The sequence below is a fragment of the Romboutsia sp. 1001713B170131_170501_G6 genome, assembly GCF_015668195.1.
Classification (GTDB): domain Bacteria; phylum Bacillota; class Clostridia; order Peptostreptococcales; family Peptostreptococcaceae; genus Romboutsia_C.
Genome location: NZ_JADPFC010000002.1, coordinates 556,142 through 613,812, shown reverse-complemented (window position 1 = coordinate 613,812; position 57,671 = coordinate 556,142). Strand labels below are relative to the sequence as shown.

Here is a 57,671-nt window from a genome sequence, read left to right as displayed (position 1 = left end):
GAAATATGGAAAAAAATGTAAAACGAAAGTTGGTGAAAGTTACTAAAAAGTATATTATCATCTACTTGTGTGAGAAATATAAGTATGTGAGAAATACGAGAAGCGGAATTTACATAAAAAAGAGATGTAATTATTTTATATAATGTTGGGGAGGAAACAAATATGTTAAAGAAGAAAAACATAGCAATGATGATGGCAGTAGCTACAGTTGCAACTACTGTTGCACCAGCTTTTGCCGCTACTCAAGAAGTAGATGAGGCTACTTTAATAGCTAAAGTAGAAGAAATGTTAAATACTAAGTATTTTGATGAAAAAGAAGATGGTGAAGGTGGTACAGCAACAGAACCATATCAGAATTCTGTATACAAAATAACAGTAGATGGTAAAGATATAAAAGATATAAAAGATTTAAAAACAGCTATAGCAAATGCTAAAATAAATGATACAAAGTTAACTGTAGATGTAGTAGACAAGGGACACGTTAAGGTTGATGGTAGAATATTAGCTACGGAAAAAACTAAAAATACAAGATATGCAGATAATGCTGAATTAGTTGCAGCTGCAAAAGAAATAGTTGCATTAACTAATGTAGGAAAATCAGTTGTATACTATGATGCACAAGATGCAATAGTAGCTGAAGGAAATGCTGTTAAAGCGATAGTTGAATTAGCAAGTGGAAAAGAAGTAAAGCTAGCAGTAGGAGAATATAAAGTAGATAAAACTAAAGCAGTAGATGCTAACGGTAATGCTGTTAACTTAAATGGAATAAGTGTAGAAGCTGGAAAGAGTGTTGTAGGATTTAAACTTGCAGAAGATGAAAATGCTACAGAAAAAGAGATACCTTCTAAAAACTTAGATTCATTAGTATTTAACGCTAAAGAAACAGAAAAAGTACAATTAAACTTAACTGATTTATACAATGAAAAAGGATACACTAAATCAGGTGTTGAATTAGTTAATACATTAATAGATGCAAATATAGCAGGAAATAATGAAGCAACAATAATAGAAAATGGGAAAGAATACAAAATAGGATTTGATAAAACTACAGATTTATCAACTGTAAAAGTTAATGAAGCTGGTAATTATGAGCTTACTGTTAAGATAAGATACGTAGAAAATACTTCTAACAATACATTAGCTAAAGATGGTAAAGATGTTAAGTTGGTTATAACTGGAACTTCTCATAAAGATTTAACTCAAGTTGCAACTGACATGCAAGATGATAAGAAAGTTGTAGAAGGTTCAGATAAATACACTTCATTAGAAGGTGAAAATAGATTTGAAACTGCTGTTGAAATAAGTAAAGCAGGATTCTTAAAATTAAAAGAAAAAGCAAAAGGTGATAAAATAAATGCAGACTCTGTTGTATTAGTAGGAGAAAATGCCATAGTTGATGGTTTAGCAGCTGCACCTTTAGCTAAGCAAAAGAATGCTCCTATATTATTAGCTAAAAAGGATTCTGTTCCAACAGAAACTATGAGTGAAATAAAGAGAGTATTAAATAAAAAGCAAACTATATACATAGTTGGTGGAGAAAACACTATATCTAAAGAAGTTGAAGCTCAATTAATAAAAGAAATGGATGCTAAGATAGTTAGATTAGCAGGAAATGATAGATATGATACATCTTTAAAAATAGCTAAAGCTATGGACAAGACAACTATGACAAATGCTTTCGTAGTTGGTGGAGAAGGTGAAGCAGATGCTATGAGTATAGCAGCAGTAGCTACTAAACTTACAACAGATGCTAATACAGCAGCTCCAATAATAGTATCTCCAGAAGCTGGACTTACTCAAGATGCTAAAGATTTCTTATATAAAAATAAGACTGGTATAAATGATGTAAAAGTAGTTGGAGGAACTAGCAAAGTTTCTAAGCAAGTAATAAAAGATGTAAAAGCTAATGTTGAAACAGGTGATACTGTTGAAAGAATAGCAGGAGCAGATAGAAAAGAAACTAATGCTATGGTTATAAACACATACTATGGATCAGATGCATTAAAGCAAAATGTTAACGATATATTCGTTGCTCAAGATGGATATGTTGGAGGAAATGGTAAATTAGTAGATGCTTTAGCAGTAGCTCCTTTAGCAGGAAGAGTTGAAGCTCCTATAGTATTAGCTACAGATAATTTAAGTGAAGAACAAGAAACTGTTATAGATAATTTAACAGATAAGCATTCAGATTCAAATGCTAATAAATTAACTAAAGTAGGTGGAGGAGTTGCTACAGCAGCAGTACAAAGCTTACTTAAGATATTAGGATTAAACTAATAAATAATAATTTAAAAGCTTAACTAAAAAAGGAACTACCTCATTATGAGGGCAGTTCCTTTTTTTAATTATAAATAGACAGAATATGTTAAGATTTTATAGAGAAATTTTATTTCATATTTATATAACTAAAAAATATATAACAAATAAAAACACAATATAAATATCAATAAAATGCTAAGCTCAGAAGTACTAATAAGATATATATACCAAATAAAAGATATTAAAAGTCTTAATTAGTCACAAATTTTGGCACACACTTAATACCAGTAAATTTTCTATTAATTAAGTGTCATTTAAGCGCATGTTATATATAAAATGACTTTTATAAAGTAATATGATTAATGATCAAAAGTTTGCTATTTTATCACGTATATTACATATATTTTTAAGTGCTGAGTATAAACTTTAAATTTAGATATTACTAATGAGGTAAAACTATATCGTATGTAATAGTAAATTAAATTACAAATAAAACTTCAAACCAAACTATTCAACTTAAACAAGTATAAACATAAAGGGTTGTAAGTTCAAATAAAATAATAGTTATAATGATTCTACTTCTTATAGTTTATATACTAAGAGAAGCTATATTTAATATAAGTAAAAGCCAGGCATATGCCTGGCTTTTACTTATACTTTTCATACATTACACTAATTTTCATATAAAGGTCTTTCTTTTCTTCAAAACTAAAATTATCACTAGAAAAAACTACACTAGCAATTTCCATTATCTTATCAAAGTCCTTCGACGTAGGTTTTTCACCTTCAAATTTAAGAAAATCACATCCACTAAACATAAAAAATCCCCCTGAGTTTATTATTATAATTAAAATTGTTTAAAATGACATCAAATAACTAAAATAACAAAATTTAAGTAAATAGTATATACAGCATAAAAAGTTCGCAAATTATAGAATATATGTTTTGTAATAGGCTGAAAAATTAGCCACGCTTTGCGTAGCCTATTTTAATGAATCAAAATAAAGTGTAGACAGCTCTTTAAATAGTTTATCTTTTTCATCTCTACTAATATCTTTGTTTTTAAAGAATCCTTCAACAAAATCTAAGAACTGGTCTTTTATATCTATATAAATATCTTTATCTTCATTTATACATAGTAAGTAATCTAAAGATACATTAAAGTACAGGGCGAAATCTCTAAGTGCTTCTGTTTCTGGCTTTCTCTTGTCGTTTTCATATTGAGATATTGCCGACTTTGTGAATGTATAACCATATATCTTATTAAAATCATCTACTAACTCTTGTTGTTTTAGACCTTTTTGAATCCTAAGTTCTTTAAATCTTTGTCCAAAAGTCATTTTAAATCCACCTCACCATACTTAAAGTATAGTACAAAGTTTCGTTGGTGTAAACTAAAAAACAAATATTAGTAAAAAATATTAAATATTTGTTGAAAGTTAACACAAATAGAACTACAATTTAATTAAAGATAACAAAAATAAAACTAATTAACAAATACGAAACTTTAAGGGGGATTTTATGTATAGTAAGTTAAATATTAGAGTCCTTAGGTTTAATCCAATTAAGGATATAGATAAGATTATTTTTAATCATTATATTATGAGGAGGGTTAATGCTAATAATATTTACAAAAAACTTGAAAGTGGTCACTTTACATTTACTATAAGTGGGGCAGTTAGTGAGCTTGGCTTTTCTAAGGGAAAGGTACAAAGATTAATTAAGAATTTTGAGGAGTTAGGTATTATTAATAGGGTAGTTAAAGGAAATAAAACCAATAAGTGTTCTGTATATGAGTACATTACTGATTTTAAGTGTGATACTAAAATTAATACTAAAAAAACTACTAAAGATGATACTAATATAAATTTGGATGAAGAATTGTATATTAGTGATTTTAAGGATTTTAAGGATGTAAGTTTTAAAGATTATTTAGATAGTGATACTAATAATGATATTAAATGTGCAACTAAAGAAGGTAACTTAGAAAAAGATAATATAAATAAAAAAATAAATAATATATATGTTGATGTAGTAAATTATTTAAATGAAAAGTGTAAAAAGAATTTTAAACCAACCACCAATAAAACTAAAAATCTTATTAATGCAAGGATAAATGAAGGATTTGAATTAGAGGATTTTAAGAAAGTAATAGATATTAAGTCAAAGGAGTGGGTGTATAGTGATATGCAAAAGTATTTAAGACCTGAGACTTTATTTAGTAATAAATTTGAAGGATATTTGAATGAAGAGATTTTTGAAGATATAAAAGAAGAGTCTAATGAAGTATGGGATATTGAATTTGACTATTAGGGGGAGTTATGAAAAAGTTTGATGCTATTAATATTGAACAAAGTGTTATTGGAAGTTTGATAAGTGATAATACTTTAAGTTTCAAATTAGAAGAATTATATGAGGATTTATTCACTATAAATATTCACAAGTATATTTTAAATGTTATGAAGGTTTTGTATGAAAATAATATGGCTATTGATATTCAAAGTGTATATACAAAACTTAAAGACAGAGATATTAATATAGATGTAAGTTATTTAACTGATATGGTAGCTATTGGAGAAAGTTATTCTATTGATAGTCATATTAGAATTTTAAAAGACAAGTATTTAAGAAGAGAGATTATCAAAAATTGCACTAATCTTTTTCAAGATTTAGGTGATGATGAGGATATGGATTTGGTTGTATATAATTTTGAAAAAAGAATGAGAGAAATATTAAATAAAAATACTAAAAATTATAAGGATAGTGTTAAAGATATTTGTGAAAATTTACTTAATTATTTAGAAAGTAGTGAAAATACGGGGATAAAGTTTGGTGTTGAATACTTGGATAATATTATAGGAGGGTTATTTAAAGGTGAGCTTACAACTATTGCTGCTAGAAGTGGTGTTGGTAAGACTGCTTTAGCTCTTCAAATTATGCTAAACTGTGTTTTTCAAAAGAAAAAGGTATTGTTTATTAGTAGGGAAATGAGCAATGAGCAAGTTTTTATGAGAAATATTACTAAAAAAACTGGAATTAGCACTAAGAAAATGAAAAATAAACAATTAAAAGATGATGAGTGGAAATTGGTTATAGATACTTTTAAGGAATACTCTAGTCAAAATTTAATGTATATAAATGATAAGATAAGTACTATTAGTGCTTTAAAAAGAAGAATAAGGGAGTTAGAGCCAGATTTAGTTATTATAGATTATGTTCAGCTTATGAGTGTTGAATCTATTATGCAAAATAGAGAAAGGGAAGTAGCAAGTCTTTCTAGGGAGCTTAAAAATATTACTTTAGATTTTAACATACCTGTTATTCAACTTAGTCAATTAAATGATGAGATGAAGGATTTTAGACCTTGGGGAGAGAGACCTATGAGAGATAGTAAGGCTATATTTCACGATAGCAACAATGTAGTATATATTCATGAGCCTGTTAATTCTGATTTTGAAGATGCTATAAAGGCTATAGGTACAAGTAGGGATAAGGTTATAAATTCTAGGAAAAATGGCATAAAGCTAGTTGATTTAATTGTTGCAAAATGTAGAGATGGGGAAACAGGATATAGGCATTATTGCTATAATGGAAGAAGACTTCATTTTCAGCCTATTAATTATTAGAAGAAAAATAAAAAGGAGCTAGCCTCTATTTAGAGACAGCCCCTATATTTTTAGAGAGTTCACTAATACTATCTGTTAGTTTAGTTAGCTTTCCTTCTATTCTAACTAATAGATACATAGAAAGAGCAATAGGAAAGCCAACATTAGCAATCAGATTTTGCAAGTTATCTTCCAACTAATTATACAACTAAATCATATTCAGTAGTATCAGTTTGAACTACCTTAGCATCTACTAAAGTATCCAATTCCTCTCCATTTACAACAAATACGCCTTTTGATAAAACTAAAGTCATAGCTGATTTTATCTCAGCTTCAGTTAGATTTTCTCTAGGATCATCTACTGATAAAGAAATATTTTTTCCACTTAAAGTCTTAAAAGTCATTACAAGTTTCTTTTTTATCTCCATAATATAACCCCCAATATTAATAATTAAATTTTTTATATAGTGTTTAAAGTATTCTAAACAATATAGATAAGTACAAGCAATTTTATTCTGATAAAGTATTAGTGTCTATTTTAGATACACTTAAAAGTGTGTTAGATTGAAGTGATGAAATTATTGTTGCAACATCATATACATCTTGGTCTAGTGCATCTGGTGATATATTAGCATAAGTTTTACTTTTAACTATGCTTTTTCCAGTCTCATCATCCTTTCCACAATCATATCTTAATTTAAGTCCTGATAGGTTTTTAGTTACTACTACTGCCATAATAATCCTCCTTATATTCTTAGCAATTAGCTAAGTTATTTTAGCAAGTTGCCTTGCTTATACTTATATAATAGGTGAGAAAAATTATATGTAGTTATAATGGATGTTGACAACATATGTAAGGGATATATGTTTCTCAAATACTTTTGTGGAAAGAGGTATTTAGTGACACTACTATATAAATAGAAGGAAAAAGTAAGGAAAATAATAAAAAATAGGAGGAAAGTATGATAAGAGAAGACTTAGAGGCTTTGTATGAGCTAGTTGGTGAAGAAGTATATTTAGAGATATGCAAACTATACGGAGGGAATAGTTTATATGTTCCAACTTATAGCAGTGCTATAAGGGATAGAAGGAATGAAGAAATCATTAAAAGATTTAATGGAGTTAATGCATCTATATTAGCTAGGGAATATAAAATGAGCGTAAATCATATAAGGAGGATAGTTAAATGTGGATAATATTAAAAAAATACTTGTGAATAATGTTTGAAATAATATAGTTAGGAATTGAATCTTTTGTTCAAAAATGTATTGATTTCAACTAAAAAGGGGAAAGGTGTCGAAAAAAAGGGATGGCTTTAGCTATGTAATGCTAGTGTATAGAGAAATCTAAATGTAAAAAAATGGATTTGAATGTTAAAAAATGTCGAAAAAAGGGGATTTTGGAAATTTGAAATATTAAGTAAAACCGTTGAAATAAATATTTTCCTAGACTATGATTAGTCCTGTGAGAGATACAAAGGTCTGAGAGATGTTAAAATAACATACATCGGAGGGTAATATTATGAAAAAAAGAAATATGGCTATAACAATAGCTGCAGTTAGTGCGGCAACTTCAGTAGCTCCAGCATTAGCTTTTGCTGATACTTTAGATAATCAAGTAATAGCTTCTACTGATGCTAAGGCAGTAGCTCAATTAAAAGGGGAAATACAAGGATTTTTAAACACTAAGTACACTGACGATGAGGATTTAATGGCAACAGGAGCTCAGTATCAGTATAATGGTGCAAAAGAAGCAGCTAAAGCAGGACAATGTGTTTATACTATAAATCTTACTGAAGCAAATGGGACTAAAGAAGCTATAACAACTATGGAACAATTAGATGTTGCTTTAGCTAAATTAAATGATACAACAAATAAATTTTTAAATATAGAAGTAATAGATAATGGACATAAAACAGTTAATGGACAAATAGTTAACTGGAAAGAAGGAACATACACTCAAGATGATATAAATAATTTATATACTGAGTTAACTAAAGCTCAATCAACTCCAGCAGGAAATAAACAAGCTCAAGCAGGAGAAACAACTCAAGATAAAAAAGAGACAACTCCAGTAGTTAGCAAATTAGCTGCAGATGCTCCAAAAGCAATAGAAGATGTAACTAGAGTTGATGCAAATACATTATCATTAGAATTAAAGAATAATGATAAGCCATTAGTTATAAAAACAGGTGATACAAAACTTAATTTAAATGACCCTATTTATTCTCAAGATAAAATGGGAAGTTATTTAGACAAAGATGGAAAAGTTATATCAGGTGTAACTGATGCTACTGCAGCAACAAATGCAGATACAGTAGTAACTGGATTTGAAGTTGAAAGAGAAGCTTTAGAGCAAGCTCAAAATGGACAACCAAGTGACTTTGAAGCGACTAGAAACTACGGTGTTGACTATGAAGCAGCAAAAACTACAAACTTCAAAGCTACAGATTTATACGACTTTAACATAGGAAGATTTACAATTGAAGGAAATCAATTAGAAAAATTCATAGCAGAATATAATACTACAAAAGTTAATGGACAAATAGAAAAAGCTACTAATACATTAGATACTACTAACGGAACATTAACAATAACTTTACCAGTAGACAAAACTGATGAAATGGATGAAACTATGCCTAATATAGCATCTATAACAGCAGATCACACTTCAGCAAATGGTGCATACGCTAAGATAGTTATATCAGGAAGCAGCAAAAACTTAACTGATTTACAAAATATGATAAATCCAGAAGGACAAAAAACAAATCCTCAAATAACTACATTAGCTGGTATGGATAGATATGACACAGCTGTTCAAGTAAGTAAAGCTACATTTGCAACTGAAAAAACAGCAAACAATGTTGTATTAGTTTCAGGAAATTCTTTAGCAGATGGGTTAGCTGCTACTCCATTTGCAAGACAACAAAATGCTCCAATATTATTAACAGGAAAAGATAAAGTTTCTGATAAAACTATGGACGAAATAACAAGAGTAATGAAAGCTGGCGGAAATGTTTATGTAATAGGTGGAGAAAACACTATATCTAAATCTGTTGAAACTCAACTACAAGCTAAAGGAATAGCTAAAGCTAATGTAATAAGAATAAAAGGTAATGACAGATATGAAACTTCTTTAGCAATAGCTCAAAAAATGGGAGCTAAGCAAGATGAAATGTTCATAGCTGGTGGATATGCACAAGCAGATGCTATGAGTATAGCTGGTGTTGCTGCTAAAGGTGGAGCAACTCAAAATACTGCAAATCCAATATTATTAGTTGATGCTAAAAATGGATTAAGTGCTGACCAATTAGAATATATGGAAAATGCTGGCTTAACTAAGACATATATAACAGGTGGTGCTAATAGTGTATCTACTAAATTAGAAGATCAAATAAAAGCATCTGATGCTAAAGGAACAGTACAAAGATTAGCTGGTGATGATAGACAAGATACTAACGCTGCAGTTGTAAAAGAATTCTACAAAAATGGATTTAATGAATTCTATGTAGCTAAGTCTGATAATCAAGGATTAGTTGACTCATTATCAGCAGGTGCTTTAGCTGGTAAAGAAAATGCTCCAGTAGTATTAGCTACTAATGCTGTAAATGCATCTCAACAATCAGTAATAAAAGCATTAAGCAAAGAAGATGCTACTAAGACTCAAATAGGATACGGAATAGCTGCTCAAGTTTGGTCAACTATATCTGACTTATTCACAAAATAATATTTGTTTAATATAATTTCATTAATCTTCCTAAAAGAGTATAGACGAAAGTCTATACTCTTTTTTAGCTTCTTATAGTTAACTTATTTAAGTAGAAAATATGTTATAATTGTAAAAATATAAAAAATAATATAGAATATATTAAGTATTCGCAGAGTAAATACAAAAAATAAAACTTTATAGAATGGGAGCAAAATGAGTAAGATTATTAACAAAATAAAAAATACTGAAAAGATTGATTTTAGAAAAATATACTCTAAAATTTCAAATGTAGAAAAAGCAGCATTTATAACAGTGATGGTTTTAGGATTATTGACTCATATATTCATGTTTGTAAATGTACTACCAAACTGGGATAGTATGTATAACTTCAAAGGAGACAAAATTTGGATACATATGGGAAGATGGTTTTTAAATGAATCTCAAAAATTATCTTCTATAGTAGATACACCATGGGTAATAGGAATGTTATCTTTAGTATTTATAGGTATAACATGTGCTATAATTGTGAACGTCTTAGAAATAAAAAAGATGTCTAGTGCAATAGCCATATCAGCTATTATCGTAACATTTCCTGTAGTCACAAGTACATTTTCATATATGTTTTTAGCCGATGGATATATGATGGGTATGATGTTATCGGCACTAGCTGTATTTATAACTAAAAAATATAAAAGAGGATATTTTGTTGCAGGAGTTATATTAGCATTTGCAATAGGAATATACCAAGTTAATTTAGGATTTGCTGTACTTTTATCATTATTAGTTATTATGTTAAAAGTATTTAATGAGGATGAAGATATTGTAGACAACATAAAGTATGCTATGAGATTTGTAATTATGGCACTTATTGGAATGATTCTATATTTTATTATTTTAAAAGTATTTATTTTTATATTACACAGAGGTCTTGGTTCTTATCAAGGAGCAGATCAAGGATTTTCTATTAATAAACAATCTATATTAAACATATTAACGGAATTTAAAAATTTACCTAAAGTTGTAACAGGTGGATATGACGCTTCATTTTCTAGTCTAATATTATTATTATTTGTTTTTGCAGGAATTATGTTATTATATTTAATTAAATTAAATAAGATTTACAAAGATATATTAAAGTTAATATTAGTCTTAGTTGCATTAGTTAGTATTCCTTTTATTACTGGATTTGCATATTTCATTTCAGAGGGTACGGCATATCATATGGTTATGAGGATGTCTTGGTCACTTTTATTTGTAGCGATAATTACCTTAAATGAAAAAATATCGATTAAAAAAGGTATAAATAATTTGTTACAACAAATAGTTTATAGTTTCCCATTAGTTATTACTTGGATAATCATTTGGAACTTTATATTAGTTGCTAATATATCATACTTAAATATGCATCAAAGATATGAAAAAGAGTATTCATTAGCAGTAAGGGTGGTTGATAGATTAGAGATGAGCGAAGAATATAATCCTTCTACTCCAGTACTATTTGCAGGAAGTCCTTATACTCATAATACACCTGGTAATTACAGTGAGTATATTGGACATGTTACAGGGACAGATGGCAATAGCATATTCTTTTCAGATTACCATTTTAACCAATTTATTAAGTATTACATAGGTCTTAATCTAAATTCTGTTAGTGATAAAAAGGCAAATGAAATAATGAATTCAGAAGAATATAAAAGTATGAAGTCATTCCCTAACAAAGAGTGTATAAAGAAAATTGATGATGTAGTTGTGGTTAAATTTAGTTAAAAAAGAGTATATACGAAAGTCTGTACTGCACCCCAATTGTTAGACCAAAATTCTAACAATTGGGGTGTTTTTAATATGGTAAAATATGATTATGAATTTAAGCTAAAAGTTGTTACATCATCCAACTGCCCATAAGCACAACAAAGCAACAAATAAAGCTCCTTTTTCCTATCAGCATCCACACTATCATCAACAAAAACCCTACTAGCTAAATTTATCATCTTATCATAGCTATTAGAGTACGACCCTTCAACATCTTTGTCCATAAAAATATCATTAAAAAACATAATAATCCCCCTGTTATAAAACTATATAAAATAAATTAAAATCTCAAATAGAAATTCCTATCTATAAATAATTGTATCACAATATGGAAACAAATGGTAAAAAAATTAAAACAAATGTTTGGTAAAAACAATCACTCATTCCTAGTAAATGATATATAGATACATTAAAAAACAATTTATTGATATATATAGCATTTATAGTTTGTGCTGAAATAAATATTTAAAAGATTAGACATAAAAACTTTAAATAAAGCAAAAAGGCAAAAGTAAAAAATAGTGAAAAACATGGAAAATTATGTTAAAATGATTTTAGTGTCTAATAATTACTAGAGTAGATGTTAATATGATTTGAGAAAATCAAAAATTTCAAAAAATTGTAATTAATTATGGATATAACAATAATAGTTATATCCTTTTTATTTGCTTATACAGATACTTATATAAATTAAGGTTGGAATTTAAATATATTCTAAGCTATTCAACAAGATAAACTAAATTTAGGTACAGAACAAATTATAGGGGGTTAAGAATATAGAATAATTATGAGGGATGAAAAATTAGATATATATAGGGGTTTAATTATGATGTATATCATTGGATTTATACATACATTATATTGGTTTCCGAATTTTGGAACTAAAATTAAATCTTTTTTTCTTTTTGAGATGGCAGTAGTATTTTTTATAACTGGAGCAAGTTATTCGTTAAGTAATAAAAAATCATATGCTAAATATATTATTTCAAGAATACCTAGAATATTAATACCATATTTTATATTTATAATATTTCTAGTATTTATAGAATATGTAGCTAATATTCTTGGTACGACTATTACATATTTAAGTTTTAAGGAGTTTGTTATAAGTAGCTTTAATGTATTTAAAGAACCTAGTGTTACATTACAATTTATTACATGGCATCTATGGTTTATACCAGTATACTTAATTTTAGTTCCATTTATACCGATTATGTACAATTTATATAATACACTAGGTAATAAATTTAAATATATACCTATGATTTTAATATCTTGTCTTATAGTATATATGAATAATATAGATAATCTTACAGTTTTAAAAAATGTTATATTCTATGCATTCTGGATATATGCAGGATTTTTTTACAATAAACTGAAAGAAATAAAAATAAGTAAATTATCAAATTTAATAATAATAACTTTGATGAGTGCAATATTAATTTATTTGATTTCTAAAGACCAGTTTGTTATGGATATGCAAAAAAACAAGTTTCCTCCAAACTTTATATTTTTAATATATACGATTATAGCATTTAATTTGTTATATATTTTAAGAGATTATATTTTAAATATAGGCAAAACAAAATATATAAGTAGGTTAGTAAATCAATATTCCACTTATGGCTTTACATTGTACTTATATCACCCGTTTACATATTTATTGGTTAGGCCAATATATATATATTTATTTGATATAAGTGAAAATATTATTTATAAAATTATAATGGTGTTAATCAATACGGTTTTAGTTATATATCTTAATTTAATATTTGCAAGGATTTTTGGTAAGTTTGAAAATATTAAACTATTAACAAAGGGGGTACAAAATGATAAGAAAAACTTATATGAAATATAAAGAGGAGTTGATTATATTTCTTATTGTGGCAACAATATACACTTTAATATCAGGTATATTTTTTTATAATACAACTATACTTTATGAAACGAAAAATACATTTGATGTTATATTAGATTCAGATTCAGGTGTTTTATTTGAACGAAATATATTTGTTGAAAATAAAGATAATAACAAGCATATTCTTTTTTCAAAAATAGTTTCTATTATAGCATATCCAATATTTGTTATAAGCCAATTTTTATCTTCAAAGATAGGCATAAGGGTTGATTATTTATATGGGATAGGATTGACATTGTTACAGATAGCAGTTAGTTCTATATCTATAACTTTAATTTTCAGCTATTTAAAATCATTAAAATTGAATAAAACAACACTTTATACAATAATGGGGATATTCTTATTTTCATTTCCACAGTTATTTATGAGTCTTAGTATAGAAAGATTTATATATGCTCAATTATCTATAATATTATTTATATATTTAGTTCATAAAAATAAAGAAAATTATTTATTAGATTTAGCTGCAATACCACTATTTGGAATAACTGTTAGTAATATATATATATACGTATTAAATTTAATTATTAAATACAAAACTCAATTTAAAAAATATATTAAACATTTAACAGTTTTTGCTTTAACATCATATATAGCTATAATAATGACTAATTCTATATCATTATTAAATACAGTTTCAGGTATAAAAGACAATTCAGCGTATGTATTTAATGGAACTTGGATTGAAAAGATAAAAATGATATTATTTAGGCTTTTATACCCAAGTATCTATTTTCCTGGAAACGAAATAACAACTTATGGAGTAAATGGGATTAATTATAAGATGATGCAAACTGACAATATAAATATCATATATTTTGTAATATTTATGATTATATTATGTTTATGTATAGCATCTATTATTATTAATAGAAAAGACGATATAGTTAAGTTAAGTGCTGGTATAATATTATTTAATATTTTTATGCATGGAATTGTTGGATTTAATTTATTAAATGCTAATATAATGACTATACATTTTGGTTTTGCAATAATAATACTATTAGCACATTTTTGTAAGAATATTAAAAGTGAAAATATAAAAAGTGTAAATTTATTTTTAATTATTGTTTTGACTACAGTTATATTAAGTAATGGACAAGGTTTTATAAAAATATTTAACTTAGGGGTACAAATTTTACCTAGACTATAAATTTAATAACAGGGATATATATGAGAGATAGGGATTATTTTGGGGGGAAAGTATGGAGCAATATAATATAAAGCAAGAAAAATATAGTTTTTATAAAGAATATATAAATCTTATGAGACCAAAACAGTACATAAAGAACTTATTTGTATTATCAGCAATAGTATTTTCAGGAAATATAATACATATAAATTTATTCTATAAATCTATGATAGCATTTATATGTTTTTGCCTTATTTCATCAGCAGTATATATATTAAATGACATAGTAGATATAGAAAAGGATAAATGTCATCCTAAAAAATGTAAAAGACCATTAGCTAGTGGAGCTATAAAAAAAGAAAAAGCTGTGATATTAGGAGTAGTATTAGTAATAGCTTCAATATCTTTATCACTATTGGTAAATTTAAAATTAACTGCGGTAATAATATTATACTTATTAAATAATATATTATACTCATTTAAATTGAAAAATATAGTTTTATTAGATGTATGTTCTATAGCTATAGGATTTATACTTAGAATACTTGCAGGGAGTGTATCAGTAGGTGTACAACTATCAAATTGGATAATATTATGTACATTCTTTTTATCATTATTTTTAGGACTTGGAAAAAGGAAGAAAGAGATAAATACTTTAAAAAGTAGTGCAGGAGATCATAGAAAGATACTTAAAGATTATAATGAAGAAATAATAGATCAAATGATTACGGTAGTTCAAAGTTGTACAATAGTTTGCTATGCGCTTTATTCTACGAGTAGTATAGATAATCCTAATATGATATTTACAACTATATTTGTAATATATGGTATTTTTAGGTACAGTTATATTATTAATATAAGTGATGAAGGAAATCCAACGGATGTTGTATTAAATGATACTAGTTTAAAAATAGATGTTTTGTTATGGGTAGTAACATGTGTTATTATACTGTTATTCTAGTGGATAATTTTCATGATAAATAATATAAGGGGAGATAAATTTAATGGAATTAAGGTTATTGATAGAAGAGTTTATAATAAATTATGGACTCATAAGTATTTTTATAATAGTAGCCCTTGAATATGCAAATGCTCCTTTACCTAGTGAGATAGTATTACCATTTGTAGGAATATTAGCATTTAAATTTGATATGAATATATTTTTAGTTATACTAGTATCAATAATCGGTGGAGTATTTGGATCAGTAGTAAATTATTATTTAGGATACAAATTAGGGCAACCACTATTATCATTTATAAAAAGTAAATATCCAAAAACCAAAAAATCTATAAAAGCATCTTATAGATGGTTAGCAAAATATGAAAAAATATCTGTTATGTTATCAAGATTAGTTCCACTAGCTAGAACTTTTATATCTATAGTGGCAGGTGTTACTAGAATGAATGTATGGCAGTTTACATTGTATTCTGCAATTGGAATATCTGTATGGAATATAGCTCTTATATTAGTTGGCTATTTTATAGGAGATAATATGGATTTAATTGCTAATATAATGAAAAAATACTCTATAGTAGTAGGAATATTAGGTATTTTAATAATAGGATTTTATTGGATAATATTAAAAAATAGAAAAGAAAAAGATAGTGAAAAATATATAAATCAAGAAGTATAGTATACTAAAATAATGAAAAACACTGTAAAATATTTTAGTATATAATAATTGTTAAAGTAAGTGTTAATACGATTAGGAAAAATCAAAAATTTTTAAATAAAATACAAGTAATTATGGATATGGCAATAATAGTCATATCCTTTTTACTTGCATATTTGGTAAAAGAACAAAAAAATAAACTACAAATATGTAGCTTATTTTAATGACTCAAAGTATAGTCTGCTAATTTCTTTAAAAAGCTCGTCCTTTTTATCTCTAGTAATATTTTCATCTTTAAAAAAACTATTTGCAGCATTTATAAATTCATCATCTAGTTTATCATTTTCTTTTAATACAGATAATTTTCTATCATTACTTACTCCTAGCAAGTAGTCTATTGATACATTAAAATACAATGAAAAATGCTTAAGCGCTTCTGTTTCTGGCTTTCTTTTATCATTTTCATATTGAGATATAGAAGATTTTGCAAAGTTATGTCCATATATCTTATTAAAATCTTCTGCTAATTCTTGCTGTGTTAGATTTTTTTCTATCCTTAGTTGTTTAAATCTCTGCCCAAAAGTCATATTTTACTCACCTCACCATACTTAGAGTATAGTACTAAGTTTATATAAATGTAAACCATATATTAAAATTATTTAAAATGTGCTAAAAAAGTATACGAAAAGTGAACAAAATTTAATTATAGGATAGATATGGTAGAGATTTTAATGCTTTTAAGAATGAGAAGTTAGCTTATATGCATAAGAGTATTAACGTTGAAAAAAATATAATTAATGCATATATATATAATTTTATAATATTTTTTATAATGATATTAAAAAATAATTAGAATATAAAATTAAATGTAAAAAATATGAAAAAATATGAAAAACTTTTGTTTGAAAGTGTTAATATAAATGTAAGGAAGATTAAGGTAATTGATAAAAAGGGAAGTAAAAAGGAGACTATTGAATATGGGAGAACATAAAGTTAGAAGCTTATTAATTTTAGTTATATTATTTTTAATAACCATATCAAACTATAATACTTCATATGCAAACGAGAAATACAGAACTATAAAGGTAGGAGCATATGATTTTGAACCATATTTTTATATGAAACCAGATGGCAAGGTAGATGGATACTATAAGGATATTTTAGATAATATTATCTTTGAAATAAATAAAAATTTGCCTATAGATAAAAGGGTAAAGGTTGAATATGTAAGAGGGAATATACACTCTTTAATTGAAGATTTAGGAGAAAATAAAATTGATTTAATGGTTGGGCTTCAGTACACAGATGAAAGAAAAGATAAGCTTATTTTTTCTAAAGAAAATGTAGGAGTTGAATTATTAGGAATATATGTTAATAGCGATTATAAATATAAAGATATAAAGTCCATAAATAATAAGAAAGTTGCTTTTATAAAAAGTGAATATGAATCTAAATGGTTACTAGATGAATTAGCAAAAAACGGAATAAAACCAAAACCTGTATGGGTAGAAGATTTTAACCAAATAATAGATATGCTAAAACAAAAATCTGTAGTAGCAGCTGTAGCTCCAATAAATCAAAAGAAGCTACGTGAGTTTAAAAAAATCTATGAATTTTCACCAGGAGCTGCATATATAGCTTCATCAAAAAATAATAAGTGGCTTATGGATGAAATTGATAAGGTATTAGAAAATCCTAATAAAAATCAAAAGCATTCATTAGAAAAAATATACTTAAAATATTTTCATAAAGGAGCAAACTCAAAAGAAATAATAATACTATGTACTATAGCATTAATATGTATTTTATTTATATTAATAATGCATATAATACCAGCTATAAAGCTAAAAAAATTAAGAAAAAGTATAAAAGAAAACTTATCCCAAAATAGATATACACTTTATTATCAACCAATAATTAATCCTAAAAATGATAAAGTTGTAGGATTTGAAGCTTTAATTAGGTACATAAACCCTGATGGAAAAATAATATCTCCATATTTCTTTTTAAGTGACATAGAAAAATGCAATATGACAGAAGAATTATCAATATGGATATTTGAAACTGTACTAAAAGACTATAAGTGGTTTAAGACAAACACAAACTTAAATGGCGAGGAATTTTATATTTCATTAAACATATCATTCAATGAAATAAGGAGTAAAGAATTCTTGGAGAAAGTTAATTATATAATTGATAATGACAAGGATTTTAAGTCTAAAAAAATTATTTTTGAAATTGTTGAAAATATAAAATCAGGTAATTTCAAACAAATAAAAAAAGGAATGGAATTTTTACAAAGCAGGAATATAAAAATAGCTGCTGATGATTTTGGCATTCAATATTCAAATCTAGATATATTATCTAAATTTAATTTTGATGTTGTTAAAATAGATAAATATTTTATAGATGAGATTAAAGAAGGTAATTTTAATTATGAGCTTATAATATTTTTAAGCAAAATCTGTAAATTAACTAATACTAAAATAATAGCAGAAGGTGTTGAAAGTAAGGAACAAGTAGATATTTTAAAAAATATAGATAATGATAATATATTTATACAAGGATATTTTTATGCTCAACCTCAAAGCAAAGAAGAGATAAAGTTAATTAATAATATGTGTAAAAAATATAATAAGGATTAGCAAAAAGGATGGCTTGTAAAAGCCATCCTTTTTTAGATAAACAAAGTAAAAAAATAGAATATACATAAAGGTAATAAAGATACTAAATCATACAAAAAATACAAAGAATATAAATAATATCAAAAAAGATGTTGAAATTTTGTATAAAAGCGTATATAAATATATAGACAGAATTATTTTTATATCAAAATAAAATTATATGAAGCTAATAATTAATTAATAAAAAATTATATAGTTAAAAATTTAATATATAAAATAGTATTAGATTTAAAATGTAAGGAACTTAATTATAAAGTAGTATTTTTAAAGTTATAGGGGGAGAGAATTAGGTGTGAGAAAAAATAAGCTTTATAAAATATTAATCGTAAATGTAGTACTTGCAATAATTATACTAAATTACAGTATTTCATATGCCGATAAAGAATATATAACCATAAAGTTAGGGGTATATGATTATGAACCATATTTTTATATTAAAGATGGGGATGTTGGAGGGTATTATAAAGAGCTTTTAGACAAGATTATTCATGACGTAAATAATCATGAGGGTGGTAAAAAAATAAAGATTAAATGTATAGAGGGAGAAGTATCTTCATTAATTAGAGATTTAGAAGAAAATAAAATAGATATGATGATGGGCCTTCAGTACACTCAGGAAAGAAAAGATAAGTTTATTTATTCTAAAAATTATGTTGGAGTAGAGCTATTATCAGTTTATACTAATAAAAATTTTAGACATAAAGATATAAAATCTCTAGACAAAAAAAAGGTCGCTTTTATAAAAAACGAATATGGGTCAGAATGGTTATTAGGGTATTTACAATCAAAGGATATAAATCCTATAGTTATATGGGTAGACGATTATAAAAAAGCATTACAAATGTTAGATGACAAATCTGTAGTGGCAACACTTTCGCCATCAAATCCAAATAAACTTAATAAGTACAATCAAATTTATAAATTTTCACCAGGATCTGTATATATAACAGCATCGAAGAATAGTAGATGGATTATAGATGAAATTGATAGTATTTTAGACAATTACACTGAAAAACAGAAAAATGAATTAGAAAAGATACGTTTAAAATACTTTAAAAATAAAGTTACAAAAAGAGAAATATTATTATATGCTATATCATCAATACTTATATTATTTATAGCAATAAAGTATATAGTACCAGCTATAAATATAAATAAGCTAAGAAAAAAAATAAAAGATAACTTAATAAAAGATAGATATACAATTTATTATCAACCAATAATTAATCCTAAAAATGATAAAATTGTAGGGTTTGAAGCTTTAATTAGATATATAAATCCTGAAGGTAAAATAGTATCGCCGTATTTTTTTATAAATGATATTGAAAAGAGTAATATGACTGAAGAGTTAGCAATATGGGTGTTTAAAAATATATTAAGGGATTATGAATGGTTTAAATTAAACACAAATCTAAAGGATGAAACGTTCTACATTTCTATGAATATATCTTTCAACGAGATAAAAAGCAAAAAATTCTTAAAAACAATTGATTCTACAATTGAAGAGGATAAAAATTTTGATAATAAAAATATTATATTTGAAATTGTTGAAAATATAGAATCAGAGAATTTAAAAGAAATAAAAAAAGGTATGGAGTTTTTACAAAGTAAAAATATAAAAATAGCTTCAGATGACTTCGGCGTTAAATACTCAAATCTAGATATATTATCCAAACTTAACTTTGATATGATAAAAATAGATAAATATTTTATAGATGAGATTAAAAATAATAAATTTAATCATGAAATTATAATATTTCTAAGTAAGGTATGCAAGCTAACGAATAAAAGCATAGTATTAGAAGGTGTTGAATTTAAAGAACAAGTAGATATTATAAAAAATATAGACTACGGCAATATATTTATACAAGGATATTTTTATGGAAAACCTGAGGATAAAGGCAATATAGAGTTAATTAAAAATATAAGAAATTAAAAATAAAAAATGTTTTAGATTGTCAAAGTTAAGGGTATATTGTATAATTGAAAGCTGGAAATATTTTAATATAAAATATTTTTAGTTTAAAATAAAACATAGGCAAAATTAAGGAAACTTAATGACGCAAAGCTAAAGGGGCTAAAGTTAAAAACCATGCCAGCCAGTTGCTAGTACAGTATACTATTTATTTTTTTATAGTAAAAGTTGCTTATTTAGTAGAACTGAATGGAATATAGGGATTTTTAGCCACTTCTTAATGAAGTGGCTTTTTAAGTTTTAAGTCTTTTATTTGTATAAATGTTTTAAATTACTTCATTGATTAAATGAGTAAAGATAGTAATTAACAAAGAAGAGATGACTAAACCAAGTAAAATATTTAAGTAAAAAATAAAAGGAGTAAAAATATGATGAAAAAGGCAATGTCATGTACATTAGCGGCTACACTTGCTATATCTCCAGCTAAGGGGTTTGCAACTGAAGTTAGTACAGATGAAAACACAAGTTTACCAGAAGTTAGCCAACCTACTTCCATAACAGGGAAACTAGAAGTAGACATAAACTTTGCTACACCAATTATAAATAATTCACAAAATGATATGAAATTAGTGTTAAGGGGAGAACAAACTCAAGAAGAAGTATCGTTAGCTACAAATAGTGGAACTACAAAATCAGGAAAAATATACACTATTGAGAGACTTAATTCATCTAAAAATCCAATTAAAGAAGGTGAAATGGTAAGTTTTATACGTGTTATATTTGAAAACTTAGAACTTGGTAATTATAGTTTTGACTTAAGTGCTAGTGGCTATAAAACTGCAACTGTAGATAATATAGACATAACTAATTACTCAAAAAGGGTAAAAGTGGGAACTAGAAAAAATCAAGTTGTAAAATCTTATGGAGAAACTGAAGATCAAAATGAATATGAAGAATATCCAGCATTATTTTCAGCAGGTGATGTTAGACAAGATAATGTTATAAATATGGAAGATTACAATATATTATTAGAAAATATAAACACAAATAATGACAGTTACGATATAAACAAAGATGGAAAAACTGATATAGCTGATTTATCTTATGTAAAGGAAAGTATAGGTAGTGAAAAAAACATACCTACAGATAGAAACTACATTGAAAATACTGATGCAATAATAAACCCAGATAATGTAGGAATGACAGTTAATGAAGAAACTACAGTAAATGGTCTTACTGGGGAAGAAGCTAAAAATGAGTTAAAGAAACTTCTAGTGTCAGGGGACTCTAGTGTAGCAATAGGAAATAAGGACGTAGCACCAAGTGAAGAAAATCCGATAAAGATAGGAATGGATTTATCTAGTATAAGCTCATTTAGAACAAGTGGTGCTGTAGAGATGGAACAAGTAGTTATAAAGGCTCCAACATCTACTAGTGAAGACGCAGGTATGCCAGAAACTGGGTTTATAGAGTATAAAGTAGATGGAAGTGATGAGGTACAAAAAGTACCATTTAATGGAGGGAATGTTAAAAAATCTAGAAGTGGATCAGATGACTTAGTTATAGATTTAGGAAGTCAGATAGCAGTAAAAGAAATATCTATAAATGTTACTGGAAATAGAGGTAACAAAAACATATCTGAAATAGCTCAAATAGAGTTTTTAAACAATGTATACAAAGAAATACCAAAACCAGTAATAAGTATACCGACTATAAAAACATTAGAAACATCTACAAATTTACATGATGAAAGAATAACAATAAGTTGGAATCCTCAACCAAATGTAACTTCATATGAGGTTAAATACTTTAAGATAGATGACAAAGGTGACAGAGTTGGTCCTGAAAAGAAATTACAAACTAATAAAACAAACTTAAATATATTAGATAAAGCAATAAAGCCATACGATAAGTTTAGAGTAAGTATACAATCATTAAATGGTGAGTGGAGCTCAGGGTACGCAGAAGATCTAGCTAATAAATCAGAAGAAGAGGGCGGATTATCAGAAGAAAAGAAAAAAGAGCTTATGCCATACACTTTAGATGGAACTGCAGATAATGTTGATGAAAACTTTAACATGAAAGAAGACTACTATGGATTAAATGGCAAACAACCAAATATGGGAAGTGTATCAGATATACAAGTTATCCCTATAAATGCTCCAGATGTACCAATAAACTTAAATGTTCAAGAAGGGTATAGATCTCTTAAAATAAGCTGGGAAAATCACATACAAGCTAGAGATTTTGATATTTTCTACAGAAAGCTTGGAGATAAAGATACAAAGTGGATAAAAGCTAATGATCCTAGAGTAACATTAGGAGAAGATGAAGTTGATAATACGGCTAAAAATCTTGATAAAAGCAAACTTCACAGAAGTCATAACTACACATTAAATGGTTTAGATGATGAAGCAACATATGAAGTAAGAGTAACTGCTACAAATCATCTTGGAACAAGTAAGATGTCTCAAATTTACTTAGGTACTACAACATCTATAACTCCACCGAAGATGCCTAATTATAAACTTATAAACACTCCTAAGGCTAATGTAGGAGATGGAGAAATAGGTACAGAAAATATTAAAAGTGTTGTAAATCACAGTGATGCACAAGTAAATAATGAGTTTGCTGTTGTAGACAATGACTACTCAAGTATTTACATTATAAATGACTGGGATGCAGGGGGACATTATGATAATTTTAGAGGTCCTATAGTTGAATTTAATAAAGAATACACTATAGATAGAATAAGTTTAGCTGTAAGTGAAGAACAAGGAAAGAATATAATTCCGGAGAAGGTTAGATTACGTACATTTGAAGACCCTAATAATCCAAAGGTACATAATACAAGGGTTATATCAACTACAGCATCAAATGGGAAAAAGTATGCTACGATAAAACTTAATGAACCTATAACAACTAACAAGATACAGGTTAATCCATCAATTCCTAGTTATGGTTCTAGAGTAGTAAATATAGCAGAGCTTAAATTCCATGAAGCAGATAATATAGAACAAGACGTAAAGAACCTTTATAAAGATGAATTTAGAGTAGAATTAAGAGAGGGTGTTACTCAAGAAGAGATAGATAATATAAGAAAAAGAGCAAACACAATGGACTCAGTAAGTAAAGAATATAATCCAGATAGAACTAATATATTAAAAGATCTTGATGTAGCTGAATCACTTTTAAATGGAGCTAACTTATCAAATGAAATAACTACATTAGATCCAACGATAAAAAGTAATTCTGGGTCAAGTGCTTTAGGAATGGCAAATGATTGGCAATCTTTAGGTGCCGTTGCAAGACCAGGTAAAGATGGAGATCAATCTAAAAAGATAGTTGTTTATGTGGGTTCAGATGATCCAGGTGCAAAAGTTGAATTAGCATTTTTACAACATTTTGGACAACCAAGTAAATATATGACTAAATCAAAGGCTTTAGGATCAGGAAGACATGAAATAACTATACCAGAAATATTTAATAATGATGTTGAAAAAGGTGGACAAGTAATGGCTAGAATGGCTTCTGGTAAATCTGATGCCACTATAAAGGTAAGACTAGCTGGAGTTGATGAAATACCACATTTAAATGTAAACAACATTATAAATGATAAAGATAAAGAAGATGAAGTAAAAGATAAAATAAGAACATATATAAAAGAACTTAAAAAATACGTATCAGATTTACCTAATATGTACAAAAAATCAGTTACAGCAGAAGATAGAAAGAATAATATATACACTTATGATGCACAAACTTCAACTTTAAATGCAACAGATATAGAAGGAGATAGATTTACTCTTACTATGCCAGCATCACAAATACTAAAGGGAATAGAATCTGGGCTTAAGGGTAATGAAAATGATGAAGTTGAAAGAGTATACAATGCACTTTTAGCTTGGGAGCAGCAAATACAATTAGGTTATGCTAAAAAAGGTGTATATGAAAGTGTTGAAAATGCACCAAGTAAAGAAGAATATGAAAAGCATAAAGCACCTGCAACTCGTATGAATATAAAATATCAAAGAATGATTATGGGAGCTGCTGGATATGCATCAAGTCACCACGTTGGAGTAGGTTACGGAGGAGTTCCTGTATATATGCAAGGTGTTCCATTTAAATTTGATGAAAATCAAAATTTAATAAATAAAGATGAAGCTCATTTATATGATGATTTAATTAACCATGAGATTGGTCACGTTTTAGATATTAGAAATAGAACTTATGATGAAACAAGTAACAACTTAATGGTTGCACTTTCAAATTCAATGCTTAATCAAGATCCAACATCAAAGCTAGGCAAAGATACTTATAAAAAGATGTATGAAAAAGCAACTTCAAATACTTTAGGGCTATCAACTGATAGAAATGTTGTACTTGGAATGCTATGGCAACCATATTTAGCATACGAAAATAATGATACATATAAGATGCTACTTAATGACAATGATAAAGACTCTAGCAATGACTCTTACTTTGCTAAGTTAAATAGAGCATATAGAGAGATGACTGACAATGAAAAAGCTAATGCTGATAGAGATCAGTTATTAATAAGAATGACATCTAAAGTAGCTAATAAAGACTTAAGTAAATTCTATCTTGCTTATGGTATAGTACCAAATGAAACTACATTACAGTATGTAAGCAAGTTTGATAAGGAAACTAGACCTATACAATATATAAATGATGAAGCTAGAAGACAAAGATTAGCAAAAAATGCTGATATGTCAAGTGACACTAAGCTTGTAGCAAGCTTTGAAAAAGACAATAAAGGTAAGCAAATAGAAGATAAATCTTATGTCAACCAAGATACAGTGCCTATAAAATTATCTGTTAACAAAGATAGCGATAAGATATTAGGATATGAAATATACAGAAATGGAAAGCCATGTGGATTTGTTGAGAGAAATAAAAATGGGGAAACTATATTTAATGATGTAGTTGATAATTCTAACAACAGAGTATTTACATATGAAGCTATAGCTTATGATTACAATTTAAAAGCAACTGAAAAAGCTAATTTAGGAACTGTAAAAGTAAGACATGATGGAAGTGTAAATAAAGAGAAGTTAAATATAACAAGTAACACAATTGATATAAATGACTCAAACTATGATGAACATGCAAATAATCCAAATCCTTCGTTGGCTAAGGTTATAGATAATAATGACTTAACAGTATATGAAGGTAAAAAACACGATACAAATGAAGATCCATATGTAGTAATAGATGCAAATGAAGTTAGACCTTTAGCTGGTATAAAATATACTGCACCTACAACTACTAGCAAGTTCTTCAAGATAAATAAAACTTCAAAAACGGCTATACAAAACTATAAATTAGAAGTAAGTAATGATGGAAAAACTTGGACAACTGTTAAGAATGGTTCATTTAAGTTAGATCCAAATAATCCAACAGAAACTATATACTTCGATAAAGAAGGTGTAGAAGGTGGAAATCAATTAAATGTATACAACACTAGATTTGTAAAATTAACAGCTCTAGGAGCTACAAATATATCAATAGCTGAATTAGATTTAATTTCGCCACCAGGAGATAATATAGAAATTGGTGTGTCTGATGATAATATAAACTACAAAAATGGTTTAGGAATCCTAAGTGAAGAATTTGTATACCAAGTAGATAATCCAGATACATCAGAAAATGAGAAAAAGAGTATACCAAAAGGATCTGTTATTATAACTGGTGAATACCGTGGAAACCCAGCATTTAATGTACCATTAGTATTAAATGAAAATGAAGAACATATAGCTGATAAATATAAAGGTCTTCTTATGGCTGATGTTCCTGATAATGGGAATTTAGAAGAAATAGCAGAAGGAAGCTGGGTATATTGGGTAGAGCCAGATTATATAGGTCAGTTCATGGAAAATAAACAAATATTTGCAGAATTATATAGAACGGACACTGCAGATGCAAAAGATGATGGACAAAGATTAGTAAGTGATACTTTTAAGATAGATGTACCAAATGAATTACCAAAGATTAGTTTATCTGGTGGACAAGGAAAGAATAGAAGTGCAGTAAAATACACTGAAATTAAAACTAAAACTCTAAGTTAAATACAATAGATAAAAACATTAGAGAGTAGATTTATTAAATCTACTCTCAACAAAGTCTAATATATGACAGGGAGATGAGATTATGGCGAAATTAAATCCTAAGACAAAAGTAGTTGCTTTATCAGCAGTAGTTGCATCGACGGCAGCTGTAGCTTATGCAAGTAATGAGATATCAAATCATAACAATGAAGCAAATACAGATAAAGCAAAATTGTTAGTAGATAAAATAGATAAAGACACTGTAAAGATATCAATAGATAATGTAAAAGATGCGGTTAAAGCTTTCCAATTAAGCTTAAAAATAGATGGAAATGTTAAGTTTTTAGGTGGGGACGAGAATATAAAGTGGCTAACTACTACAAATAAGGATGAAGCAGATAGTTCTATAATTAATAACTATAAATTAAGTAATGATAAAAAGACTATAGATATATTTGTAACAGCTGATTCTGAGTTACAAAAAAAGGGTCCAGTATTAGAAGTATGTGAGATAAAAGTAGATAAAGTAGGATTAAAGTCAGATTCTTCTTATAAAATATTACCAAACACAGAAGAAGGAAAAGTGGCTTATAAAAGTATAGATACAAATAACTCTTCTACAGAAGAGAATGATATGTTATCTGATGATAAAGTTTTAAGTATAAATACGCCACCAAAGATAAGACTTAAAGAAAGCTTAAACAATGGGGATACAAACAGTGGAGACAGTTTAAGAAATAATGAACCTATAATAGATACGAAAAATAATATTATAAAAATAAAAGAAGGATATGCTTTCGATGCTAAAGAGTTTGTAGAAGTAAGTGATGAAGAAGATACTAATATAGGTAAAGAAGCAGTTAAAATTACTTATACAGGAGCAAATGGAGAACAACAAAAGGTTGAAGGTGTTGAAAATAATTTAAAGTCTGGATCTTATGAAAGAATTGCTACAGTAGAAGATAGTAGTGGGGAAAAAGCAAGTCTTAGAATGAATGTAGTAGTAGAACCAGATGTGTGGGATACTAAGCCTACTTTAGTAGGAGTAAAAGATAGAGTTGAAGTAGTTAAAGGTGGAGTATTTGATCCATTACCAGCTGAAATAAAAGCAACAGATGCTAAAGGGAATGTATTAGAAGTTAAATTAACAGGAGACTTTGATTTAAATGAAGCAGGAGAATATACATTAACTTATAGTGCAAAAGATAAGTTTGGAAATACTGTATCAGCTACAACAATATTAAATGTTGTAGAAAATGAAGCACCTAGAATATTAGGTGTTGAAGATATAACTATAAAGCAAGGTGAAGACTTTGATCCAAAAGCTGGAGTAAGTGTTAATGATAGAGAAACTAAGTTAACATTAGATGATTTAAAGATTTCTGGAACTGTAAATACAGCAATAGCTAAAGAATATAAGTTAGTATATGAAATAAGTGATGGAATAAACACTACTAAAAAAACAAGAATAGTAACAGTAACAGAAAAACCAAAAGAAGATAATGAAGCACCAAAATTTGAGTATAGTGGAAAAACTAATATTGTATTGGTTCAAGGTATGAAATTTGAAGAACCAGCTGTAAGTGTAACTGATAATGTAGACTCAGATTTACCTATAACAAAATTAATAACAGATAAAGATGGTAGAGTAATAAATAATATAGATACAAATAAACCTGGAAAATATAAAATAGAGTATTCTACAAGTGATGAGTCAGGTAATAGATCAGAACTTATAATAAATGTAGAAATAAAACAAGGTATACAAGGAGTAGATGCATTAGGTGGAGATGCTACTAATGAAAAGAATCCTTTAGAATTTGAAGCAACTAATGATGTAATTAGCTTAAACAATTTTATAGATAAGATAAAAGATGACAAATATGAACCAAAGGTAGTAGGAGAACCTAAAATAGACAATGATAAAGCTACTTACACTATAAAGTTATATAAAAAGCAAGGCTTATTTGCAAGATTGTTTAACTTAAATAGAAATAGTAATAGTGAAGTATATTATATAAAAGTAACTGTTCCAAATACTAAAGATTTTAAAGAAGTAATGGAAGCATTACCAAAAGATAATGCTACAAATCCACCAAATACAGGTGGAGGTGGAGGAACAACTCCATCAACACCAGCTACAACTGTAACAAAGTTAATGGGTAGTGATAGATATGAAACAGCAGCAAAAATATCTAAACAAGGATGGTCAACAAGCGCTGATACTGTAATAATAGTAAATGGAGACAACAAATATTTAGTAGATGGGCTTACAGCAACACCACTAGCAAGTGTAAAGAATGCACCAATATTATTATCTAACAGCAAAGCATTGCCAAAGTTTTCAATAGATGAAATAAAAAGACTATCACCTAAAAATGTAATAGTAATAGGTGGAGAAAATGCAATTCCACAATCTATAATAGATGAAATTAAAAAAATAAATTCATCTATATCAGTAAAAAGAATAGGTGGAAATGATAGATACGAAACTTCATTAAACATAGCAAAAGAAATCGATAAAACAAATGATATAACTAAGATATACGTAGGAGCAGGAAATGGTGAAGCTGATTCACTATCAATAGCATCAGTAGCAGGAAGAGAAAAATCTCCTATAATACTTAGTAAAAAAGATGGACTTACTAAGTCTATATATGATTATATAAAATCTGAAAATGTAGTAGATGGACATATAATAGGTGGACCTAACAGTATATCTGATAGTGCTATAGATCAAATAAATACTGCTATATCAAAGGATATATCAGGAAATAGAATATCAGGAAGTGATAGAAAAGAAACTAATGCTAAAGTTATAGATAAGTTCTACACTAATACTCAATTAGATGGCGTAATAGTTGCCAAAGAAAATGATTTAGTAGATGCACTTACAGTTGGACCACTAGGTGCTAAAGAGGATATGCCTGTAGTTCTTGCAACTAATGAAGTTAATAAAATGCAAGAAAATATATTAGGTAAGAAGAAGTCTCCTAAGGTTTATGAAATTGGAGGCGGAATAAAACCTACTGTAATAGAAAAAGTTAAGACTTTAGTTAATAATAGAAAATAAAAATATAATTATGTCATGAATATATACTTACTTTAAAAAGCTAAAAAACAAAGAGCATAGATAAAAATGTCTATGCTTTTTCACATAATATGTGGGATATAAATGCTAAAGTTTTATAAGTGTATGTAGTGGCATTTTCAATATGAATTTATATAAATCTATTGATAATTCAATGAGATAAGGATCAAAGAACTTTTGGAAAAAGTTAATTATGCAATTGATGCTGACAATGATTTTAACTATAAAAAAATTGTTTTTGAGTTTTTTTGAAATAAAGAGCAAGTAAAAAAAATATAATGAAGGGTAGTAAAAGGGTGGTTTTAAAGGTCATCCTTTTTTGGATAAACAATGTAAAAAATAGAACGTGCATAAAGGCAAGAAAGATACTAAAACATACAAATAATATAAAAAATGTGTTGAAATTTTGTAGAAAAGCATATATAAATATATAGATAAAATCATTTAAATGCTAAATTAAATTAATTGAAAATATTTGAATAATAAAATGATATTGAATTGAGATTAATAAAAAGTTATATAACTAAAAATGTAAAATAGAAAATAGTATTAGATTTAAAATGTAAGGAACTTAATTATAAAGTAGTATTTTTAAACTTAGAGGGGAGAATTAGGTGTGAGAAAAAATAAGCTTTATAAAATATTAATAGTAAATGTAGTACTTGCAATAATTATACTAAATTACAGTATTTCATATGCCAATGAAGAATATATAACTATAAAGTTAGGAATATATGATTATGAACCATATTTTTATATTAAAGATGGAGAAGTTGAATGGTATTATAAAGAGATTTTAGATAAGATTATTAATGACATTAATAAAAATAATACTAGTGATAAAAAGATAAAGATTGAATACGTAAAAGGAGAGATATCTTCATTAATCAAAGATTTAGAAGAAGGTAAAATAGATATTATGATGAACCTTCAGTATACGAAGGAAAGAAAAGATAAGTTTATTTATTCTAAAAATTATATTGGAGTAGAGAGAATATCAATTTACACTGATAAAGATTCTGAACTTGGAGATATAAAATCTCTAGACAAAAAAAAGGTTGCTTTTATAAAAAAAGAATATGGATCACAATTGTTATTAGATTGCTTACAATTATATAATATAAATCCTATACCTATATGGGTAAATGATTATAAAGAAGCATTACAAAAGTTAGATGACAAATCTGTAGTGGCAACAATTTCCCCATCAGACGAAAATAAACTTGATAAGTACAACGAAATCCAGCAGTTTTTACCAGGTCCTGTATATATAACAGCGTCAAAGGATAATAGATGGATTATAGATAAAATTGATAACACTATAGATAATTATACTGAAGAAGAGAAAGAGGAATTAGAAAAGATATATTTTAAATATTTTCATAATAAAATTACAAATAGAGAAGTTTTATTATATATCATATTCTCAATATTTATATTATTTATATTAATAAAATATATAATACCAGCTAAAAAGAAAAATAAACTAAGAAAAAAAATAAAAGATAATTTAATAAAAGATAGATATATAGTTTATTATCAACCAATATTTAGTTCTAAAAATAATAAAATTGTAGGTTTTGAAGCTTTAATTAGATATATAAGTCCTGAAGGTAAAATAGTATCGCCGCACTTTTTTATAAATGATATTGAAAATAGTAATATGACTGAAGATTTAGCAATATGGGTATTTAAAGTTATATTAAGAGATTATGAGTGGTTTAAATTAAACACAAATCTAAAGGATGAAAAGTTCTATATTTCTATGAACATATCTTTTAATGAGATAAAGAGCGAAAAATTCTTACAAACAGTTAATTCTATAATTGAAATGGATGAAAATTTTGAGAATAAAAAAATTATATTTGAAGTTGTTGAGAATATAGAATCAGAGAATTTAAAAGAAGTAAAAAAAGGTATGGAGTTTTTACAAAGTAAAAATATAAAAATAGCTACTGATGACTTTGGTGTTAAATACTCAAATCTAGATATTTTATCTAAATTTAACTTTGACATGATTAAAATAGATAAATATTTTATAGATGAGGTTGAAAATAACGAATTTAATCATGAGGTTATAATGTTTTTAAGTAAGATATGCAAGCAATATAACAAAAGTATAGTATTAGAAGGTGTTGAAAATAAAGAACAAGTAGATATTATAAAGAATATAGACAATGATAATATATTTATACAAGGATATTTTTATGCAAAGCCTCAGAGAAAAGAGGATATAGAGTTGATTAAAATAAGTAAATAAAAAAAGTTAATGAAACAACAATATAAATCGAAAAGGAGCTGACAAAAGTCAGCTCCTTTTCAGTGTGAGAAATACTTGAAAAAAGAGATGTTTTAAATTTTTCAAGTATTTACATTATATACTACCTAAACTTATATGTCTATATAAAAACTAAAATATATAATATAAAAATTATTAAAAAATAAAATGAGATATATAATTAATAGTTTTTACTTATATTAAGTAATTTGGGGATATATGGTATAATAAGGTTGTAAATTAAACAAACTAGTGCTAAAAATGTATGTAACTAGACGAATTCTATTGAATATTAGGGGAGGCAGTAAAAATATATGTCAATTTTAGATAGATTAGTCAGTAAAGCTGATGAAAATGAAATAAAATCATTAAATAAAATTATAGATCAAATAGATAGCCTTGAAGAAAGTATGATAGGTTTAAGTGATGAACAATTAAAGGGAAAAACTAAAGAATTCAAGGAAAGGTTAAAATTAGGCGAAACATTAGATGATATATTAGTAGAGGCTTTTGCAGTGTGTCGTGAGGCATCAAAGAGAGTTTTAGGTATGCGTCAATATAGAGTTCAGCTAATAGGTGGGATAGTTCTTCACCAAGGTAAAATAGCTGAGATGAGAACAGGAGAAGGTAAAACATTAGTTGCAGTTGCACCAGTATATTTAAATGCTCTAGAAGGCAAAGGGGTACACGTAATTACTGTAAATGATTATCTTGCTAAGCGTGATAAAGAAATCATGCAACCTGTGTATGAGTTTTTAGGTATGAGTGTAGGGGTTATACTTGCAAACCAAGATCCATCAGAAAGAAAAGCACAGTATAATTGTGACATAACATATGGTACTAATAATGAGTATGGATTTGATTATCTAAGAGATAATATGGTAACAAATAATGAAGAAAAAGTACAAAGAGAATTAAACTTTACTATTATAGATGAAGTGGATTCTATACTTATAGATGAAGCTAGAACACCACTTATAATATCTGGTACTGGAGATGAAAGTAATAAGTTATATGACTTAGCAAATGCTTTTGTTAAGACTTTAATAGAAGAAGATTATGAAATAGAAGAAAAAGACAACACTATATCACTTAGTGACAGTGGTATGACCAAGGCTGAAAAGTTTTTTGGTATAGAAAACTTAACTAATATAGAAAATATAGAAATATATCACCATATAAATCAAGCACTAAGAGCTCATAAGTTAATGGATAAAGATGTTGATTATGTAGTTAGAGATAATGAAATAATGATAGTTGATGAATTTACTGGAAGAATAATGGATGGAAGAAGATATTCAGAAGGTCTTCATCAAGCAATAGAGGCTAAAGAAGGTGTTGAGATAAAAAGAGAATCAAAAACACTAGCAACAGTAACATTCCAAAACTTCTTTAGAATGTATAAAAAACTTTCAGGAATGACTGGTACTGCAAAAACAGAAGAAGGTGAGTTTGAATCAACATACAATATGAATGTTGTTACAATACCTACAAACAAACCAATTCTTAGAGCTGACTTAAATGACTTAGTATTTAAGACAGAAGAAGATAAATATAATGCAGTAGTTAATGAAATAGAAAGAATACATAAAACTGGTCAACCTGTATTAGTTGGTACTGTTTCAATAGATAAATCAGAATATCTATCTTCTTTACTTAAGAAAAAAGGTATAAAACATGAAGTATTAAATGCTAAAAATCATGAAAAAGAAGCTGAGATAGTTAAAAATGCAGGTAAATTAAATGCAGTTACAATAGCTACAAACATGGCAGGTCGTGGTACAGATATATCTCTAGGAGCAGAAGACAAAGAAGAAGAAGTTAAGGTTAAAGAACTTGGAGGTCTTTATGTAATAGGTACAGAAAGACATGAAACAAGAAGAATAGACAATCAATTAAGAGGACGTTCTGGTCGTCAAGGAGACCCAGGTACTTCAAGATTCTTTGTTAGTTTAGAAGATGAAGTTATAAAACTATATGGTGGAAGAAGTATAGAAAAAATAGCTAAAAAAATTACTCCAAATGAAGATGGTTCATTAGAAGGAAAGAGCTTATCTAAAGCAGTAGAAAGAGCTCAAAGAGGAATAGAAGGTAAAAACTTTGAAATAAGAAAGAATGTTATAAAATACGATGATGTTATAAATGAGCAAAGAAAAGTAATATATTCTGAAAGAAATAAAGTTTTAGATAAAGATGATTTAAGTGAATCAATACAAAAGATGGTAAAAGGAATAATAGAAGAAACTGCACAAAGATATTTAAGACATCAAAAGGATTACTATGGATTCTTAAATAGTTTAAATGCTAGTTTTATGCCAAAAGAATCTTTAATGATACCAGGTATGGACAAAATGACAGTTGAAGAAACTATTGAATATACTTATGATTTATCTAAGAGAGTTTATGACTTAAAGAAAATAATGATAGGACCAGATAAGCTTAAAGAATTAGAAAGAAAAGTATTATTGGAGGTAGTGGATACTAACTGGATAGAACATATAGACACAATGGATCAGTTAAGACAAGTTATAGGACTTTCAGCTATTGGTCAAAAAGACCCTGTTAAAGAATACACTATTCAAGGATATGAAATGTTTGAAGATTTAAATAGAACTATAAGAATTGAAACTGTAAAATATTTATATAAATTTAATTAATTTGATAATTCCCTTAAGATATAATTTTTTATATATTAAGGGAATTTTATTTATTAATATTATAAAAGTAAAGAGGTCATAGACTAAGTCTATGACCTCTTTTATGTGAGAAATACGGAAAAAAGAGATGTTAGAAATTTCTTTCTTCCTAAGACAATTATACTATAACTTATTTTAAAAGTCGAGTGAATAAGTAAATATTTATGTTAAATAATTACAAAAATGTAACAAAATATCATTATATAAATTGCTTAAATAAATTAATTTATTAATGATATTATTTTTATTAATATAAATATATGATTATAAAAATTTATAAATATATAATTAATTAGAAAGAAAATTGAGCAAATTTGAAAGTTTGATAAGTTGGTGAAAGTGTGTAAAAAATTGTAAATTTCAACGTTGTTATGATATAATATTAAATATTGAGTAAAATTTGGAGAATTTTTGCTTTACAAAATTTGGAGAGAATATTAATTAAGTGAATTTGGAGGAATATTAATGAAGAAGAGAAGAAAGATGTTGTCAACAGGAATAATGGCAACTATGTTAGCTGTGCCAACAATGGCTTTTGCTAACGAAACTAATATTAACAGTTCAGATATAAATATAAACTTAGAAAAAAGAAGTGTTATATATGGAGACACTTCAAAGATAAGCATATCTTTTAAAGAAGACTTAAAAGCAAATAGCATAACTTTAAATTATTTATGTTATGACCAAACTTTAAGTACAACATTAAATTACAATCCACAAACTAAATCTTATGAAGGAACTATAAATTTCAATATAGACCCAGAATATTTAAATGTTTGGCAAATTGAAAATATAGTAGTAAATAGCGATGAAAATGCACAAACTTTAGATAAGTCTAAATTAAAAGAAATGGGATTAAACTTAGACGATTACAAAATAACTCAAGAATATATAGTATCAGATTTACCTAGCATGGCAAACTATATACAAAGAACTTCATCACCTGTTAAAAAGCTTGTAGGTAGTGATAATTTTGAAACAGCGACTAAGATAAGTCAAGAAGGATGGAAAAATGGAAGCAATAAGTTAGTTGTAATAAATGGAGATAAAGTAGCTGATGGTATAACTGCAACACCACTTGCTGCAGTACACAATGCACCAATATTAACAGTTGGTCAAAATTATATACCAGATGTTATAAAAAATGAAATAAAGCGTTTAAACCCAAGTGAAATAATAATAGTAGGTGGTACAAATACTATAACAACATCAGTACAAAATCAATTAGCAGGAATAAACAATGCTAAGGTTAGTCGTATTGGTGGGATAGATAGACATGATACATCTTTAAAAATAGCACAATCTATGGATAATTATTACGATGTTCAAACAGTTTATTTAGCAGAAGGATTTAAAGGAGATATAGATGCTGTATCTATAGCAACAAAAGCAGGTCAAGATAAACAACCAGTAATATTAACAGAAAAATACAAAGTTCCAACTGCTACTTACAATTGGCTAAAACATGAAGGATTAAAAAATTCTTACTTTATAGGTGGACCAGAAACATTAGATACTAAAGTTATAGATCAAATGGCAGATATAACTAATGTATCTAGTGGACAAAGTGTATATAAAAATAGAGTATATGGTGCAGATAGAAATGAAACTAATGCAAAAGTTATAGCAAAATTCTATCCACAAACAAATTTAGATGCTATGTTAGTAGCAAGATCTGATAAGCTTACAGATGCATTAGTAGCAGGACCACTTGGAGTAAAATTAGGTTCACCAGTACTTATAACTCCACAAACTTATTTATCAAAATACCATGAATCAAACTTAGATGCTAAAAATGCAGATATGGTTTATCAAATAGGGGATGGAATGAGACAAAGTGTTATAGATGATATAGCTTATAGACTATCACCTCATAATGCTGGTAGTAAAACTGTAGTTGTCGACCCAGGTCATGGTGGAAGTGACCCAGGAACTAGTAACTTAGAAAAAGATTATACGTTAGATACATCATTATCAACAACAGAATATCTAAGATCAAAAAATGTTAATGTAGTTCTAACAAGAGATACTGATAAATATATAACACTAGCAGAAAGATCTAGCATATCAAATGCAATGGGTGCAGATTTATTTGTAAGTGTTCACTTTAACTCTTTTAATGGGCAAGCAAGTGGTTCAGAAGTTTACTACAAATACAAAGACAGAAATGGTGGAACTAGTAAAACACTAGCAACTAATATATTAAATAGTATATTAAGCAAGTTTGACTTTAAAAACAGAGGAGTAAAAACTAGAACAACTAATAGTGGTGAAGATTACTATTCTGTAATAAGAAGAACTGATGCACCAGCTGTAATAGTTGAAAGTGCATTCTTAGATAACTCTAGTGATTTATCTAAATTAAATACATTAGAAAAAAGAAAGACTTTAGGTGTTCAAATAGGTAAAGGAATAGAACAAACTTTAAAGTAAAAAATTAGTCGAAAAATTTAAGAAAATAAGCAAAAGTATTGAAATATCAAGAATAATTTGAACTAATAAGCATTTATTTTATTGATTAACTACAAAATATTGAGTATAATATAAAAATGAGTCGAATTATATTTTATGCAAAATAACAATATATGGAGGCATAATATATGGATGATTATACTAGTGAGGGAAATGAAATGAATGTAACTACTTATAATAGTGAAAAAGAGCAATTATTCAACGATATCGATTACAGCATAGTTAAAGGTTCAGTATTATTTAGCGTATATCAAAGAAGTTTAGATATAGTACTATCTTTAATTGGATTACTAGTAGGTGTGCCTATAATGATCATATTTGGGATCCTTATAAAGTTAGAGGATAAAGGGCCAATGACTTATAAGCAAGAAAGAATGGGCAAAGGTGGTAAGAGATTTTATATATATAAATTAAGATCAATGAGAACTGATGCCGAAAAATTTGGTGCTCAATGGGCGGAGAAAGACGATCCAAGAATCACTAAAGTTGGACGTTTCATCAGAAAAACTAGAATTGATGAAATACCTCAACTATTTAACATACTTAAAGGTGATATGAGTATAATAGGTCCAAGACCTGAAAGACCATCTTTTACTATTGAGTTTAACGAGTACATTCCTGGATTTATAAATAGATTAGCGATAAAACCTGGTCTTACAGGATGGGCTCAAGTAAATGGTGGTTACGATATTACTCCAGAAGAAAAGTTGGTAGAAGATTTATACTATATAAGAAATAGAAGCATACTACTAGATATGAAAATACTTCTTAAAACTGTTAAGGTCGTACTAACAGGTGATGGAGCTAGATAATTTTGAAAAGTTTAGATTATTAAAAAGGCTCTTGTAATTAAAAGAGCCTTTTTTAATTGTAATCAAAATAAAGTAAAGGATATGATATAGGATATGAAAAAAAATAGAGTTATTGCTTTACTGGTGGGAATAACAATAGCTACTACAGTGTCTAATATTTATGCCAATGATAAATATAAAGTTAGAAATATAAGAGGTAGTAGTGAAGAAATATCCACACAAATAAATAAAGATGCATTCAGAAAGTCTGATGAAGCAATACTTATAAATGATGAATCTGATATAGATTCTATTAGTGCTACTCCGTTGGCATATTTAAAGAATGCACCTATAATAACTACAGAATGGAAAAGCATAGATTCCAAGACTACTAAATATATAAAAGATTCGGGGATTAAGAAAATAACAATTATAGGTGGATTAAAAAATGTATCTAAAACTGTAGAAGTGAAATTAAATAAATTAGGAATAGAAACAAATCGTATATATGGAGCAGATAGATATGAAACTGCAATTAAGATAGCTAATGAAATAGAAAAAGAAAGCAAGAAAAAATCAGATGAAGTAATAATAATAAGCTCAACAGCAGGTATTGAAAATAGCATAGCAATAAGTGATTTTGCTTGTAAGAATAATATTCCTATACTTTGGGGTGACGATAATAATCTAGATCCAATCATAAAATACATTAAAAATAAGAAATTTAAAAATGTATATGCAGTTGGAGATGGAGAAAGATTTAAATACTACGCAAAAGAAGGAATAAAAAGTGTTAAATTAATAAAAGAAATAAATCCATATGATACTAATACAAAATACATAACAGATTTATATAAAGGCAAAAACTTAGATACTATATATACTATCAATATAAGTTATGGGAATAAAGGAGATATAAGTCAGTACTTATCACTTCCTGCAGCAGCAGCTAAGCAGAATATTCCTATATTAATATGTAATGAAAATTTTAGTCATAATCAAGAAAGATTTATAGAAAAAAATGTAACTGAGATAATAGAAGTAGGCCAAGAAGTAGGGCAATACAGTATATGGAATACGTTCAGAAGTTCTAGTTTTATAAAAGCTATGATTTTATTAGTTGTAATAATCATTATTATTGTAAGAGGAATGAAGATAGCTATTTAGAAATGAGGAGAAAAAAATGTCAAATGTAGCAAAATCGACACTTTGGATTATGGTTGGTACTATGCTTTCAAAAGTACTAGGTTTCTTTAGAGAAATAGTATTAGCCAATTTTTATGGAACAAGTTCACATGCAGATGTGTTTTTAGTAACACTAAACATACCTGGTCTAATAATAGCAGTTATAGGGTCAGTAGTAGCAACAATATATATTCCTAAATATATTGAAATAAAAGAAAATTTAGGAGAAAATGAAGCTCTAAAATTCACCAATAATATGCTAAATATTTGTGCTGTTATGGCTATTATAATAGCTATATTTGGTCTTATATTTACTAAAGAATTTATTGATATTCTTGCAGGAGGATTTGAAGGAGATAAATTTAATACAGCAGTAACATTTACCAAAATTATGATGCCAGGTGTATTATTCTTAAGTGTAAGTAAACTATTAAGTTCTTATTTACAAGCTAATGATAGTTTTACCGTACCAGCATTAATAGGGACACCGTATAACATAATAATAATAATATCTATAATAATAAGTGCATTTACAGATTTTAAGTTCCTTGCAATTGGAGCTGTAATTGCAATGGCAAGTCAGATGATTTTCCAAATACCATTTGCATTCAAAAAATCATTTAAGTATAGTAAGTATTTTAATTTAAAGGATCAACACATAAAGGAATTGTCGATTCTAGTTTTACCAATGCTTATAAGTTCATCAATATCTCAGTTAAACATAGCTGTAGATAGAGCATTGGCAACAACTTTAGGTGATGGACCAGTATCAGCACTAAACTTTGCATCTAGGTTAAATGATTTCGTAATGGCGCTTTTTGTAGCATCAATAATAACCGTAATATATCCAAAACTTTCTAAACTATCTAACTCAGATGATAAAGAAGGATTTAGAAATACAATTGTAAAAACTTCAAATAGTATAATACTAATTGTACTACCGATAGCAGTAGGAGCTATAGTACTTGCAGAACCGATAGTCAGAATATTATTCCAAAGAGGTCAGTTTGATGTAGAATCAACACATATGACAGCAGTAGCTTTAAGACTTTATTCAATAGGACTTATAGCAGTAGCAGTAAGGGATGTATTAAATAGAACTTTCTATTCTTTATCGGACACAAAAACACCAATGATAAATGGAAGTATAGCTTTAATAATAAATATAATTCTTAACTTTGCTCTTATAAATGTAATTGGATATGCAGGGTTAGCTCTTTCAACTAGTATATCATCTATATTAACAGTTATGTTATTATTTATATCTCTAAAGAGAAAACAAGGATACTTTGGTGGAGATAAAATAATTAAAACTGGACTTAAGAGTTTAATAGCATCAATAATAATGGGAGTGGTAACAGTTATTTCTTACACAAATCTATACTCAATAATAGGGTCTAGTAAAATAGAAGAAATAATAGCCGTTTCTATATCTGTACTAATAGGGGCATTAATATATGCATTACTTATAGTAATATTTAAAGTTGATGAAGTTAACTTAGCTATGGATATAATAAAAAAGGCAAAAAATAAAATAATCAAAAATAAAAGATAATTTTATTTGATTCAATGAATTTTAAATAAGCTGTTTCGAAATGAAAAATTATATTTTTATTTTGAAGCAGCTAAATTTTAGTATATAAAAGGAGTGACGTAATTGATACCAAAAAAAATTCACTACGTTTGGATAGGTGGCCCAAAGGGAAATATAGAGAACATATGTATAAATTCATGGAGAGAAAAACTTCCAGAATATGAAATAATAGAATGGAATGAGCATAATTTTGATATAGAAAAAGAAATAAAAGGAAAAAAATTCTTAGAAGTATGTTATCAAAAAAAAATGTGGGCATTTATATCTGATTATATTAGGATAAAGGTTCTTTATGAACAAGGTGGTGTCTACATGGATACAGATATGCAAATTTTAAAAGATATAACGCCACTTTTAGATAAACAGGATGTATTCTTTGGATATGAAGATGAAAAACATATAAGTGCAGGTATAATAGGTGCAAAACCAGGTCATAAAGTATTTAAACAAATGTTAGATTTTTACGAAAGTGACATACTTAGTGCACCATTTTATACTATACCAAAAGTAATAACTTATATAATAGAAAATAATTATAAAAAAATAGATAAAAATCATTATGAAGATGGAATAACTGTATACGATAGAGAATATTTCTATCCATTTAGCTACAGAGAAGATTTCTATTATGAATGTATAAAAGAAAATACTTATGGAATACATTGGTGGGGAAAAAGTTGGGTCAAAAAGAGAGACTATTTCTTAGAAACCAAACATATGAGAGGGATAGAGAAGGTTGTTAAATGCGCAAAAATACTTGTAAGTAATTCCTTACTAAGCATAAAAAGGAGAAAATAATTATGGATAACTTATTAAAGAAAGTAGATATAAGAAAAATAGCTTTTACTTTAGTTTTATTTATGATTATATCTAGAAAATATATTATATCCTTTGTAAGCCCAGAAATAAACATGAATATAGTAAAATCTCTTTTATTTTATGCCTCTATAGGTATATTAGGATTACTCTTTATAACTGAAAGAAAAAAGAGTATGTCAGAACTGCTTTTAGTTGGATCATGTTGTATATTGTACTTACTAAATAGGGAAGGTGCAATATTACTTATTGTATTGTTAGCTACAGTGGTAAAAAATTTAGATGATAAATATGTGATAAAAAATTATCTAATAATATCAGGTATATTTTTAGTTATTGCCTTACTTGTGTTTAATTTATTTCCATGGTTGGAATTTAATAAAGAAATACATTATAGATATATAGCAAAAACAGATTCATTAGCAGTTAGAATGGATTATGGCTTAGGAAACCCTAATGCAATATTCTATCATATGGTAACTATTTATGCGTCATATATATTTTTAAGATTTAAAAAATATAATATGGTAGATAGAGTTATATTATTTGCATCAACTTATTTTATATATGAAACTACGTATAGTAGAACTGGAGCATATACTATATTTGCAGGTTTAATATTTGTTGAAATAATAAGATTCATGGATATAAAGAATATAAAACCATTAAAAATATTAGCAAAAATTTCGCCAATAATTATAACAGTAATAAGTGTTATTATAGGATACTTCTTCTATGATAATTATATGGCTAACAGGCTATTGGCAAGTAGACCTAAATATTGGCATGTATACTTAGCTCAAGCAGGAAATTTACTAAAACCTTTTGGGAATACATATAATTCAACTATTAAGTCTTTAAATCCTTTAGATAGTTCATATATATATATAGTTTGTGTTTTAGGATTAATATCATTGATATTATTTATGTATATTTTATATAAAGGAATAGGTAGTTTTATTGAAAAAGATAAAAAAGCATATTTAACAGTAGTTGTAATATTTTTAATATATTCTTTTGCAGAAAATATTTTATTAGAAGCAGCCTTTAGTTTCCCAATGGTACTTTTAATGAAAGAGTTTATGTTAATGGATAAAAATCAAATAGATATATACAAAATGTTAAGGAGGAAATCATAATGTTAGTATCATTAATAATGCCAACAATAAATAGATATGACGAAATATATTTATTAATGGACAGCTTAAAAAGACAAACGTACAAAAAATTTGAACTAATAGTAATAGATCAAAATGATAATGATAAGGTAAAGGAAATAGTAGATAATTACACTAATGATCTTGATATAAAGTATGTTAAGAGCGATAAACCAGGATTAAGTTTAAATAGAAATATAGGGATAGATATGGCAAAAGGGCAAATCATAGGATTCCCTGATGATGACTGTGTTTATGAAGATGATACTTTAGAAAAGGTAATAAAATTCTTTGAAGAAAATAAAGAATATAGATTATATAGTTGTAAAACTATGGACTTTAACAAAGTTGACTATTTTAAAAAAATGTATGATGGTGAATGTGAAATAACGAGTACAAATATAATGGATACTTTAACATCTATAACATTCTTTATAAACTTTAAAGAAGATGATTATACAAAATTTGATGAAAAACTTGGTGTAGGTGGAGAGTTTGGTTCTGGAGAAGAAATAGATTATGTACTAGACTTAATAAGTAAAGGATACAAGGGAAGATATTTTGGACAAAATATAATATTCCATCCAGCTAAAAAACACTCTAAATCAAAAGAAAAGTATAAAAGAGATTTCAATTATGGTAGAGGATTTGGAGCACTTTGTAAAAAAGAAATAGTGTATAGAAAAAACTATAAATTTATAAAAGTTATGGGTTATAAGATAATAAGAAATATTGGTGGTTTAGTATTAAATAAAGATAGAGACTACCATGATGCAACAATCAAGGGAAGAATAGAAGGATTTAGGCAATATAAATTATAGTGAGGACAAGTTTATGAATAAAATAAAGACATTATTAAATATGGTCTTAGCTGCTATAATATATCCATTTAAAAAGTCTAGCTTTAAAGATAAAAATATTTGGCTAGTAGGTGGACATGCAGGAGATATATACGATGATAATTCAAAGTTTCTTTATGAATATATACTAAAAAATCATAAGGAAATAGATATATATTGGGTTATAAACGAAGATAGTAAAGCTAAAAGTAAGATACCGGGAAAAACATTAAATAAAGGAAGTATAGAGAATTATTTACACTACTACAATGCTCAAGTAATAATATTTTCACATGCTCCTTCAGCTGATATTGCTCCATATAATTTTGCAGTTCCAATACTAAATAGGTTTCATAAAAAAACATTTAAGGTATTCTTAAATCATGGATCTATAAGTTTTAAAAAGAGAAAGCCAATGAATGCTAAGTTTAAGAAGATAATAGATGATTTAATGAAAAGTTATAATATGGCAACAACAATATCACAATTTGAAAAAGACATTATGGTTAATGAGTGGGGAATGGATGAAGATGCTGTTTGTATAGTAGGAAGTGCAAGACATGACAATCTACCACTAAATGAAAAAGCCAAAACAAAAGATATTTTATACATGCCTACATGGAGAGATTGGATAAAGTTTAATTCTGGCAAATTTACAGATAGTGAATACTTTAAAAATATAATGCTATTTTTAAATGATGAAAAATTAAATAATGTATTAGAAAAAAACAATGTAAATATAAAGTTTTATATGCATCATTTAATGCATGAGTTTATAGACGACATAAAAGAAAATATAACAGGAAAGAGAATAATATTTTTAGATAAAGATGTTACTGTAGCAGATGAAATAACATCTTCAATAGCAAATATAACGGACTATTCAGGAGTAGCAATAGATTTTATGTATATGGATAGACCAATACTTTTCTATCAGTTTGATGTAGAAAAATACAAAAAAGAAGTAGATTCATATATAGATTTAGATAATGAAATGTTTGGTTCGGTAGCTTATAACAAAGGCGAAGCAGTTGAGGAATTAACAAAATTAATAGAAAGTGGATTTAAAGTTAAGGAAAGTCAAAAAGATGCAAGAAAAAAGTTTTTCAGATATAATGACAATAACAACTGTAGTAGAATTTACGAGTGCATATTAAAAAAGTTGAATAAATAATATAAAAATAATGAGGACGGTAATATGAAAGAAAATTTAGTATCTATAATTACTCCCATGTATAATTCTGGAAAATTTATTAGAAATACGATAGAATCTGTTTTAAAACAAACCTATGAAGATTGGGAAATGATAATAGTAGATGATTGTTCTAAAGATGAATCACCTGAAATAGTAAAATCTTATACTAAAAAAGATGAAAGAATAAAATATATAAGAGTAAGTGAAAATAAAGGTGTATCTAATGCTAGAAATGTAGCCTTAAAAAATGCAAGCGGTAGGTATATAGCGTTCTTAGATAGTGATGATATATGGGAAATAACTAAACTAGAAAAACAAATAAGATTTATGAAAGAAAAAAATTGTGCAATATCTTTTACTTCATATGAGCTTATAAATGAAGAGAATCAAAAACTAAATAAAGTTGTTGGGGTTCCTAAAAGTGTGGATTATAAAACACTATTAAAAGGTAATGTATTAGGTTGCCTAACAGTTGTAATAGATAAATCCAAATTAAATTTTGATATAAAAATGAGTGGTGTTAGACATGAAGACTATGTATTATGGTTATCAATATTAAAAAGAGGATATATAGCTTATGGATTAGATGAGGTATTGGCACAATATAGAAAATCATTGACTTCTCTTAGTGGAAACAAGATAAAATCAGCTATGTGGACTTGGAATATATATAGAAACATAGAAAAGATACCACTATATAAATCAATATACTACTTTGTGAATTATAGTATAAATGGAATCAAAAAAAGCTAGGGTGTTTATTAGATTATATTTAAAAAAATAATATATGTAGTATATGAGGAGAAATAAATTATGAATGAAGCATTAGTATCGATAATAACTCCTGTATATAATGCAGAAAGATTTCTAGGTGATACAATAAAATCGATACAAAACCAAACATATAAGAATTGGGAACTTGTATTAGTTGATGATTGTTCAAAAGATGGATCTGCTGATATGATAAAAGAATTTCAAGCTAAAGATGATAGAATAAGGTATATAAAGCTTGAGAAAAACTCAGGAGCATCTGTATCAAGAAATACAGGAATAAAAAATGCAAAAGGAAGATTTATTGCATTTGTAGATAGTGATGATATATGGCAACCAGAGAAATTAAAAATACAAATAGAATATATGTTAGAAAATAAATTAGGGTTTACATTTACATCATATAGATATATGAAAGAAGACGGGAGATTAACAAAAAAGGTTGCAAAGGCGCCTAAAAAAATAAACTACAGAGGATTATTAAAAAATACAATAATAGGATGTTCAACTGTAGTTATAGATAAAGAAATAGTTGGAGAGTTTAGTATGCCATTAGTAAGAAGAGGTCAAGATACGGCAACTTGGTTACAAATACTTAAAACACAAGATTATGCTTATGGTATAGAAAAAGATTTAGTAAACTATAGACTAGTGGGAGATTCTTTATCAAGTAACAAGATAAAAGCACTTAAAAGAACATGGAATACTTATAGAAACGTAGAAAAATTAAGTGTACTTAAAAGTTCTTATGTATTTTGTTTTTATGTAATTAATGCAATTAGGAAAAGATTATAAAATATACACAAATTATATTTATAAAGAAATTTGAAATTTTCCTCCCTTAAACAAAACTTAAGCGAAGGAAATTTTATATATATTTTGGAGGAGAAAGTCATGAAAATTGCAATAGCTGGAACAGGATATGTTGGTTTAGTGACAGGAGTATGTCTAGCTGAAGTAGGACATGAGAATGTAGTATGTGTTGATGTTGATGAAAAAAAGGTAAATCTTATGAAGTCAGGTATAGCACCAATATATGAAAAGGACTTAGAAGATTTAATGAAGAAAAATTATAAAGATGGAAAAATAGATTATACTACTAACTACAAAGAAGCATATAAAGATGCCGATGTAATAATGATAGCAGTTGGAACTCCAGAAAGAAGAGATGGATCTGCAAATTTAGATTATATAAAAAAGGTATCTAAACAAATTGCAAACTCAATAAAAAAAGATACTTTAGTAGTTATAAAATCTACAGTTCCAATAGGGACTAATGAAAAAATAGAAAAGTTTATAAAAAATAACTTAAAAAACAATGTAAAGGTAGAAGTAGCATCAAATCCTGAGTTTTTAGCGCAAGGAACTGCTGTAAGAGATACTTTACATGCATCTAGAATAGTAATAGGTGTAGAAAGTGATTGGGCTAAAGATATATTAGAAAGTGTATATACTCCATTTAATCAACCAATAGTAGTCACTAATAGAAATAGTGCGGAAATGATAAAATATGCATCTAATGACTTTTTAGCACTTAAAATATCTTTTATGAACGATATAGCTAACCTTTGTGAAATAGTAGGAGCAAATATAGAAGATGTAGCTAAAGGAATGAGCCTAGATGAAAGAATAGGAGATAAGTTCTTAAAAGCTGGTATAGGATATGGTGGTTCTTGTTTTCCTAAGGATACAAAAGCACTACACTGGCTATCTACTCATAACGGATATGAGCTAAAAACTGTTAAAGCTGCAATAGAAGTAAATGAAGCTCAAAAACTTAGGTTAGTAAAAAAATCAGCAGAGTTAATTGATAACTTTGAAAATCTAAAGGTAGCTGTATTAGGTCTTACATTTAAGCCAGGAACAGATGATTTAAGAGAAGCACCATCTATAGTAAATATTGAATATTTATTAGAAAGAGGTGCTAAAATAACAGCTTATGACCCTGTTGGTATAGAAAATGCTAAGAAGATATTTAAAGATAATATATCTTATTCTACAAATATAGATGAAACAATAGAAGAAGCAGATGTTTGTTTTATAATGACTGAATGGAAAGATATTCTAAATTATGATATATCTAAATACAAAGAAAAAATGAATAAACCTTTAATACTTGATGGAAGAAATTGCTACAAAATGGAAGATATGAAAAGCTTAGGTATAGAATACTACTCTATAGGTCGTTAAGTAGAGATATTCAAATATTAGTATAAATCAAGAAAGGTAAATAATATGAAAACTATATGTTACTTAGCAGATGGGTCAAATCCACACACTATTAAATGGTGTGATTACTTTAAAACAAGAGGATATAATATACATGTTATATCCTTAAATGGTGGAAAAATAGATGGGGTTAAGGTACATGACTTTAGCGCTAATGTAGAAGAATTAAGAAATGAAAGTATATTCAAAAAATCAGGATACATAAAATATATAGGTGAAATTAAAAAGCTTGTACATGAGATAAAGCCAGATATACTACATGCGCAATATGCAAGTAGTTATGGATTTATAGGAAGTTTTTTAGGATATCATCCATACATAATATCTGTATGGGGAACAGATATATATGATTTCCCTAACAATGGAATAATACAAAAGCAAATTATAAAGCATAATTTTAGAAAATGCGATTATATATTCTCAAATAGTAGAGATATGGCAAAGGAAGCAAATAAATACACAAATAAACATGTAGATGTAACTTTCTTTGGTGTAGACATGGATAGATTTAAGCCTATAGACGTTAAAAAAGATGACACATTTACAATAGGAATAATAAAAAGTCTTGAGAAAAAGTATGGAATAGAATACCTTATAAAAGCATTTAAAGAATTAAAAGACGAATATCCAAATAAAAAGATGGCTTTAAAAATAGGTGGCTCAGGAAAAAATAAAGAAAACCTAGTAAGCTTAACTAAAGAACTAAATTTAGAAAATGACGTAGAGTTTTTAGGAAGAATAGCACCTGATAATATTGCTAAGACTTTCTCATCTTTTGATGTTACAGTATTTCCATCATTAAGAGAAGGCTTTGGGGTTGCAGCTATAGAATCTCAAGCTTGTGAAGTTCCTGTAATAGTTACTAATGTAGGGGGTCACCCTGAATCATTAGACAACAATAAAACAGGATTTATAGTTGAGCCTAAAAACCCTACACAAATAAAAGAAGCTATAATAAAGTTTATGAATGATGAAGATTTAAGAATAAAGATGGGAAAAGAAGGCCGTGAGTTTGTAAAAAATAACTACGAAATAAATCTAAACTTTGGAGATATAGCTAAGATATATGAGAATATATTAAATAAATCTAAATAAATTATACATTTTTTATTATTAATGATATAATAAGCATAGTTAGTGGCTTAGTCTTAAATAAACTTTGTTTATAGGGGGCTAAGCCTTATTTTGTAATTTCTTTGCAAAATTTGTAGTATGGAGGGGATTTATTTGAGCAGTATGAATTTATCAAAAGATAATATGTCAAGAGTCTTAGTTATTGGTGGAGGATGTGCTGGTGAGATGGTAATACATGAACTAGAAAGAAATCCACAATTAAATAAAAAGGCTATAGCAATAATAGATGATGATTTATCTAAAATAGGCAAAAAGATTAATAATATAGAAATAGTTGGAACAAGGGATGATATAGATAAAGTTATAGAAGAATACAATATAGATGAAATTATATTTTCAATAGCAAATATACCAAAAAAAGAGAAAAAAGAAATAATGAACATCTGTAAAAATACAGAATGTAAAATAAAAACAATACCGGGGATTTATGAAATAATAGATGGAAAAGTTGATATAAAGCAAGTTAGGGATGTAGATATAACAGATTTATTAGGAAGAACACCTATAGAAGTAGATTTTAAGATAATGGGTCAATATATACAAGATAGTACTGTATTAGTTACAGGAGGGGGAGGTTCAATAGGTTCAGAGCTTTGTAGACAAATATCTCGTTTAAGACCTAAAGAACTTATAATAGTAGATATATACGAAAATAACCTATACAATATACAACAAGAGCTACTAAGAGCTTATGGAGACACCTTAAAAGTAAAAGCAATAGTAGCATCTGTAAGAGAAGAAAAAAGAATGGAAAAAATATTTGAAAAGTATAGACCAAATGTAGTATTCCATGCAGCAGCACATAAGCATGTTCCTTTAATGGAATTTAGCAAAGGAGAAGCTATAAAAAATAATATATTTGGTACTTTAAATGTAGCTATGCTTGCTAGTAAATATAATGTTAAGAGATTTTTACTAATATCTACAGATAAAGCAGTAAACCCAACTAATATTATGGGCGCTACAAAAAGAGCTGCTGAGATGATAATACAAACTCTAGATGAAAAAAGTGATACAGAGTTTGTTGCAGTTAGATTTGGAAATGTATTAGGAAGTAATGGAAGTGTTATACCATTATTCAAAAAACAAATAGAAGAAGGTGGGCCGGTTACTGTAACTCATCCAGAAATAATAAGATACTTTATGACAATAGAAGAAGCAGTGGGTCTTGTTATACAAGCAGGTGGTATGGCAAAAGGAGGGGAAATATTTGTACTTGATATGGGAGAACAAGTTAAAATATTGGACCTTGCTAAAAACTTAATAAAGCTTAGTGGACTAGAACCAGATGTAGATATTGAAATAAAGTTTACAGGATTAAGACCAGGCGAAAAGTTATATGAAGAACTTTTACTAGAAGAAGAAGGATTAAGTGATACAAGACATAAAAAAATATTTATAGGAAGTAGAATAGAATTTGATACAATGCAGCTATTTGAAGGATTGGACAAGCTTTATAATTTAGTTAAAGAAGAAGATGAAGATGGTTTAGAAGAGGCTATGAAAGAGCTAGTATCAACATATAAAAATCCAGAAGAAGTAAATGTATTATAAAAAAGTAACAAATTTGTTACCAAATATTTGAAAAAAATGTAAAATAGTGATACAATTAATTTATAAAAGTAATGAGGGGTGAATTATGGGAATAAGAAAAGAGAAGAGAAATCTGATAACAAAAGCTACAAGTATGATGATACTTTCAGGTAGCTTACTTATAACTGCTAATAATCAAGAAGCTTATGCTGACACAGCATCAAGCCAATCATATATAAAAAGTACTATACAAAAAGGAACAGTATACAATTGTGGTTCATTAAACGTAAGAAAAGGGCCAGGAACATCAAATTCTATTATAACAAAGGTATACTCAGGAAATACTGTTGAGATACAAGAGAAAAATAGCAATGGATGGTATAAAATAAAGACTCCAAATGGTCAAGTAGGTTGGGTTAGTGGTGCTTATATAAGATTAGCATCAAATAACAACCAAGGTAGTAGTGTAGCTAGTAGTCAGCCTACTCAAGCTATAAATAAAAATGGAGTAGTATATAACTGTGATTCATTAAATGTAAGAACAGGACCAGGAGCATCAAATTCTATTATAACAAAGGTATACTCAGGAAATAGTGTTTATATACAAGAAAAACACAGCAATGGCTGGTACAAAGTAAAAACTTCAAACGGCCAAGTAGGTTGGGTAAGTGGATCTTATGTAAAAATACAAGAAGCAAGTAGTAACCAAAACAACCAAAATAATAATCAAAATAATCAAGTAACAAATAATAATAAATCTAAGAAAATAGTAGATTTAGCACATAAGCAATTAGGAAAGCCATATGTATGGGGTGCAGAAGGTCCAAGTAGCTTTGACTGTTCAGGATTAACATCATATGTATACAAAAATGCAGCAGGCGTAAAATTACCTAGAACATCTAAATCTCAAGGGACTGTTGGAAGATACGTTAGTAAAGCTAATTTAAAGCCAGGTGATTTAGTATTCTTTGCATCAAATGGAAAGACTATAAATCATGTTGGTATATATATAGGAAATTCGAAAATGATACATTCTCCTAAGCCAGGTCAGAATGTTAGAATAGATAGTATAAGCTCTGGATATTATGCGAAAAACTACTTTACAGCAAGAGCTGTATTATAGAGCATAATAAAAATAAACTTATATTAACTAAAGATACTAGTAAAAAATTATTAGGGTATTTTATTAGGGCTAAAGCTTTGATAGAATACTCTTTTTTAGTAAAAATAAGATATCAAAATATTTATTAGAATATAGATATCAAATAAATTTTAAGATAATGGAAATTTTTACAATATAGTATATAAATTGACTGAGTAAATGTGTTTCTATATACTATAAATTAAGTTTAAAATTTGGATTTTATATAATAGGGGGAAAAAATGAAAAAATTAAAAGCATTTATAGTATCTTTTTTAATGATACTATCAGCATCAACTGTCAATGTATCAGCAAATGGAAAAGAGATGAGAGCAGCTTGGATATCAACAGTTTACAACATGGATTGGCCTAGTAGTAAAAACAATGAAGCAGCTCAAAAAAGAGAGTACATAGAATTATTAGATAAGTTAAAATCTGTGGGAATAAACACAGTAGTAGTTCAAGTTAGACCAAAGGCAGATGCTATTTATAAATCAAATATAAACCCTTGGTCAGAATACTTAACAGGCACTCAAGGTAAAGACCCAGGTTATGATCCATTACCATTTTTAATAGATGAGGCACATAAAAGAGGTATGGAATTTCATGCATGGTTTAATCCATATAGAGTAACAACTAGTGGTATAGATTTAAGTAAATTAGCAAGTAATCATCCAGCTAGATTACATCCAGACTGGGTACTTAAGTGTAAAAATGGAAGTAATGAAGCACTTATATATAATCCAGGTATGCCTGAAGTTAGAAAGCATATAGTTGACTCTGTTAATGAGGTTGTAAGAAATTACAATATAGATGCTGTTCACTTTGATGATTACTTCTATAGAAGTGGTATAGATGATAGTGACACTTATAATAAATATAAAAAGCCAGGACAAAGTATAGAGGACTGGAGAAGAGAAAATGTAAATACTTTATTAAAAGAAGTTAAAACTTCTATAAAAGAAATAAAGCCAAATGTAGAGTTTGGAGTAAGTCCAAAAGGTATATGGAGAAATAAAGATAATGATCCAACAGGTTCAGATACAAGAGGAGCAGAAAGTTATTCAGATGATTTTGCAGATACTAGAACTTGGATAAGACAAGGCCTAGTAGATTACGTAGTTCCTCAACTTTATTGGCCAATAGGATATTCTGCAGCTGATTATTCAAAATTAGTTAGATGGTGGTCAAATGAAGTAAGAGGATATGATGTAGATTTATACATAGGACAAGGTGTATATAAAAATGGTACAGGAAGTTATCCAAGCCAAGATATAGCAGGAGAAATTAAAGAACAAATAAATTTAAATAGACAATACAGTGATATAAAAGGAAGTATGTACTTCTCAGCACGTGATATAGTAAAAAATTCTAAACTTCAAAGTGACATGAAAGACCTTTATGTAAATAATATAAAAATAACAGAACTTAAAGGAGAAGATAGATACGAAACAGCGTGTAAAATAAGCCAAGAAGGATGGAAAGAAGGCGCAAAAACTGTAATACTTACAAATGGTAATTCAGTAGTAGATGGAGTAACAGCTACGCCACTTGCATCAGTAAATGATGCTCCAATATTACTAGTTCAAAAAGATGGTATACCAAGTTCTACAAAAGATGAAATCAAAAGATTAAATCCAAGTAATGTAATAGTTATAGGTGGAGAAGGTTCTGTAAGTAATAAAGCAATGAATGAATTAAAATATATATTACCAAGTGTATCATTAACTAGAATAGGAGGAACAGATAGATATGAAACATCTCTTCAAATAGCTAAAAAAATATCAGAAAAAGTTGATATAAATAAGGTATATTTAGCAGGTGGATATGGTGAAGTAGATGCACTATCTATAGCATCACAAGCTGGTATAGATAAACAACCTATAATATTATCTGGAAAAGATAGCTTAAGCGAAAATGTATATAATTGGCTAAAATCACAAGGTATACAGGAGGCTTACTTTGTAGGAGGAAAAACTGTATTATCTGATGAAGTTATAAAACAAGTAAATAAAATAACTTCAAATAATGTATTAAATAACAGAATATCTGGTGATGATAGACAAGAAACTAATGCAAAGATAATAGGAAAGTTTTATCCTCAAAATAAATACAATTCATTATTAGTAACAAAGAGTAACCCACTAGTAGATGCACTAACAGCAGGACCATTAGCTGCAAAGCTTAATTCTCCTATTGTTATATTAGGAGATACTATTAGTGAAACTCAAAAGACTGTATTAGGTGTAAAAAATACACAAAGTATACATAAAATAGGTGGGGGAATAAATAATACTGCCTTTAATAATGTAGTAAATTTAGTTAAATAATATTAGATTATTAATAAAAAAGAGTTATTCTATTTAAATAGAATAACTCTTTTATTTGTATGATTATAAGAAAAACACCCTATAAAAGCTTATAGGGTGTTTTTTTTATTAAAAATCTATTTCATATTAGGATTATCTTTAGGCATTATATCCTTGAAGATAAAGTCATGTAATATATCTAAACTATCTGGAGTAAATTCAAGTACCCATCCAGTTTGATGACTTATAATATGACCTGTACTGTGAACACCATCATCTATAGGGAATTCCATTTGCTTTAAATCTAAATTACCCATACTTAAAACTTTAGTACCTAAGCCTATTATTTCAGTAGGACTCATATTAGTTTTAATATAAGGAAGTATAGTATTTAATAACTCAGGATATTTAGTTACAGGTAAATTCTTAACTCCGTTTATTAGACCTTGTATAACATTTCTTTGTCTTCTATCTCTTTCAAAAGCAGAGTCATTCTTTCTTATACGAGAGTAAGAAAGTAATTGATATCCATTAAGTTTTTGGTTACCAGCATGTTCTATATACTTAATTTCGCCTTTATTAGGATTATTATCCCACTTATAAGTTTCTGGTATAAATTTATTCATTTCTTTGATTTCATTTTCTTTAACATCTACTTCAACGCCACCTAAAGCATCAACTATATCCATAAATGAATAGAAGTTAACAGTAGCATAGTCTTGAATATCCACTTCGAAGTTTTTCTCAATAGTTTCTATAAGTAAACTTTCTTTTCCATATGCATAAGCATGTGTAAGTTTTTGTTTTCCATGTCCAGGAATATCAACATATGCGTCACGAGCTAGTGATGTAAGTTTTAAACTCTTATTCTTGTTATCAATAGTAAGTATCATCATAGTATCAGATCTTGATGTTTTCTCACCAGGTCTTTCATCAGTACCTATTAATAGTATGTTAGTAATTCCTTTTTCATTTTTATATTGATTGTTGTTCAATATATCTGAGTTTACACTAGAATCATGAATACTATTCAGCTTAAAGTATAGATATCCAAAGGCTGCTAAAGGAAAAGCAACAACTAGTACAGCCAAGAATATAACGAACTTTGCCAAAGGTGAAAGCCTTTTTTTATTCTTCTTTCTCGACAAAATAATCCCTTCTTTCTTTATCATTTTCCAACAATATACTTATTATATTAAAGTATAGCAATATATTCAATAGTATATATGTAACAAAAAATATACAAATATAACTTTATATATAATATATATCAAAATAAAGAACCTATTCATATAAAGTAATAAAGGTAAAAATAAAGAGGTGGAAGTAAATGTTATATGTTGATAAAAACCAAATTAATGAAGTGCATAAAGGAATATCTTATAACTTGAACTATCCAATTATACAAATTGAAGGTATAAACCATAATAACGTAGATAAACTTAATAAAGATATATATGAAGATGTAGAAATATTTAAAGAAGTTATAGAATTACAAAATGAATTTGATTATATAAGCATTAACAAAAACATAATATCAGAGTATAATGTACATTTTAATACTGAAGATATGATAAGTATAGTTATGGAGTTTTCTCAAGTAGCGGGGCTATATGGAATAAGTTATATAAATTCATATAACTATGATTTAAAAGAAGATAAGTATATAACATTAGATGATTTATTTAAAAAAGACAGCTACTATATAAAAAGAATAAATGAAAAAATAATAGAGAATATAGACTCTATATTAGAGAGATATTGTTATGATGAAGAAGATATTGAAGGTTTTTTAGGAATTTCAAAAGACCAATCTTTTTATATAGAAGAAAATGCAGTGGTCATATGTTTTTCTAGTTATGAGTTTGATAAATTAATATCTACGCCAATAGAATTTAAGATTAGTTTTTATGAATTTGAAGAGCATTTAAGTAATTATACAAAGAAAAAAATATACAAAAAATAATTTTTAGGGGGATAATATGTTAAAAGAATATGATAGAGAAAAAGCAGTAGCTTATGCAAGAAAATGGGCACTAGATCATAATCCTGCTTATGCAAACTATGAATTTTATGGAGGAGATTGCACAAATTATGTATCACAGTGTCTAAGGGCTGGAAATATTCCTTTTGATAATATTGGAGAACATGTACTTAAAAAATGGTATTGGTATAGTGAATATTCAAGAACTCCAACTTGGACAGCATCAGAGCCCTTTTACCAATATATAGTAGGAAATAATGGCATTTCCACTGAAAACTATGGAGTATATGCAAGAGATGCAGCATACAATGAATTAGAACTAGGAGATATAGTTCAACTTGTATATGATAATGTAGCATATCATGCAATGATAGTTACAGATATAATATTAGATGGAGAATATTTAGTAGATTACCTTATCTGTCAACATACTTATGACTTACTAGATTATCCTCTTAGTTTAAAAGAGGGAGAACAAAGATATATAAAAATTTTAGGATATTACCAATAATATGAATTAAATTGTTGAAATTAAAGTGTTCTCTAGCTATAATATTACAGAGAACACTTTTATTTAAAAAAATTATTTTATAAAATGATTAAAAGGTAGTGTAAAAAGGAATATAAATGATTAGAGAAAAAATAAGAAGTTTTACAGAAGATATTTGTGATCATAATGGATACACAAATGAAGTAAAAGATGAAATTGAGTATACATTAAGTATATTTTTATTTGAAATAACAAAAATATTTATTGTGGTATTATTGTTTTCTTTATTAGGTCTTTTTAAAGAAATATCTTTAGTAATGATTGTTATGGGACTTACAAAACCATTTACAGGTGGATATCATGAAAGTACACAAATTAAATGCCTAGTAGCAACAATTATCCTATCAGGGATTATAATTATTTTATCTATAAGTAATAATTTAAATTTAATTAGTATTATACTGTTAAATTTAATAAATATTTTTAGTGTATATCATCAAGCACCAATAATTAATGAAGATATGCCACTTACTAGAGAAGATTTAATAAGAAAAAATAGAATTATTGCAACAATAAGTTGCACTACATTCTTTATAATAGCTTTAATATTAAGCTCAAAAGGAATTTATAGTAGCATTATAACATGGACATTAGTTATAGACTCATGTCTTATGTTTAATAAAAAATATAAAATCAAAACTAAGGGGGATTTGTAAAATGAAAAAAATAATGGGTGGATTAATGTGTTTATTATCAGTGGTTGTTATGAATACAGGAGCAGCTTCTCTGTTATTAGTAGGGACTGAAAAAATGCCTGAATCAATGAAAAACAAGAGGTAATATGTTAACTATAGCAGACATAACAAATTCTATAATACAGTCTATATTAATAAGTTATTTTCCGTACTACTGTTTGAAAAAAGAAGGACTAATTAGCAAAAAGGATGGAACTATTAAATTTATACTTACAGCTGTAGTTATATTTGCAAATATAACTATAGTAACTAAATTAATAGGAGGAACATCTTTATCTATAATTATAATGAATATACTTGATATGGTAATAATAGCATGTTCTTATTTTAACCATTATAGTAAAGCAATAACTTCATATTTTATAATATACATTATAATGCAAATGTCTGTGATAATAGCTGGGAATATACATTGGTCATATACGCAAGATTTATTAAATAATACTGAATTATCTACAATATTGACTATGTATTTACCAATATATGCAATAGAAATGCTT

The 57,671-nt window shown here is 27.2% G+C and carries 44 protein-coding genes and 1 riboswitch (1 of these 45 cut by a window edge); of the genes, 36 read left to right on the top strand and 8 right to left on the bottom strand.

The genetic code is table 11. From position 1 onward, the window contains the following. Positions 1–162: 162 nt before the first annotated feature. Positions 163–2,277, top strand: a complete 2,115-nt coding sequence (locus I4U89_RS08625; protein WP_195939966.1) for a cell wall-binding repeat-containing protein — start codon at positions 163–165, stop codon at positions 2,275–2,277. Positions 2,278–2,906: 629 nt separating this feature from the next. Here I4U89_RS08625 and I4U89_RS08620 read toward each other — a convergent pair. Both I4U89_RS08620 and I4U89_RS08615 read right to left on the bottom strand, forming a co-directional pair. Beyond that, the gene (locus I4U89_RS08620; RefSeq protein ID WP_195939965.1) at positions 2,907–3,077 is read right to left on the bottom strand and encodes a hypothetical protein; all 171 of its coding nucleotides are present in this window, start codon (positions 3,075–3,077) and stop codon (positions 2,907–2,909) included. 165 nt (positions 3,078–3,242) lie between these two features. Then, positions 3,243–3,599 (bottom strand): helix-turn-helix domain-containing protein, encoded by a 357-nt coding sequence (locus I4U89_RS08615; RefSeq protein ID WP_195939964.1) that lies wholly within the window; start codon positions 3,597–3,599, stop codon positions 3,243–3,245. Positions 3,600–3,780: 181 nt separating this feature from the next. Between I4U89_RS08615 and I4U89_RS08610 the strand changes: the two genes are divergently transcribed. Both I4U89_RS08610 and I4U89_RS08605 read left to right on the top strand, forming a co-directional pair. Next, on the top strand, positions 3,781–4,572 hold the full coding sequence (locus I4U89_RS08610; protein ID WP_207744149.1) for a conserved phage C-terminal domain-containing protein: 792 nt from the start codon (positions 3,781–3,783) through the stop codon (positions 4,570–4,572). An 8-nt stretch (positions 4,573–4,580) separates the two neighbouring features. Then, the gene (locus I4U89_RS08605) at positions 4,581–5,885 is read left to right on the top strand and encodes a replicative DNA helicase (RefSeq protein WP_195939963.1); all 1,305 of its coding nucleotides are present in this window, start codon (positions 4,581–4,583) and stop codon (positions 5,883–5,885) included. A 25-nt stretch (positions 5,886–5,910) separates the two neighbouring features. Here the strand turns inward: I4U89_RS08605 and I4U89_RS08600 are convergent, their stop codons facing one another. The 3 genes from I4U89_RS08600 to I4U89_RS08590 form a co-directional block, all read right to left on the bottom strand. Further along, positions 5,911–6,060, bottom strand: coding sequence for a YvrJ family protein (locus tag I4U89_RS08600; protein WP_195939962.1), 150 nt, complete (start codon positions 6,058–6,060; stop codon positions 5,911–5,913). A 4-nt stretch (positions 6,061–6,064) separates the two neighbouring features. Next, a complete protein-coding gene (locus I4U89_RS08595) occupies positions 6,065–6,292 on the bottom strand; it encodes a DUF2922 domain-containing protein (RefSeq protein WP_195939961.1) in 228 nt (75 codons plus the stop codon). A gap of 82 nt (positions 6,293–6,374) precedes the next feature. Next, positions 6,375–6,599, bottom strand: coding sequence for a DUF1659 domain-containing protein (locus I4U89_RS08590; RefSeq protein ID WP_195939960.1), 225 nt, complete (start codon positions 6,597–6,599; stop codon positions 6,375–6,377). A 227-nt stretch (positions 6,600–6,826) separates the two neighbouring features. Between I4U89_RS08590 and I4U89_RS08585 the strand changes: the two genes are divergently transcribed. The 3 genes from I4U89_RS08585 (at position 6,827) to I4U89_RS08575 (ending at position 11,339) form a co-directional block, all read left to right on the top strand. Then, entirely contained in the window at positions 6,827–7,060 is a 234-nt protein-coding gene (locus I4U89_RS08585) for a Mor transcription activator family protein (RefSeq protein ID WP_195939959.1), read from the top strand. A 325-nt stretch (positions 7,061–7,385) separates the two neighbouring features. Continuing rightward, positions 7,386–9,590: a cell wall-binding repeat-containing protein gene (locus I4U89_RS08580; RefSeq protein ID WP_195939958.1), complete on the top strand. Its 2,205-nt coding sequence runs from the start codon at positions 7,386–7,388 to the stop codon at positions 9,588–9,590. A 195-nt stretch (positions 9,591–9,785) separates the two neighbouring features. Then, on the top strand, positions 9,786–11,339 hold the full coding sequence (locus tag I4U89_RS08575; RefSeq protein ID WP_195939957.1) for a glucosyltransferase domain-containing protein: 1,554 nt from the start codon (positions 9,786–9,788) through the stop codon (positions 11,337–11,339). Positions 11,340–11,428: 89 nt separating this feature from the next. Here the strand turns inward: I4U89_RS08575 and I4U89_RS08570 are convergent, their stop codons facing one another. After that, the gene (locus I4U89_RS08570) at positions 11,429–11,626 is read right to left on the bottom strand and encodes a hypothetical protein (protein WP_195939956.1); all 198 of its coding nucleotides are present in this window, start codon (positions 11,624–11,626) and stop codon (positions 11,429–11,431) included. Positions 11,627–12,168: 542 nt separating this feature from the next. Between I4U89_RS08570 and I4U89_RS08565 the strand changes: the two genes are divergently transcribed. From I4U89_RS08565 to I4U89_RS08550, 4 genes are read left to right on the top strand one after another with little or no spacing between them, the layout of a single operon-like run. Continuing rightward, entirely contained in the window at positions 12,169–13,239 is a 1,071-nt protein-coding gene (locus tag I4U89_RS08565; protein ID WP_279311318.1) for an acyltransferase family protein, read from the top strand. After that, on the top strand, positions 13,211–14,452 hold the full coding sequence (locus tag I4U89_RS08560) for a DUF6080 domain-containing protein (RefSeq protein WP_195939954.1): 1,242 nt from the start codon (positions 13,211–13,213) through the stop codon (positions 14,450–14,452). Before I4U89_RS08565 ends, I4U89_RS08560 begins: the two co-directional genes overlap by 29 nt. 52 nt (positions 14,453–14,504) lie before the next feature. Next, positions 14,505–15,392 carry a decaprenyl-phosphate phosphoribosyltransferase gene (locus I4U89_RS08555; protein ID WP_195939953.1) on the top strand — a complete coding sequence of 296 codons (888 nt, stop codon included), beginning with the start codon at positions 14,505–14,507 and terminating at the stop codon, positions 15,390–15,392. Positions 15,393–15,435: 43 nt separating this feature from the next. Beyond that, complete coding sequence (locus tag I4U89_RS08550) at positions 15,436–16,065, top strand: DedA family protein (protein WP_195939952.1); 630 nt, start codon at positions 15,436–15,438, stop codon at positions 16,063–16,065. A 194-nt stretch (positions 16,066–16,259) separates the two neighbouring features. Here I4U89_RS08550 and I4U89_RS08545 read toward each other — a convergent pair whose 3' ends face one another. Continuing rightward, entirely contained in the window at positions 16,260–16,631 is a 372-nt protein-coding gene (locus tag I4U89_RS08545; RefSeq protein WP_195939951.1) for a helix-turn-helix domain-containing protein, read from the bottom strand. A gap of 390 nt (positions 16,632–17,021) precedes the next feature. Here I4U89_RS08545 and I4U89_RS08540 point away from each other — a divergent pair, with 390 nt between their 5' ends. The 21 genes from I4U89_RS08540 to I4U89_RS08440 all read left to right on the top strand — a co-directional run bounded on the left by I4U89_RS08540 (position 17,022) and on the right by I4U89_RS08440 (position 53,963). Continuing rightward, complete coding sequence (locus tag I4U89_RS08540) at positions 17,022–18,689, top strand: EAL domain-containing protein (RefSeq protein ID WP_195939950.1); 1,668 nt, start codon at positions 17,022–17,024, stop codon at positions 18,687–18,689. Between the two features lie 331 nt (positions 18,690–19,020). Next, positions 19,021–20,664, top strand: a complete 1,644-nt coding sequence (locus I4U89_RS08535) for an EAL domain-containing protein (RefSeq protein ID WP_195939949.1) — start codon at positions 19,021–19,023, stop codon at positions 20,662–20,664. 91 nt (positions 20,665–20,755) lie between these two features. Continuing rightward, positions 20,756–20,839: riboswitch (cyclic di-GMP riboswitch) on the top strand. A 232-nt stretch (positions 20,840–21,071) separates the two neighbouring features. After that, a complete protein-coding gene (locus I4U89_RS08530) occupies positions 21,072–26,732 on the top strand; it encodes a M60 family metallopeptidase (RefSeq protein WP_195939948.1) in 5,661 nt (1,886 codons plus the stop codon). An 82-nt stretch (positions 26,733–26,814) separates the two neighbouring features. Further along, a complete protein-coding gene (locus I4U89_RS08525; protein ID WP_195939947.1) occupies positions 26,815–29,784 on the top strand; it encodes a cell wall-binding repeat-containing protein in 2,970 nt (989 codons plus the stop codon). 634 nt (positions 29,785–30,418) lie between these two features. After that, positions 30,419–32,062 carry an EAL domain-containing protein gene (locus I4U89_RS08520; RefSeq protein WP_195939946.1) on the top strand — a complete coding sequence of 548 codons (1,644 nt, stop codon included), beginning with the start codon at positions 30,419–30,421 and terminating at the stop codon, positions 32,060–32,062. A 332-nt stretch (positions 32,063–32,394) separates the two neighbouring features. Next, a complete protein-coding gene (gene secA, locus I4U89_RS08515) occupies positions 32,395–34,737 on the top strand; it encodes a preprotein translocase subunit SecA (protein ID WP_195939945.1) in 2,343 nt (780 codons plus the stop codon). Positions 34,738–35,241: 504 nt separating this feature from the next. Then, positions 35,242–37,209 carry an N-acetylmuramoyl-L-alanine amidase gene (locus I4U89_RS08510; RefSeq protein WP_195939944.1) on the top strand — a complete coding sequence of 656 codons (1,968 nt, stop codon included), beginning with the start codon at positions 35,242–35,244 and terminating at the stop codon, positions 37,207–37,209. Positions 37,210–37,406: 197 nt separating this feature from the next. After that, positions 37,407–38,060, top strand: coding sequence for a sugar transferase (locus I4U89_RS08505; RefSeq protein WP_442971118.1), 654 nt, complete (start codon positions 37,407–37,409; stop codon positions 38,058–38,060). Between the two features lie 93 nt (positions 38,061–38,153). After that, the gene (locus I4U89_RS08500) at positions 38,154–39,206 is read left to right on the top strand and encodes a cell wall-binding repeat-containing protein (protein WP_195939942.1); all 1,053 of its coding nucleotides are present in this window, start codon (positions 38,154–38,156) and stop codon (positions 39,204–39,206) included. Between the two features lie 16 nt (positions 39,207–39,222). Then, on the top strand, positions 39,223–40,779 hold the full coding sequence (murJ, locus tag I4U89_RS08495; protein ID WP_195939941.1) for a murein biosynthesis integral membrane protein MurJ: 1,557 nt from the start codon (positions 39,223–39,225) through the stop codon (positions 40,777–40,779). A gap of 102 nt (positions 40,780–40,881) precedes the next feature. Next, positions 40,882–41,616: a glycosyltransferase gene (locus I4U89_RS08490; RefSeq protein ID WP_195939940.1), complete on the top strand. Its 735-nt coding sequence runs from the start codon at positions 40,882–40,884 to the stop codon at positions 41,614–41,616. Positions 41,617–41,618: 2 nt separating this feature from the next. Then, on the top strand, positions 41,619–42,773 hold the full coding sequence (locus I4U89_RS08485) for a polysaccharide polymerase (RefSeq protein WP_195939939.1): 1,155 nt from the start codon (positions 41,619–41,621) through the stop codon (positions 42,771–42,773). After that, entirely contained in the window at positions 42,773–43,612 is an 840-nt protein-coding gene (locus tag I4U89_RS08480; protein WP_195939938.1) for a glycosyltransferase family 2 protein, read from the top strand. Before I4U89_RS08485 ends, I4U89_RS08480 begins: the two co-directional genes overlap by 1 nt. A 13-nt stretch (positions 43,613–43,625) precedes the next feature. After that, positions 43,626–44,804 (top strand): CDP-glycerol glycerophosphotransferase family protein, encoded by a 1,179-nt coding sequence (locus tag I4U89_RS08475; protein ID WP_195939937.1) that lies wholly within the window; start codon positions 43,626–43,628, stop codon positions 44,802–44,804. 24 nt (positions 44,805–44,828) lie between these two features. Then, a complete protein-coding gene (locus I4U89_RS08470) occupies positions 44,829–45,578 on the top strand; it encodes a glycosyltransferase family 2 protein (RefSeq protein WP_195939936.1) in 750 nt (249 codons plus the stop codon). Between the two features lie 60 nt (positions 45,579–45,638). Then, positions 45,639–46,391 carry a glycosyltransferase family 2 protein gene (locus I4U89_RS08465; RefSeq protein WP_195939935.1) on the top strand — a complete coding sequence of 251 codons (753 nt, stop codon included), beginning with the start codon at positions 45,639–45,641 and terminating at the stop codon, positions 46,389–46,391. Positions 46,392–46,490: 99 nt separating this feature from the next. After that, on the top strand, positions 46,491–47,786 hold the full coding sequence (locus tag I4U89_RS08460; protein ID WP_195939934.1) for a UDP-glucose dehydrogenase family protein: 1,296 nt from the start codon (positions 46,491–46,493) through the stop codon (positions 47,784–47,786). Between the two features lie 45 nt (positions 47,787–47,831). Beyond that, the gene (locus tag I4U89_RS08455; protein ID WP_195939933.1) at positions 47,832–48,920 is read left to right on the top strand and encodes a glycosyltransferase family 4 protein; all 1,089 of its coding nucleotides are present in this window, start codon (positions 47,832–47,834) and stop codon (positions 48,918–48,920) included. Positions 48,921–49,061: 141 nt separating this feature from the next. Next, complete coding sequence (locus I4U89_RS08450) at positions 49,062–50,513, top strand: polysaccharide biosynthesis protein (RefSeq protein WP_330615545.1); 1,452 nt, start codon at positions 49,062–49,064, stop codon at positions 50,511–50,513. An 85-nt stretch (positions 50,514–50,598) separates the two neighbouring features. Beyond that, a complete protein-coding gene (locus tag I4U89_RS08445) occupies positions 50,599–51,615 on the top strand; it encodes a C40 family peptidase (protein ID WP_195939931.1) in 1,017 nt (338 codons plus the stop codon). 260 nt (positions 51,616–51,875) lie between these two features. After that, positions 51,876–53,963: a family 10 glycosylhydrolase gene (locus tag I4U89_RS08440; protein ID WP_195939930.1), complete on the top strand. Its 2,088-nt coding sequence runs from the start codon at positions 51,876–51,878 to the stop codon at positions 53,961–53,963. 116 nt (positions 53,964–54,079) lie between these two features. Here I4U89_RS08440 and I4U89_RS08435 read toward each other — a convergent pair whose 3' ends face one another. Further along, positions 54,080–55,090 (bottom strand): LCP family protein, encoded by a 1,011-nt coding sequence (locus I4U89_RS08435; protein ID WP_243279175.1) that lies wholly within the window; start codon positions 55,088–55,090, stop codon positions 54,080–54,082. A 182-nt stretch (positions 55,091–55,272) separates the two neighbouring features. On the opposite strand from I4U89_RS08435, the gene I4U89_RS08430 reads away from it, so the two are divergent. The 5 genes from I4U89_RS08430 to I4U89_RS08410 form a co-directional block, all read left to right on the top strand. Further along, the gene (locus I4U89_RS08430) at positions 55,273–55,908 is read left to right on the top strand and encodes an RsiV family protein (protein ID WP_195939928.1); all 636 of its coding nucleotides are present in this window, start codon (positions 55,273–55,275) and stop codon (positions 55,906–55,908) included. Positions 55,909–55,924: 16 nt separating this feature from the next. Then, a complete protein-coding gene (locus I4U89_RS08425) occupies positions 55,925–56,437 on the top strand; it encodes an amidase domain-containing protein (protein ID WP_195939927.1) in 513 nt (170 codons plus the stop codon). A gap of 116 nt (positions 56,438–56,553) precedes the next feature. Then, positions 56,554–57,132, top strand: coding sequence for an accessory gene regulator B family protein (locus I4U89_RS08420; protein ID WP_195939926.1), 579 nt, complete (start codon positions 56,554–56,556; stop codon positions 57,130–57,132). A gap of 1 nt (position 57,133) precedes the next feature. Continuing rightward, a complete protein-coding gene (locus tag I4U89_RS08415) occupies positions 57,134–57,256 on the top strand; it encodes a cyclic lactone autoinducer peptide (RefSeq protein ID WP_195581402.1) in 123 nt (40 codons plus the stop codon). A 1-nt stretch (position 57,257) separates the two neighbouring features. Beyond that, a protein-coding gene (locus I4U89_RS08410; RefSeq protein ID WP_195939925.1) for a sensor histidine kinase crosses the window boundary here: on the top strand, positions 57,258–57,671 show its start. 846 nt of this gene lie beyond the right edge of the window; only the first 414 of its 1,260 coding nucleotides appear in the window; the start codon lies at positions 57,258–57,260; its stop codon lies beyond the right edge, outside the window.

Bases quoted from the DNA above. Each gene is read 5' to 3' on its own strand.
- I4U89_RS08420 (WP_195939926.1), top strand. From the start codon at position 56,554: ATGATTAGAGAAAAAATAAGAAGTTTTACAGAAGATATTTGTGATCAT.
- I4U89_RS08510 (WP_195939944.1), top strand. From the start codon at position 35,242: ATGAAGAAGAGAAGAAAGATGTTGTCAACAGGAATAATGGCAACTATG.
- I4U89_RS08540 (WP_195939950.1), top strand. From the start codon at position 17,022: ATGGGAGAACATAAAGTTAGAAGCTTATTAATTTTAGTTATATTATTT.
- I4U89_RS08460 (WP_195939934.1), top strand. From the start codon at position 46,491: ATGAAAATTGCAATAGCTGGAACAGGATATGTTGGTTTAGTGACAGGA.
- I4U89_RS08480 (WP_195939938.1), top strand. From the start codon at position 42,773: ATGTTAGTATCATTAATAATGCCAACAATAAATAGATATGACGAAATA.
- I4U89_RS08475 (WP_195939937.1), top strand. From the start codon at position 43,626: ATGAATAAAATAAAGACATTATTAAATATGGTCTTAGCTGCTATAATA.
- I4U89_RS08440 (WP_195939930.1), top strand. From the start codon at position 51,876: ATGAAAAAATTAAAAGCATTTATAGTATCTTTTTTAATGATACTATCA.
- I4U89_RS08525 (WP_195939947.1), top strand. From the start codon at position 26,815: ATGGCGAAATTAAATCCTAAGACAAAAGTAGTTGCTTTATCAGCAGTA.
- I4U89_RS08570 (WP_195939956.1), bottom strand. From the start codon at position 11,626: ATGTTTTTTAATGATATTTTTATGGACAAAGATGTTGAAGGGTCGTAC.
- I4U89_RS08445 (WP_195939931.1), top strand. From the start codon at position 50,599: ATGGGAATAAGAAAAGAGAAGAGAAATCTGATAACAAAAGCTACAAGT.
- I4U89_RS08425 (WP_195939927.1), top strand. From the start codon at position 55,925: ATGTTAAAAGAATATGATAGAGAAAAAGCAGTAGCTTATGCAAGAAAA.
- I4U89_RS08580 (WP_195939958.1), top strand. From the start codon at position 7,386: ATGAAAAAAAGAAATATGGCTATAACAATAGCTGCAGTTAGTGCGGCA.
- I4U89_RS08620 (WP_195939965.1), bottom strand. From the start codon at position 3,077: ATGTTTAGTGGATGTGATTTTCTTAAATTTGAAGGTGAAAAACCTACG.
- secA (WP_195939945.1), top strand. From the start codon at position 32,395: ATGTCAATTTTAGATAGATTAGTCAGTAAAGCTGATGAAAATGAAATA.
- I4U89_RS08530 (WP_195939948.1), top strand. From the start codon at position 21,072: ATGATGAAAAAGGCAATGTCATGTACATTAGCGGCTACACTTGCTATA.
- I4U89_RS08575 (WP_195939957.1), top strand. From the start codon at position 9,786: ATGAGTAAGATTATTAACAAAATAAAAAATACTGAAAAGATTGATTTT.
- I4U89_RS08465 (WP_195939935.1), top strand. From the start codon at position 45,639: ATGAATGAAGCATTAGTATCGATAATAACTCCTGTATATAATGCAGAA.
- I4U89_RS08550 (WP_195939952.1), top strand. From the start codon at position 15,436: ATGGAATTAAGGTTATTGATAGAAGAGTTTATAATAAATTATGGACTC.
- I4U89_RS08560 (WP_195939954.1), top strand. From the start codon at position 13,211: ATGATAAGAAAAACTTATATGAAATATAAAGAGGAGTTGATTATATTT.
- I4U89_RS08605 (WP_195939963.1), top strand. From the start codon at position 4,581: ATGAAAAAGTTTGATGCTATTAATATTGAACAAAGTGTTATTGGAAGT.
- I4U89_RS08485 (WP_195939939.1), top strand. From the start codon at position 41,619: ATGGATAACTTATTAAAGAAAGTAGATATAAGAAAAATAGCTTTTACT.
- I4U89_RS08470 (WP_195939936.1), top strand. From the start codon at position 44,829: ATGAAAGAAAATTTAGTATCTATAATTACTCCCATGTATAATTCTGGA.
- I4U89_RS08415 (WP_195581402.1), top strand. From the start codon at position 57,134: ATGAAAAAAATAATGGGTGGATTAATGTGTTTATTATCAGTGGTTGTT.
- I4U89_RS08505 (WP_442971118.1), top strand. From the start codon at position 37,407: ATGAATGTAACTACTTATAATAGTGAAAAAGAGCAATTATTCAACGAT.
- I4U89_RS08545 (WP_195939951.1), bottom strand. From the start codon at position 16,631: ATGACTTTTGGGCAGAGATTTAAACAACTAAGGATAGAAAAAAATCTA.
- I4U89_RS08625 (WP_195939966.1), top strand. From the start codon at position 163: ATGTTAAAGAAGAAAAACATAGCAATGATGATGGCAGTAGCTACAGTT.
- I4U89_RS08565 (WP_279311318.1), top strand. From the start codon at position 12,169: ATGAGGGATGAAAAATTAGATATATATAGGGGTTTAATTATGATGTAT.
- I4U89_RS08585 (WP_195939959.1), top strand. From the start codon at position 6,827: ATGATAAGAGAAGACTTAGAGGCTTTGTATGAGCTAGTTGGTGAAGAA.
- I4U89_RS08430 (WP_195939928.1), top strand. From the start codon at position 55,273: ATGTTATATGTTGATAAAAACCAAATTAATGAAGTGCATAAAGGAATA.
- I4U89_RS08595 (WP_195939961.1), bottom strand. From the start codon at position 6,292: ATGGAGATAAAAAAGAAACTTGTAATGACTTTTAAGACTTTAAGTGGA.
- I4U89_RS08610 (WP_207744149.1), top strand. From the start codon at position 3,781: ATGTATAGTAAGTTAAATATTAGAGTCCTTAGGTTTAATCCAATTAAG.
- I4U89_RS08615 (WP_195939964.1), bottom strand. From the start codon at position 3,599: ATGACTTTTGGACAAAGATTTAAAGAACTTAGGATTCAAAAAGGTCTA.
- murJ (WP_195939941.1), top strand. From the start codon at position 39,223: ATGTCAAATGTAGCAAAATCGACACTTTGGATTATGGTTGGTACTATG.
- I4U89_RS08590 (WP_195939960.1), bottom strand. From the start codon at position 6,599: ATGGCAGTAGTAGTAACTAAAAACCTATCAGGACTTAAATTAAGATAT.
- I4U89_RS08450 (WP_330615545.1), top strand. From the start codon at position 49,062: ATGAATTTATCAAAAGATAATATGTCAAGAGTCTTAGTTATTGGTGGA.
- I4U89_RS08500 (WP_195939942.1), top strand. From the start codon at position 38,154: ATGAAAAAAAATAGAGTTATTGCTTTACTGGTGGGAATAACAATAGCT.
- I4U89_RS08555 (WP_195939953.1), top strand. From the start codon at position 14,505: ATGGAGCAATATAATATAAAGCAAGAAAAATATAGTTTTTATAAAGAA.
- I4U89_RS08455 (WP_195939933.1), top strand. From the start codon at position 47,832: ATGAAAACTATATGTTACTTAGCAGATGGGTCAAATCCACACACTATT.